Raw genomic sequence first — 50,961 nt, forward strand, 5'->3', positions numbered from 1 at the left:
CACTCACTTTCAAGACACGGCGAACCGCAGCGGATAAAGGCGCCGGGAATCGGAGAAAGACCGGTTAACTAGACACGGCCATTAAGCGGACACAACGCCGTCGCGGTCGAACAGGTCGATGGGGCCGGTGAGGACGTCCGCCTCGCCGTCCTGCCAGGTGATGCGGGCATCGACGAAGGAGTCGGGGCGTTCGGGCCGTTTGATGTTGAGGTCACCGATCACCCGATCAAACCGCTCCCCCCGGCGCAGCTCGAAGCTGATGGCCCGCAGGTGGTCGAAGTTCAGGTCGTACTTCCGGCTGAATTCGACGACCTCGTCGACCTGGCCCTCGTCGATCCCGGGGACCTGGTCGCGCAGGTAGGTGGCGACGGTCTCGGCCTCGGGGTAGGCGAACCGCATGTGGTAGTGGAACCTACCGGGCCTGTTGAGCATGAACTCGTTGACCCGGCCCAGGTGGTTGACCGAGAGGACGTAGAGGCGCTTTGTCACGCTGAGCCCGTCGAAGAGGCTGAGAAACTGGTTCTGGGCCTCGTCCTCTCCGCTGCTGGCGAAGATCTTCTCGAACTCGTCGAACACGACGACGACCTCACCGAGATCGTCCAAAAAGGACGCCAGCCCCGGGGTCGAGTGCTGGACGAGAATCGTCGGCAGCCCCAGTTTCGTGCGGGCTCGCTCGGCGAGCATCCGGAGCATGAGCGACTTGCCCATGCCCTTGTCGCCGGAGAGGATCACGCCCAGGGACCGGTCCATGGCCTCGTAAGCGCCCGCGATGCGATCCACGCGCTGTGCGTGGGAGCCGTAGACGGTTTCCTCGCCGGGGGCGAGCGGGGTCACCTCGCGCAGGCTGTAGCCGGACATCTTCGAGAAGTCGATGGCGTAGGTCGCCACCGGCAGCCGGTCGTAGGTTCGCACGGAGTCGTCGTAAAGGCGGAACTGGCCGCCGGAGGCAACGATGGTGGAAGCAGGCATGGCCGCTCGCTCTCTCATGTTGGATGGTGTGTGGTGCAGCGACATCACCGCGCCGCAGTCGCTCTCCGTCCCGGCGGGACGGCGCCGGAGGTTGCGGCCGCGGAGGCTGGTGATCTGCGTGCCGGACATCAGGCCGGTGCCGGGCCCGCAGGGGCGGCGGGGGTTCCGGCCCGCGCTTTTCGGGCCGGGTTCATCGCCGCGGACCCGGCGCCGGTCTGATCGGCTTCACGCAGATCACCGGCCCCCGGCCGAACCAGCACGATGTCCACCAGTCCCGTCACCGGCCGGTTCGGGCCACCGGAACGGGCGGCGGTGCGCGGAGTCCCGGCGGCACACCCAGCCGACCGGGGCGAGCATCATCGGCATCGCGCAGCAGTCCGGGAGGTCGAACGGCTCGTCGGACGGGCAGATCGGCCGCCGGCACCTCAGTCCGGTGTGGGCCTCGCCGGTGGGCAGCAGGTCCGCCCAGTCGAGGCGGCGGGCGACGTTGATCGTCTGCTGCCCGCAGTGCGGGCAGCAGCAGCCGCGGCCGCAGCGGCACGACGGCATCCGGGCGATGCCGCCCTGCCCGTCCGGCTCGGCGACCGCGGCGTAGCTCGGCGGCAGCGGGTAAGGGCTCGGGTCGTGGGGCGGCAGGTCGTAGGTTCGGGCCCACAGCCCGCCGGTCGCGGGGTCGGTGAAGATCGAGGCTTCGACCGGGGCGACCGCGGGGATGGTGCGGCCGTAGAACTGGTAGCGGCGGCCGTCGTCCTCGTAGATGATGGCGCGCCGGTCGGCGGTGATCTCGACGGTGCGCAGCTTGCCGATCAACGGCCGCAGCACGGGCCGGTCGCTGTAGGGGATTTCGACGGTCGCCCGGTCCCCGGGCGTGATCGTCGTGCGTGTCCACGCGGGCATGGCGGAGTCCTCCTCGGGAGATGTGGCGGGGTTTCTCCGTGCGGTTTCACGGGGTGGGCGGGAGCGGGAGCTGGAGATCGGGTTTGGGGTAGCGGCCGCTGGCCATGGCGATGACGGTGCGGGTGCGTTCGCCGCGGGTGCGGCCGATCCGCAGGGCGTAGCGGTGGTTGCCGGGATGGCGAACGCGCTGACTGCCGACGTCGTGCAGCGCGGCACGCAGCCAGTCACGGGGGTCGGCGTCGTCGCGGGGCGCGGTGGCGCCGAGGGCGATCAGGCGGGCGACGACGCCGGCGGCGCCGGTCTCGCGGCCGGTGACCTTGGCCTGGGCGCGGGCGGTGAGCACGGTCGCGTCCGGCAGCAGGGTCAGGGTGCGGGCGGTGGATCGGCCCAGGTACTGGAAGTTCAGGGCCTGGTAGACGATCCCGCAGTGACCCGGCTTGATCAGCTCCGGTCCGTGCGGACCCGCGCGGCGGCGCTCGACGGGGTCGGAGAACGCGACCAGCCCGCGCAGGCCGCGTTCGGCGGCGAAGGCGAAGGACTGGGCGCAGAACCAGGATTCGCCGTTGCTCGGGACCGAGTCGTCGAGGCAGAGCCGCGAGATCTCGATGGACTCGTAGTGCGGGGTCAGGGCGGGGAAGACGCCGGTGAGGACCTTGTCGCTCATCGGCACGCCGAAGGCGAGCACGCCGACCAGGCGTGGTTCGCCGGTCGGGGTGCGGGTGTCGAACAGGCCGGTGCGCAGTCGCACCGCGGGCCAGGTGGACGAGTAGTGGTGGCGCAGTGTCCAGGCACGGGCGCGGTGCTCGTCCAACTCGTCGACGACGTAGCGGTCGGGGTCGAAGCCGCCGTCGGCGACCGGTCGCCAGCGGGGTCGACCATCGCGCCACCGCTGGGTCACGGTGGTGGCCATGCCGGTGGTCTCCTCCAAAATCCCAGTTCAGGGCCTATTCCGGGGTGTGCTGGACCGCGTGGCGGACCGGAATGCCCGGTCCGCCATGCGGGTCCACGGGTCAGAGCGGCGCGTCGGGCGGCAGCAGCGGGCTGCTCGGACGGGCCCAGGACGATGTGGGTGCCGGCACGCGGGGTTCGAGCAGGTCGCGGACCAGCGCGGCGGCCGGCGGAGTCAGCACGGCCTCCGCCTGCTCGATCGCGTCGTAGATGGCGTCGCGGTCCGCGGACGTCACGCCGGTGCCAGCGCCCAGGACGACGCAGCTGCTCGTGGGCACGGGACGTCCGTTGAGGAACACCACGACCCCGATCCCCGAAGCCGGGTCGGGGTCGGCGATGACGTCCACGAGCGGATCGGCCTCGCCGGTGTCGGCGTAGTCGGCGAGGGCCCGGCGGATGCCGCGGATGTGGCCGTCCGGGTCGAAATCGCGGTGCGCGTGCCCGAGCTGGAGGTAGTCGATGATCGTGGCCGGGGCGTCCGGGGCGGGTTCGGTGGCGGCCAGCTCGTCGAGCACGGCCGCGTGGTCGGCGATCCAGTCCGCCGCCTGCTCGTCGGTCAGGGCGACCCAGCAGTCCGCGAGCGCGTAACGTCCCTGCTCGTCGGGGTACACCAGGCGCGGCTGGGTCTGCGGTTCCTCCTGCCACGGGTCGTCCTCGATGGCCAGCACCGGGAGGCCGGTGACGTCGGCACGCCAGCTGAACTTGACCTGCGCGTTGCCGTAGTGGGCTTCCAGGACGATGCCGATCCACCGGGCGATGCCGAGGCTGACCAGCAGCTGCTGCTCAACACGGCAGCCGGGGGGCGTCATCGCGATCGCGGCCGGGTCCGGGTCCGGGTCCGGGTCCTTCAGGATTCCGGGAAACGCGGGCCCGAAACCCAAGTGCGCCAACACTTCCTTTCCGGCGGTCTCGCCGTGTTCGTTGCGGGTGGGGTCGTTTTCGCTGGTGCGGGCAGCAGGGGACATCGCCACGTGCGCTCCTGTCAGTACCGAGGTGATGCTCCGCCGGCGGTGGAGCGCGGCCCGTCGGCTCGGCCGGGCGCGTGGGGGCAAGCGCTGTTCTTGCCCCCACGCGGCTGGTCGGGCAGGGTCGGCGCGGTCCACCGCCGGTGAGTTCGCGGCTGTCCCGAAGCGCCTTCGGCCGCAGGCGGAGCCGGTCAGTCGTGGTCGAAGTCCTCGATGTGGAAGCCGTCGCGGGTGGCGGTGACCTGGGCGTGGTCGCCGAAGGAGGCGTGCAGGAAGTCCTCGAAGTGGTCGAGTTCGTCGTCGAGCGTGCGCAGCGCCTGGTACAGGTGCTCGTACTGCGGCCTGACGGTTCCGGAATAGCCGGACCCGCTGCGTCGGTACTCGACCATCTCGCCAGCGCTGATGTACCCGTCTTCGCCGTAGCCTGCGGTGTCGTCGCCCGCGAGCTTGACCTCCACCTGCTGCACCCCGAAGATGCACGGCTCGCCGTCCATGAAGTACGGCGTGAACTGCGACCATCGGACCGCCTCGACGGTCTCCGCCGCCAGAACCGCGTCCAGGAGCGGCAGAAGTTCTTCGCCGGGCTTTTGCTCGGCGCGGGGTTCGACGCTGCCGGAAATCTCTCCGGTGACGGGACGGCCCAGGACGTTGTTCATTTCTTTGCTTCCTTTACTGTGGTGTCGAGCAGTTCTTCCCGGCCGACGAATCGGTGGCGTTTCCCGCCCATCCAGGCTTGGATGTTCATGTTGTTCAGCCAGTCACCGAGCGAAGGGATGTGACCGAGGTCTTCGACGATGTGCCGTTCGGCGATTTCCCTGACGGGGACTTGGATTTCGCCGTGCCGACGCTTGACGGTGATGGTCGTGCCGAACACTTTCTGGCACAGCCACACGCCTTGGGTGTGGTGGTAGAGCGCCCGGTGACGTACGTCCCCGAACGATTCCTTGCTGCCGTCGATGAATTCCTCGATCGGCAGATAATCGGCAGGGTCGCCGCCCCAATGCCGCGCGGCGCTCTGCGCGTGATACCAGCTGTTGGACATGTTTTGCGCAATTCCTTCGCGTAGGTGAAATTGAGTTCATGGGGACGGTTCGGGACGTGGCGGGCCGGGATGGCCCGCCACGCCACGTCCCGGGCGATGGCTCAGAACGGCGCCATGGCGGCGGTGCGCCCGCCGACGGGGAGCGGGGCGTCGCCCCATGGGCTGGGGACGGGCACGCGGGCCGCCAGCCGTGCCAGGACTTCGCCGTGGCAGGAGTGCGGGGCACACCAGCAGCCGAGCGTCTTCTCGCTCAGCTCACCGAGCGCGGCCATCAGGTGCGGCTGCTCGAGCAGCCACTGCTCGTAGAGGTCGATCACCTGCTCGCGGGTGCCGTGCTCGCCGATCTTGAAGGGGTTTCCCCACTGCGAGCCCCGGCCGATGTAGACGTCGTACCGGGCGCGCTTGCAGTGGACGACCAGCGGATGTGCCAACGTGCGCTCCTTCTCCTGCGGATTCCGGATCGCCCGCCGGGCGTGGACTTCGCCGAGCGGGCTGTCGATCTGAGCGCCGGGAATCAGGCCGCGGCCGGGCCCGCAGGGGCGGCGGGGGTTCCGGCCCGCGGGTTTCGGGCCGGGTTCATCGCCGCGGACCCGGACGCGGTCTGATCGGCTTCGCGCGGATCGACAAGCCCGCCCAAGGAATCCGTGACCGGTCAGACCTCGATGGCGAGCTGCCCGACCGGGGCGTAGACGCAGCTGACTTCCTCGCCGTGGTGGCGGCCGTGGCAGTCGATGTCGCCGAGCCGGCGATCGGCCATGGACAGCTGGCGGCGGGCGAACCGCTCGTGGTCGTCGATGAGGGAGTGCTCCAGCGCTTCGTGGTGGCGGCTGGACTCGGCGAGTTCGTCGAACTGGGGGAGCCCGGCGGCCTGGTACATCCGCATGTACAGGCCGGTGGCCGCGGAGGTGAGCGGTGCCAGCAGGCTGGTGTTGAGCATCGCGCAGCAGATTTCGGCAGCAGTGCCCGGACGGGTGTCCTCGCCGGCGGCGACGCGGTCGAGGATTTCGCGGCAGTGCGCCCGGTAGACGCGCTCGTAGGACATGCGCTCCAGGCCCGAGTTGGGAACGAGCAGGCTGAAGCTGTGCCAGATCTGGCTGGCCTGCCGCGGGTGCCGGGCCTGGGCGGCGGCGATTTCCTCCTCGGCCCACTCCATGCGCTCGAACGCGCCGGCCATGACCGCGAAGATCCCGTTGGCGTCGTCGCCGAGCAGAGCGCCGGCGGCGGTGATCAGGTCGGCGGGCAGCGCCGATGCGGTGTCGGGCTCGGCAGTGGGAGACGTGTCGAGGTCGGCGGTGGCGTGCGGGGCGAGTTCGGTGGTGGTCATCGCGGAAGTCCCTTCCGGGTTCGGGGAATCGGTCTCCCCGCCGCCCGGTCCGGCCGACGCCGTGCACCCCGGGTGGTGGGGCGCACTCGTCTGGCGCCGGCCGCGGGGAAAGGGGGCAAGCCCTGCTTTTCGGGCTTGCCCCCGACCCGCGGCCGGGGCAGAGTGCGGCCGCCCCACCACCCGGGGCATGGCGTCGCATGTCGCATCCGCGCTGTTCAGCGCTTGTTTTCGGGTCAGCGCAGGCCGTAGCCGATCAGGGCGTCGCCGAGGTCGGCGGGGGTGCGCGCGTACAGCTCCCGGAAGGGCGGGATCAACGCGCTGGACGGTCCGGGCATCACCGCACTCGCGTCCGCGGGGTGCCGACGTCGAGTCCCTGTCGCAGCGCGAGGGCCTGCTCGACGTGGTCGCGACCCGGGTAGTCGGCGCCGTCGAGGTCGGCCAGCGTCCAGGCGAGCCGCACGGCGAGGTCGCCGCGGCGGGTCAGGCCGCTGGCGTGCTGGGCTCGCCGGACGTGGTCGGCGGCGATGGCGGTGCCCGCGTCCATGTGCAGCATGTCGTGCGACACCAGTGCGTTGGTGACCGTCGGCCCGAGACTCCATCGGTCCGCCGCGCGAACGCGCGCGGCGGCGACCTGGGCGCGGGTTCGGGTCAACAGCCGGGCGACGCCGGCGCTGTCGTGGGCCCGCGGGTCGGCGCTGATCATGGTGTGGTCGGCGGTGATCTGGATGTCGAACAGGTCGCGCAACGCCAGCGACAGCCGCCATCGCCGGGAGCCGGTTGCGCGGATGCAGGTGGCGAGCAGCTGGAACGCGGCGGGGTAGCGGTGGAGCCGCCCGGCCTGGTTGATCCGGATCGCCCGCTCGAGCAGCACCGCGCGCAGCGCGTCCTGCGCGCGGGCGCTGAACTCGTTCAGCTCGGTGAACAGGACACCGTGGTGGGCCTGGCTCACCCGGCCCGGTGCGTGGCCGCCGAGCAGCGTCGCCTGCGGTTCACTGTGGTGGGTGATCACCATCGGCGGGGTGGAGACCAGGAGGGCGCCGTCTTCGCGCGGGCCGATCAGGGACTGGATCGCGGCCTGCTCGAGCTGCTGGTCCGGGGTGAGGTCGGGCAGCAGGGCGTGCAGCCAGGACGCGATCGCCATCGTGCCCGCGTCGGTGCAGACGTCGGCGAGCAGGTGGTGCCCGCCGGCGGCGGCGATCGTGACCGCGCGCAGCGCCGCCGGGGTCAGCGCGGTCATCGGCGCGGGCTGGCGCGCGAGCACCGGCTCGATCGGGGTGCTCGGGCGGTGCAGGGCGGTGTTGTCGCCGCGCAGCCAGTCGGCGATGTCGGCGAGGGTGTGCGCGCCGAGCACGTCGAGCCGGTCGACGAGCGCGGCTTCGCCGAGGGCGGCGGCGGGCACGATGACCCGGCGGAGGCCGTGCGCGCGGGCGGCCTGGACCGCGGGCAGCGTTCCGCGCGTCGGGCGGAGGCTGCCGTCCAGGCCGACCTCGCCGAGCACCGCGGTGCCGGTCATCCGCTGCTCGGCGTTCGGCATGTCCTCGGCGAGCGACGCGGTGGCGATGAACGCCGCGACGGCGCTGGCGGCCGCGGGCGGCGGCGCGGACGCCGTCTCGTCGACGTGCACCACGACGCGGTAGTCGCGGTTGGGCTGCCCGGAGTTGGCCAGGGCCGCGTGCATCCGGTCGCGCAGCTCGGGGTCGTCGCGGCGGTGCGGACCGGCCAGGACGATGCCGGGCGGGCCGTCGACGACGGTCGCGGTGATGGTCAATGGGTGGCCGGTCAGGCCGTGCAGGGCCACGGTCGAGACGGTGGGCATGGAGGGCTCCCTTCGGAGACGTGGAGTCGTGGAGGGCGCGTGAACAGCGCTGATGCGGGTCAGGCGCGGGCGATGGCGAGGCTGCTGGGTCCGCCGTACTTGGGGTCGACCTCGCGGTAGCAGCCGCGGCACACCACGCCGGTGGCCGACTCGGCGCCCTTGCCGCTGGCGTGGCAGCACGGGGTGAGCGGGATCAGGTACTCGGTGCCGTCCTCGTGGTGGATCGGGTGATCCGGTTCGCCGAGCGGGACCAGCAGGTCGCCGTCGGCGTCGACGCCGCGGACGCGGTCGGCGAACACGGCGTGGACCGTGAGGTGCCGGCCGTCGGCGAGGGCGATGTCCGCCACGTCGGCGGGATCGGTGGGACGGGGCATGGTCAGCGCCTTTCCTGGGGTTCGGGGTGGGCAGGACGCGCCGCGCCGCCGGGGCAGGGCGGGACCGCGGTGATCGGCGTGCTCACCGCTCCCACTCCTCGAAGTCGTCGGCGGCGACGTGCAGCGCGGTTCCTGCCGGCAGGCTCTCGTTGCCGATGGCCACGAACGGGCCGTGCATCCCCGCGGTGACGGTGATCGCCAGGCCGATCGCGTCGAGGCGGTAGGTCAGCGGCGAGTGCTGCCCGCCGTCGGGGTACTCGTCGAACACCCGCAAGGTGGCCATGCGCCGGTCGACGCGCTCCGGTTCGCGGCCGTAGACCTGGCGTTCGACGATCTCGAAACCGTCGCCGTCGGTGCCGCCGTCGGTGAGTGGTCCGGAGAACTGCGGGACGCCGTAGAACTGCGAGACGACGGCAGAGTCGGACAAGCTCTTCGGGGTGGTGGACGCCTGCATCCGGGTCGTCCAGTTGTCGCGGACGTCGTTGGCCAGCGCGTGCAGCGCGTCGTCGTAGCCGAAATACACCTCGGTCTTGTCGCCGTAGCGGTTCCAGGTGTGCAGCAGCCACACGGTCGTGCCGATTTCCGGGGTGCTGCTCGGCGCGGCGGGCCGCCGGGCGAGGAAGGTGGACGTGGACATGGGCGTGGATTCCTGTTCGCTCGGTTTCTGTTGGGGCGCAACGGGTGTGGTCGGTTCCCGTGCGCGTGGCGCGGTCGGGCGGGTCTGCTGGGGATTCGGTCGGTCAGGGCGCGGAGAGGATGCCGAGCACGACGGCGGCGTCGGCCAGCAGCAGCCGGAGCGCGTCGCCGGCCTCGTGTTCGGTCTCGAACGCCTTGTTGCTCAGCAGCCGGTGCTGGTCGTAGTCGGGGTAGTCGAAGTCCTGCACGCAGATCACGCACGGTCGCCCGTCACGCCCGAGGTAGAGGCGGTAGTGCACGGCGGGGTTGTGCTGGTGCCGTTCGGATTCGGGGTCGTAGCTCAGCATCGAGTGGCCTTCCGAAGTGACGAGTTTCGAGGGGTTGGCACCGCCGGGCGCCGCAGGTGCGGCGGCCGGCGGCGCGCGGGACGGTGGTGCGGCGGTCAGCCGGGTAGTGAGGCGGCGTAGCGCCGGGCGCCGTCGTCGATGGCGATGCCGCCGCCATTCATCGCGACGGGCTGGATGCCGCGGCCGGCGAGCAGCCCGGCTTCGTCCGGGTCGGCGGCGTAGTCCCAGCCTTCGCGGTGGCGGACCTCGGCGTAGATGTGGTCGTGGCCGTGCTCGCAGGTGTGGCCACGGCCCTCGGGCAGGAACCAGGCCAGCCCGCCGCATTCGACGGTGTACTGCTCGCCGTCCTCGGGGTTGGTGTGCGCGGTCAGCCAGTCACAGGTCCAGGTTTCCTCGGCCAGGAAGCAGGCGCGGACCGCGTCGGCGCTGGCGTGTGCGGCTGGTTCGCCGTCGGCGTGACGCCGCCGGTTTCCGCAGTTCACAGGCATGGGGTTCTCCCGTCGGGTGGTGGCGCGTGGACGGGAAGGGCGCAGCGGGAGCGCCGTCGTGCGGAAAGGGGGCGAAGCCTCGCGCAGCGACGCCGGTAGGCGCCCTTGGAGTTCGGCGGCGCTCCCGCTGGCATGGGCCGTCCGCGCGGCACCGACGGGTGATCCCGGCTGCCCTCCTCACCTCCAGGTTCGGTCGCCAGCCATCCGCGCGGCGAACGTCAGCGGCCGGGGTGCGTAGTGGCGGGCGTAGGTTTCCTCGACTCGGGCCAGGCGTTCGGGGGTGTCGAACGGGCCGGGGTGGGCAAAGCGCTGCGGGTAGAGCTGGTGGGCGATCAGCAGCTGGACGTAGCCCTGGGCGACCCAGTACCGGCACCTGGCGCGGCGGACCGGTTCGCTGTCGAGGTCGGCCTGGGTCAGGCGCCGGACTTTGCGGATGTCTCCGGCCGGGTCGCCGGCGATCTGGCGCGCGAGGAACGGGATGGCGCGGTCGGCGACGGACTTGATGATCTCGGCGACGTCGCGCGGAACGCCGGTGGCGGGCTGATCAGCGCAGGGCGGGGTGCGGATGGTTGGCACGGTCGAGATCCCTTCGTCGGGCGGCGGGCTGAAGGAGGCCAGGCCCGCGCCGGGGGAAGTCGGCGCGGGCCTGGCCAGCCGGGGCGGCGATCACGCCGCGGGGGTGTCGTCCTCTTCGCGGTCCGCGTCGCCGGCGGTGTCGCGGTCGGCGGCGGGTTCGGTGTCGGGGGCGAGGTGGGGCCACCGGTCGTGGTCGAGGTCGGGGTTGTTGATCAACTGCTCGACGTGCTCGAGCGGGTATCCGAGGGCGTCGAGCAGCTCGAAGTAGAAGCGGGAGTCGTCGCTGGGGCGTCGCCAGCTGGCGTCGGCGCTCTTGTCGGTGTAGGCGCGGTCCCAGTGCTCCTCGCAGGCGCCGATGACCTGGGCGAGGCGGATGAGCACGGCCTGGGTCTCCGTGCAGGTCTTCTTCCGCAGGTGCACGACGAGCGGGTTGGTCTCGCGCTTGTGGCCCTCGGGTTCGGCGAGCTTGAGCAGCGTGCAGGCGTAGCGGTGCGCCGGCGCGGCCTCCTCGAGGACGTCCGCGGCCAGCACCGGGGCGAGCGCCAGCCAGTGGTGCACGCGGGCCGGCAGGTCGGCGGGCTTCTTCTTCCGCCACCCGATGAAGAACGTGACCAGCCACGCCCGACGGGCGGCCTTGGCCTCGCGCCACAGCTTGTTGTTCACGCCGGCGCGCTTGACCTCCCCGGCCCGGAACGCGGCGTCGCGCTCGGGCTGGGCAGCCAGCGAGGTCCGCGGCAGGTGCCCGTGCGCTGCGGGGTCGGTGCAGACGTAGACGACGTCCACGTCCAGCGTGTACGGATCGGTCTCGACGTAGGCGGCGTGGCCGGGGCATCCGGCGTGGTCCTCGACGGTCAGCGTGTGCTCGGCCGCCTCGTCGCCGAACAGGTCGTCCAGGTCGGTGACAGCCTCGGCGTCGGGGTCGGCGATCGGGACGCCGGCGGCGGACAGCTGCGCCTGGGCGGCCGCAGTTTTCACCGCGACGATGGTGTGGTGGCCGTGCGCGGCGTAGTCCGTGCAGAACTCGGTGACCTCGACCTCCATGTAGTGGTCGACCTCGACGGCGACCGCGCGGCCGGGGCAGTCGGCGTGGTCGGCCGGTTCCAGTGGCGCCGGGTTCTCGCCGGTGCAGAGCTCGTCGAGCCGGAGACTGCCCTCGGGCGGGTCCTGCTCGTCGGAGATAAGGGCGTAGCCCTGCTCGACGAGCCGCGCTGCTTCCTCGGCCTGCATGGCCCGCCGCTGGCGGTTTTTGCGGACCTGGTCGGCCTTCCACTCGAAGTTGCGGGGGTTGTGGGCCAGGAACTCGAGCAGCACCTGGTGGTCCTGCTCGTTGTCGGCGAACTCGAGCAGCGGCACCAGGTCCATCAGGTCGGTGTCGGGCAGGGCCTCGCTGGCGGCGCGGGTGCGCGGAGCGGCGGCGACCGCGCGTCCGGCGCGGACCCGCTCGACCGGGCGGGTGAGCGCCTGGGCGATCTGGGCGTCGTCGTCCAGGCCGGCCAGCGCCAGCTGCTCGTAGAGCCCGGCTTCCTCGGCCTGGGTGTAGCCCTCGCGATGGATGTTCTCGATGCCCTGGGCGACCAGGACGTCCTTGCGGCTGGTGCCCGGCGCGTGCACGAGGAGCGAGACGGTCAGCTCGGGGTTCTCCACCTCCCGCACCGCGACCGCGGCGGCGCTGCGGTGGAATCCCACCAGGACGTCGGGCTCGCCGTCGGGGTCGAGGACGACGTTGATGATCGAGATCTTCGGGTCGACCCCGTGCTCGGCGATCGAGGCAACCAGGTCGGGGCGGCGCTCGCGGATGTTGCCGACGATGCGGGAGTTGCCGCCGGTGCGCAGTCGGCGCGGGTCTACGCCGTGCAGGACGTACGGGTAGGTGACCTGCTCGGCGACGTCGGCCGTCGGCCCGGCGACGTCCACGGCCGCGGTCATCGCTTCGGTGTCGCCGTCGATGGCGGTGTCGCGTTCGGCGAGGTTCGTGGTCATCGGGATGCCCCAATCCAAGGTGTTGCGGGCATGGCTCTGCCCTGGCGTGAATGCGGAAATGTGTTGTCGGGAAAGGGAAAGCGGAGCCATTGCCGGGGTGGTGTGCCGTCCGGCCTGGTCCGGTGGTGCGCCCGCCGCCCGGCTCCGCCGGGGCTGGGGTGTCCAGCGCTTTTTGCTGGACGCCCCGGGCTCGGCGGTGCACGCTGCGCGGCGCCCCACCGGGCCGGCGTCGCCCGCCGGTCTTATCCGCGGGCGGGGGTGTAGTTCTCCGAGGCGCGGATCGCGGCGATGACGTCTTCGCGCCAGCGGATGGCCCAGCGGGGGCAGTTGTTGCAGGGCCCGGCGTGGCGGCAGCCGGGCAGCCGCAGGTTGGTGACCCTGGCATGCTGCGACCAGGCGAGGCTGTCCGCGGACACGAAGTGCTGGGCGTAGGCGCGCAGCGCGCTCGTTTTCAGGCCGAACCCGTGCAGCCGGTAGCCGCGGCGGGCGAAGTGCCCAGCGATGGCGCCGATGGGTTTGACAGAGCCCCGACGGCACACCGAGCCGAGTCCGACGTAACGCTGGGCGGCGAGGTCGACGCCGGCTTGGCGGTACATCGCGTCGTGCCGCTCGTAGTCCTCGGGCGCCCAGCCTTGGAGGACGGGCATCCATGGGGCGTGCGGGAATTCGCGGGCCAGGTAGAGGTAGGACTCCAGGGTCCATTCCTGGTGCTCGAGCACCGACGCTCCGGAGCGGGCGACCACGTCGGGTTCGCACGGCATGTCAAGGGGCGCAACGAATTCCGGGTATCCGCAGTCGGACATGAGCCGGTAGACCATGCCGCCGTAGGTGTCCTCGTTCCATCGCCATTCGCCGTGGTCGCGGATCTCGGTGTAGGCGCCGCTGTCGATGGCGAACGGGATGCCGGCGATCGGCATGCCGCGCCCGCCGGGGACGTAGGCGGCGAGGGTGTGCGCGGACACGCACAGCGGCACCGGCGAGTGCGCCAGCCACCAGGGCCGGTGCGTCCCGACGAAAAACAGGAGCCGGCGCGCCGGGTCGCGCAGGCGCTGCGACTGCGTCCAGGGCGTGATGGTGATGTCGTGCAGCGACGGCCACTTTCCGCGAGCGTGGGCGGACATCCGGGTTTCTCCTTCCTGATCAGGGCCGGGCCGGGCGGCGCGGCCGGACACGGGCGGCAGCCCGGTCGGGCCGCCCGGCTCCGGGCGGAAGGGGCCTGGTCAGGTCAGGCAGGACTGACGGGAAGGAATGCCGGATCGGGGAGCGCGGATCAGGGCGCGGGGGAGCGGTAGACGTCGGTGCGCCAGAGCTGCGAGGTCTCATCCAGCTGCATCCAGTCCTCGGCGCGCTGGAATCCCTGTTCGGCCAGCACCGTGTCGACCTCGGCGGCGGTGACGGGCGCGGGCAGGATCAGGTCGCCGCCGCACGGGCGGCCCTCGACGACGACGATCTCGTCGTGGCGGCGATTCCAGTGCGTGGCGAACCGGTCCGGCTCGACGACGGTCCCGCCGGGCATAGCGGCGATCGCGGTCAGCCACGGCACGCCGAGGTTGTTCTGCCGGACGTGGTCGGGTTCGTTGTCCCATCGCAGAATCTGGGACTGGGTGAACGTCGGGTCGCCGGAGGTGTCGCAGTCGGTGGCGAACAAGCCGAGTCCGGGCACGTGGGTGCAGGCCGTGCCGAGCCATTCGTAGGCGGGTTCCTCGTAGACGGTGAACGCGGCCTCGGGCGCGTGCTTGATCAGTTCGTCGGCCAGGTCGGTGGCGCTGCCGCACCGGATCTCGGTGCCGCAGTACCACTCGCCCAAGGTCAGGGTCGCGCCGTTCGCGGTGTCCTCGTCCTCGGCTTCGTCGGTGAAGCCGTACTCGGCGAAGGTGTCGAGCACGCGCCGCACGCGGTGCGGCGGGCAGGCGTGGATGGTGGCGGCGCCAGAAGTCCAGTCGCCCATGACGGGTCATCTCCTCTCGCACGTGTGTGCGCAGGTCAAAGGGGGTTTCAGACGGTGAGGTGGAGCTGGGCGGCCGCGGCCCAGGCAGCCGGGAACGCGGGGCCGGTTTTCGCGCGGGCGGTGGCCGGCGCGAGGGTGAGGAACTGCTCGGCGGTCGGCGTGCCGTCGGCGAGCAGCTGCGGCTCGCGGCGGCGGAGCCAGGCGCGGGGATGGATGTCGTCCGGGAAGGCCGGGTCGCCGACGGTCACCGCAACGCCGGCGCGGCGGGCGCGCTGGTCGAGCCGGGCGCGCATCTGCGCGGCCGCGCCGACGTCGAGGATGCGGACCGAGCGGGCGTGGTTGGCCCGGCCGTCGGTGCGGGGCGAGAGCGTGCGGCGCACGTCGTAGACCGCCCACGGCAGCCCGGCAAGCCGCTGCTCGAATGCGGCGAGCACCGCGGCCGTACCGGGGGATGCCCGCAGCAGCGACAGCAGCCGTTGCCCCTTGAGCAGCCCTTGCGTGGCGTTCAGCGCGGTGGCGACGAACTCCATCGCCAGGGCGAGCACGCCGGCGTCCGGCTCGTCGACGAACCGCGCCACCGTCTCCACCCTGCCCGCGGCGTTCGCTAATGCAAATGGACAGTACGTGCAGGCGCTCTTCAACCAGGTCTCGACGCCGAAGGTCTCGCGCAGGAACGCCTGGGCGCGGGCGCGGTCCCAGCCGCCGTCCCACTCGCGCAGCGGGTATTCGCCGGTGCGCAGCGCGGTGTTGTAGCGGGCGTCGCGTTCGGCGCGGCGGGCCTCGCCCAGCTCGTAGCCCATGACGTGCCGGTAGGGCTGGCCCTGGGTGAGCTCGGCGATGACCGTGTCCAGCGGCCACGCCTTGAAGTGCTGGGAGCACAGGCGATCGCCGGTGGTCTGCGGGACGGTCGCGCCGTCGAACATCTCGTGCGCCAGCGTCCAGGCGCCGACCAGGTGCAGCCGGTCCGGACGGCGGGTGTCGGACAGGATGTCGACGCCGTCGGCCTGGCGCGGGCCGCGGCGGGCGACCTGGAGATAGCGCACCCCGGCGGCCGCCATGCGCGGCAGCAGGTGCTCTTCGACCAGGCGGCGGGTGCCCGGCCACTCCTGCCCGGTCATCCCGGTGATCACCGCGAGCTGGTGGAGCGGGAAGTCGCGGCTGTCGGGGTCGGTGAGCCAGCGGGCGAGGATCGCCGAGGAATCGGCTCCAAGGCCGAACCCGAGCACCACCTTCGGCGGGGGCTCGCCGCGGACCGAGGCCAGCGGTCGCGCCCCGGCTGGCGGGGACGCCGGGCGCAGCAGGCCGAGTGCGGCCTGCGCCTGGTGGACGGCCTGCTGCGCGACCTGCTCGGGCACGCGGTCACCGAGCGGGTCGGTCAGCGGCGGGAGTAAGGCGACCGGGGCCGGCGTGCCGGTGATGGTGGTGGGCGTGCTCATGGATCGGTGCCTCTCGTGCTCGGTTTCGGGTGCGGCGGCGCGCGGGTGGTCGGTCCGTGCGCGGCCGCGGGAAGGGGTTCCGGTCGTGGCCGGTGCCGGGCAGCGCGAAGGCCCGGCACCGGTTCGCGGGAACCAGGGCCGGGCCTTCGGGGTCGTGCCGTCGCGCGACCGGTCACCGCCGGGACGGGATCGGTGACTGGTCAGTCCAGGCGGACGAGACTGCGGCAGCGGAGGGCGGCGTGGATGGTGCCGGACTCCTCGAGGGAGCCATGGTTCCACCGCTCGAACGCGATGACGCTCCGCCGGCTGCGGCAGCGGCACCATGTGGTGGTCTCGACCGCACCGACGTGGTCGCCGACGAGGGTGAAGCGCGCGGCGGGGGTGCCGAACAGGTGCAGGTCGTCGTCGAACGGCACGTCGATGTTGTAGATGTCCGGGGCGTCCAGCTCGGTGGCCAGTTCACCGGCCCGGCGGGCGCGGTCGGCGATCTGCTCCGAGTTCAGCGGGGCCGGTCCGAGCAGGCGGACCCAGTCCTCGCCGTTGAACATCTGCCAGTAGGCGCCCTCGTCGAGGCGTTCGGCGGGGTCTGCGGCCAGCCGGGCGGCCAGTTGTTCGCGGCCGTCCCGGCGGGTGACGATCCGCGTGTAGGCCAAGGGTGCGCCGCGGTACGGGCCCCAGCTCGCCGCGGTGCGCGGGAGGTAGCTGCGAACGAGGAACTGGTCGTGGGCGCGCATCTCGGTCACGAGGCGGGCGGTTTCGGCCTCGTTGATGATCTCGTCGAGCAGGGTTTCCATGCCCTCGACGCGGTCGGCCAGCGGCTCGCCGTCCTGGCGGCTGTGCTGGAGAAACTGCTCGAGCTGACGGTTGCCGAACCGGGTGTGGTCGTAGGCGTAGAACATCGTCGGCCCGCCGCAGCCCTCGTTGGCGATGCGCCCGACCACGCCGAGGTCGGGGTGGATGAGCTCGGCGCTGTAGGCGACGCCGCGGCCGGTCTCCAGCTCGTTGAACCCGCTGATGGTGAAGGCGTAGGGGGCGTCGATGCCGGTGTGCGTCCAGCGGCTGCGGGATTCGATGACGGTGGCGCTCACGGGGTGCTTCCTCCTCGTGATCGGGAAATCGGGCCGGTGAACTGGCCCTGGACAGCGCGAAGGCCCGGCGCCGGTCCGTAGGGGAACCGAGGTCGGGCCTTCGCGTGGATGAGGTGGGGAGCCGGGTCAGGAGCGGGTGACCTTGCAGCAGCTCAGCGGCACGCCGGACAGGTCGTAGGTGTCGCGGCCAGCGAGGAAGCCGTACTTGCCGGAGGAGAACGCCAGCGTGCTGGTCGACGCCTTGTCGAGGGTGATCGTCGCGTGCCGCTTGCCGCGGCCGTTGACGATCTCCTTCACGACGCCGGACAGGCCGTTGAGGTACTTCGGCGAGATGTCGGCGATGGTGACCGTGGCCTGTTCGGTGACCGCGGCCGCGGCCTTTTCCCGCAGGATGCCGCGGCGGGACTTCATCGCCTGGGCGATGCCGTCGAGGTCGTTCTCGTCGGCGCGCTCCAGCACGAATCCGACGACGTCGGGCAGCTCCAGGGTTGCGGTGGACATGCGGAAACTCCTTATGAGGCTGGGAAATCGGGGGAAGTGATCCGCCGTGTCCGTGCTGTTTTCGCCGAACACGGCGGTGCGTCCCGCTGCGGCGGGGGCGCGCTCGGTGGGCACCGACGCGCCGGTGGGGGCAAGCCACGCTTTTCGGCTTGCCCCCACCGGGGTGGTGGTGCAGAGTGCGTCGCCCCCGCCGGCCGCGGGCGCAGCGCGAGCTCCTGGGCCCGCGATGAAAAGGGGGACGGCCGGCGCCGGGCCGGGCCGCGGTGCCCGACCCGGCGGGCTGGTCAGGAGCTGGCCCAGCCGAAGAACAGCCAGCCGGTCACCTCGAGCGATCCCGTGGTGGTGACGGTGGCGGTGGTGTTCTCGTCGACGTCGACGAGGCCGCCGGCGCGGAGGCGGTAGTTGGCGAGGGTCGCGCTGGTGACGATCTCGCCCTTGCCGAGGCTGCCTTCGGCCGCGGCGAGGGCCGCGGTCCGCTGGTCCGGGTAGCCCCCGGCGCGCACCGGCACGGGCAGCCCGGTCAGTTCGCGGTAGTGGCCGCGGACGGCGATGGCGCCGGCCGGGCCCCACTTGTCGTCGATCCGTTCGTCGCACGCGTGGATCAGCTTGTCCGCCAGGGCTTCGGCGTCGCTTTCGGTGCGGGGTTCGCTGTCGATGACGACGTAGGAGTCCTTCTCGGCGATGGAGCCGGTGTAGCCGGCGTGGCCGTAGTCGTACTGGGCCTGCTCGACGGCTGCGCGGAACGCGGCCGCGACGTCGGTGCCTTCGGCGTAGGTGGTGAAGACTTCTCCGCCCATGAGCGGTTCTCCTCAGCTGCTAGAACGAGCGGCAGCCCCGAAATGCCTGTTCAGGAAGTCAGGAGATCCGGTGTGCCGCGCCCCGCGGTCGGGCGGGGCGCGCTCGGCCAGGCGCCGGCGGCGGGAGCGGGGTCAAGGCGCGCGGGTGCTGTTCCCGCGGGGCCTTGACGCCCGACCGGCGGTGGCGCAGCGTGCGCGGCGTCCCGCCGGACGCGGGAGCGGCGACCCGGCGGTGAGGAAGCCGTGTTCCGACGTCCGCCGCCGGCGTGCCCGGCGACCTGGTGCTGTCCTGGTGGAGGGGTTTCCGCTGTTCAGAACAGTGATCAGCGGGGTGGGGCGGCGTGGTCCGGCGGGACCTGCTCGGTGGTCTCGCGGACCAGCCGGCGCGCGGGGCGGGTGGCGAGCGGCAGGCCCGCGGTGAGCGCGAGGGCTGCGGCGGTCACGGGAAGGAAGGCGGGTCCGGCGCCGTCGGCGAGGACACCGCCGAGGACACCGCCCGCGCCCATGCCGAGATAGACGATCGCGCCGCCGAGGGACAGCAGCAGCGGGGTGGTGCGGGTGTCGCCGAGGTCGGCCAGCCAGGAGTTCAGTGGCGGCCCGACCGCCCAGGCGGCAGCGCCCCACACGGCGACGACGAGCAGCGTGGTGGCCGAGTGCGTGGTGGCCGGGTCGAGCAGGAGCAGTGCGGCGGCGGCGGTGCCGCCGGCGGTGAGGAGGACGGCGCGGGGGCCGATCCGGGCGATCAGGTGTCCGGCGACGAGTGTTCCGGCGACCGCGCCGAGGCCGTAGGCGGCCAGGTAGAGGCTGATCGGCCCGCCGACGCCGCGGTGGGTGCCGAGCAGCAGCGCGAGGTACGGGTACACGGCTCCGGTGCTGGTCCAGGTGAGGATGCCGCCGCCGAGGAGTCGGCCGACGCCGGGGCGCGCGGCTGCGGCCAGCCGTTCGCGCAGGCCCTGCTCGGGCGGGGCGGCCGCCGTGGGGGCGGTGGTCTCGACGAGGGCTGCGACGAGCGCGCACAGCACGGCGATGGTTCCCATGGCGGCGCGGAACCCGGCCGCGGCGGCGAGCGCGGCGCCGCCGGGAACGCCGATCAGCAGGGACAGGGTCAGTCCGGTCAGGGCGCGCGCCATCGCGCGGGGCCGGTGCGCGGGCGGGCTCGCGGCGGCGGCCAGGCCCACCGCGGTGGCGGTGGTCAGCGCGGCGCCCAGCGCGGTCACCACGCGGCCGAGGACCAGCAGCGGATAGGTCGGCGCGGCGGCGACAACGATGTCGCCGACGGCGAGCACGGTCAGGCACGCGACCAGCAGGTGCCGGCGGTCCCAGCGGCCGGTGGCAACGGCGATCGGCGGGCCGGCCAGGCCGCAGACGGCGGCGAAGACGGTGGCCAGCTGGGCGGCGCGCACGCCGGAGGTGTGCAGCTCGGTGATGAGGGCGGGCAGGAGCCCGGCGACGACGTGCCCGCTGGTGCCCACGCAGAAGGTCGCCAGCACCAGGCCGGTCGACGGCGGAACCCAGCGGGCGCGGGTGGCCGGGACGCGGACGGCGGCGGTGGGCGGCACGGGGCTACCGGATGAGCACGGGGGTTCCTGGCGCGGCGCACACGGCCAGCACCGGGATCGCTTCGGGTGGCAGGACCACCGAGCCGTCGGTGGCGGGCAGTCCCCGGGTCGCGCCGGGCCAGGTGTGCAGGCCGACGGCGGCGATGCCCGCGCCCCAGGCCAGGTGGGTGCGCATGTGACTGGCCAGCAGCAGCGCGCGGTCGACCAGGCCGCGGGCGGGGTGGATCTCGCCGAGGACGAAGGTCCGGCCGTGCGGAGTCGGGGTGGTGGCCCGTCCGACGCCGGCGGGCCAGGTCAGCAGGTTTCGGCCGTGGTGCAGCGTGACCGAGCGGGCACTGGTGTCGATCTCGATGTGGGTCGGATGCTCGGCGAGCTCGACGCGGTCGTCGCGTTTGAGCCAGCCGACCGCGCCGTCCGGCCGGGTCGGCAGCAGCACCTGCACCCAACCGTGTCGCTCGTCGACGACCGGCAGCCAGGTGGGCAGGCCGGGGTGGATCTGCACCGGGAGCAGGGCGAACGGGGCGCCGCCGGGCACGGGGTACACCGGGACCGGGGTGCGCGGCCGGAGCCGGATCGGCAGCGGCCGGGCGCGCAGCGCCTGGTCTCGCGGCGCAGACTGCATGGTGGCCGACCAGGCGGCCACCGGCAGGACCGGACGGGACTGGATGTCGTGGCTCTGGTGGCCGGCGGGCCGTTCGGCCACTCGCAGGTCGTGGTTCATGGCGTGGGTTCCCCCGAAGCAGAGGCAGATGGATGTGGCCGTCCCGGTGCGGGAGCGGCCGAGGCGCGGTGACGTGGGTGCGGAGCGGTGCGCTATCGCGCGGCCGGGACGGGCGCGGCGGACAGCCGCCAGGCGAGGGTGGCGTTGGCCTCGGCTTCCTCCGGCGTGCGGCGGCCGAGACCGCAGGCGGCGGCGACCGCGTCGACGGGCCGGCCGAGGGCCTGCTCGACGAGTTCGAGGGCGCGGGCGGAGGCGTCGGGGTGGTGCTCGTCGACCAGGCCCGCGTACACCTGGACGTCCTCGCGCAGCCGGCGCAGCACCTCGTAGTCCGACGGCCTGGTCGAGGGCGCGGTCTCGCCGTCGCACAGGGCGAGGTGCACCGGCGGCATCGGCCGCCCGGCGCGGTCGAGCCGCGCGGCCAGGGCGTTGGTGAATTTGACCAGCGGAGTCAGGTCGCGCACGCCGGAGATCGGCTTGTGCCCGAGGTCGCCGCGGCACCAGTCGTGCAGGACGAGCCGGGTCTGCGGGGGCAGTGCGGCGATGACGCCGGCGAGCTGGCGGGTGAGCAGCCTGGTCACCAGCGGCCACGCAGCGCGGGGCGCCCGGTCGTAGGCGACCATCACCGCGGGGCTTTCCAGCTGGATGACGACCTCGTCGTTCCACCGGTCGGCCAGTTGCTGGATCTGCTCGACCTCGTCGGCGATCGCGGCGGTGAACGTCGGCAGGTGCTTGAGCGCGCCGCGGATCGCGGCCAGCGCCGCGGCCGGCGGCAGCAGCCGCATCGCCGCGGCGGGCACGCCGAAGGCGAACAGGCTCAGGTCCAGCGGCGCGGGCATCGACACCTGATAGGGCGGCAGGTGGGCGGCGCTGAGCTGGCGGCGGGCGGCGATCGCGGCCGAGACCTCCGGGGCGCGGCGCGGGCCGACGTCACCGGGGCCGAGGACGTCGCCGCGGCGGACCCGGTAGACCGGCATCCGGGTGTAGCCGGAGGAGTCGCCGTCGAGCACGAGCTCGAACGGTCCGCGGTCGCGCAGGCTCTCCAGCCAGTTGATGATCCAGCGCGGGTCGCGGTCGCACGGCAGCGTGGTCAGCTGCGCGGGGTCCGCGCGGTCGAGCAGCCACTGCATGCCCGCCCGGTCTGTGTTCGCGAGCGTCGGCGGCAGCGAGCCGACGAAGTGCACGCGGCGCCGGCCGCCCGAGTCGTCTTCGGCGGTGTCGGTCTCGTCTGAACTGCGGTGATCCAGCAGCGACATGGTCAATCCCCCTCCGGTGCCGGGTCGGGGTCGGCCTCGTCGAGGACCTTGCCGGTGACCTGCTGCCACCGGCAGCAGGAACCGCACCAGCCATACGGCGACTCCGGGCCGTCGCTGTGTTCCTCGACCTCGGCGGGGACGGTGTACGAGTGCCCGCAGAGCAGGTCGTAGCGGATCTCGCGGTGTTCGACGCTCGATGTGCTCACGGCCCACGCGCCCTTCCCCCGCCGGGTTCACTCCCCACCCGACACGTCCATATCAGTTGACATTATGCGACGACACTAACCCTGACCGGGGTAGTGATGTCAACTGATGTGGACGTATTGCCGACGCTGGCCCGACGCCACGGAGCGATCGGGCGCGGCGGGGACCGCACGATGAGGTGAAGTTCGGCGAGGCGATGTATCCGCGCGCAGCGTGGCTGTACCGGTACAGGCATGACCCGAATGGAGATCGACCTCGCGTACTTCAACTACGAGCACGGCGGCATGACGAACGCCTCGGCCCGCGGGGAGAACCCGCCCGGCGGCTTCGACTTCACCGGCCTGGTGCGGACGATGCGCGAGCGCTGGCCGCACGTGCTCGTGATGGGAGAGGGCGACTACTACGAATACTTCGGCGGGGCTGGGATGTGGGGCGCGGCGGAGGCCATGCGCGAGGCCGGGGGACGGGCGTACGTGCCGCTGCCCTGCGCGTTGCCGCGGGAGTGGGGGCCGTTCGCGCCGTGCATCTTCTTCGACGCCCAGACCCTGATCGTGCAGCGCTGGTTCGACCACCGCGCCCCGGATTTCGCCGCGCGCAACCGGAACCTGCTGACCGTGCGGCCGGTGGGCGGCGAAGAGATCCTGAACCTGGTCACGGGGCACGGCGACCTGCACGAGGAGAACTACCGCGTCGCCGACGCCAAGGAACGCCGCTGGCTGGCGTACAAGGGGCGGCTGAGCGCGGTGCTGATGGACATGAACGAACACCTCTCCGGCCCGAAGTTCGAGCCGACCGACCTGGAGGACCGAGCGATCTACGACCAGCCCTCCCACTACCTGCACCGGATGCGCCACACCGCCGGCCAGCCGGACCGTCCGTACCGGCGCGCGACCTCGGCGCTGGACTACCTGTGCGGGGCCTGGAACGACCAGGAGGGTCGCCGCGAGGGCGGGATCGGGTTTGTGGACATGGCCGAGCAGGCCGGGATCTACACCGGAACCAACCTGCCCAAGCCGAACGGGCGGCAGTGCTCGCAGATCGACCACATCCTGCTCAGCCCGGCGCTGGCCGACCGGGTGGTGCCGGGCTCGGCGTGCATCCACGAGCCGGTCGACCCGGCCGACCCCGACAGCGACCACAAGCGGCTGAGCGTGACGGTCGCGGTCGGGTAGGCAGCAGGACGCCGGGGGAGAGTCGCGCGGTAGCCGGACGGGTCGGCTCGGCGCGAGGCTGACCCGATCCGGTAAGTCGGGTGAGATCCCGTCTCGTGACGGGATTTCCCCGGCTCGCCGGTGCGAGTTTCGGATCATGACGACGTCTACGGAATCGCCGCTCGTGTTGGTGCTGAGCTGGCTCGGCGGCCTCGCCGGCCACTACAGCGGCGACTACCTCGTCCAGCGCGACTGCGATTCGCAGCGCAAGCAGGAACGCAGCCTGGCGGGCCGGCGGGCGCTGCTCCGGCACGCGGTCACCTACGCGCTGAGCTTGTCCGGCACCCGCGCCGCGGCCTACCGGGTGGCCGGGACGCGGGTGCCGCTGCGGGCGCAGCTGGCCGCCGCGGTCGTCGAGGCGGTGCTGCACGCGGTGATCGACGACGGGCGGCTGCTTCGCCGCTACGCCGAGCTGGTCGGCAAGACCCGGTTCCACGACCTGACCGCGGACGGGATCAACGGCCGGTCGCTGCTGGACCAGGCGGTGCACCTCGGCGTGCAGCTGCCGATCGGTGCGGCCGTGACCGCGACGGTGGCGCGGATGGCGACAGCCCACTCGCTAGCGTGATGATGTGAGCACTGATAGCCAGGACACCCCCGAAGAACCTGCCCCGCATCGTGCGGGAGCGACCTGGTCGGCCGCGGACAGCGCGACCTTGCTCGACGGGCTCCGCGACGGCATTCCCCTCGACGATCTGGCCGAGACGTTGCAGCGCCGGATCAGCGCGGTCCAGGCCCGCTGCAAGAAGATGCTCCCGCCCGAACTTCAGGCCACGGTGCTCCGCGCCGACGCCGACGTGGTGCTGCGGGATCTTCTCGCCTCCGACCCGGATTTCGACGCCGAAGCCAACCTCGACCGCAACACCGCACGCCGGTGGAACCCCCAGCGGGACGAGATCCTGACCCAAGGCTGGAAAGACCGCCGTCCGCTGGCCGAGCTGGTCGCCGCGGTGTCGGCGTCCGAGACCGACATCGCCGGACGGCTGATCCGGCTGGGGCTCGCGGCCGACAGCCTCGCCGTGGCCGGACGGCTCGGCTGCGCACCCGGTGGCGCCCTGGACCTGCGCTGCCGCATGATGCGCGACCGCGCCGCCGCCAGCGTCTGGGTCCTGGTCGTCGACGGGCTGCCCGACGGTCGGCACGTCTCCCTCCACGCCACCCGAGGCGACGCCCGCGACCACTTCGGCGCGATCACCCCGGACAGCACGCCGGCCGACGACGTCGTCGCCACGGTCGCCGAACGAGCGCTCGGATCGCGCCACGGCCCGGTCGAAACCCTGACCCACCCGGGCACCGTCGCGAAGCGGGCCGGCGAGAGCCCGCTGCCGGGCTGCTCGGGGTAGGTCAGCGCCGGAAGGCCCTGGCCTATCCGGTTCTCTCCACGGTCAGGGCGGGGATGCCTTTGCGGCTGTGCCGCTCGCGCGAGGTCGGGAGCTCGGCGCGGTCCAACTCCGCCAACAGGGCGGCCATGGTGTCGCGGTGTTCCTGGTTCGTCCTGCTCCACAGTTTCTCGATGGCGATCATGCGCCGGGCGGCGGGCACGGTGTCGGCGAGGGCGCGGTGCCCACTGTGTGCGCTGCGCAGTGTCTCGGTGTCAAGCAGCCAGGCCGGAGGCAGCAGGTGCCGGTCCGGGTACACGGCCCGAGCGATCCCGCGGCAGGCCGCCACCCATTCGTCGACGTGATCGCGCAGCCAGGTCTGCGTCCGGACTTGCTCGTCGAGCGAGCCGAGGGACTTGCTCAGGGTGCGATCGCCCAGGCCGACGGCCCGGCCGAGCGAGCGCAGGCCCCAGCCGTCGACCACCGCCGCGGCGGCGTCGGCTCGCTGGCAGTCGGCCAGCATCGCGGGCACGGCGTGGCGGATGGCCTGGGCGGCGAGCTGGCGGGCGCGGTGGTCGCCGGCGTGGGCGCTGCGGCCGAGCAGTTGGTGTTGGAGCACCCGGTACAGCTCGGCGACGGCGTCCCGTGCCGCCGGAGTGTCGAGGTCGAGCGCGGGCGGTTTAGGTTGGCACTCAGGGTGCTCACCTTCTCTGGCCAGCCAGAAGTCGACCATCAGAGCATCGCGGCCGACTTTGACGAGGTAGTCCAGGGCGGGTCGCGAGTCGTAGTCCCACGTTGATCGCGGGCTGATGCCGGTGTGCGCCAGGGCGAAGTCGCTGAACTCCCACGCGCGCGGCGTGACACCATCCGGAAACGGTGTCGCAGCAGCGATTCCCGTAGCGTCGTAGGCATCGAGCTGCTCGCCGTCGAGTACGCGCTGAACGAAGGCGGCGGCCAGGGCTCGGGCTGTCACGTCCCGGCTGTAGCGCAGGCCGTCCACCACCGCGGGGGTCACGTAGCCGCGGGCCTGCTTCTTCACCATCGCGGTCACCATGTCGACAGTCGGGCCGTCGCACCACCGCAGGCGCCACTCGCCCATGGTGCCGTGTTGCTCGTAGTCGGCCTCGATCGCGATCCCGGCTGCGGCGGCGACGCGGCGAACCACGCTGCGGATCTTCGCGGATCGACTCATGCGACAACCCTCTCAGGTTGGCACGCCGAGTACCAACCTTGATTGATCAGCGCTTACGTTCCTTCATCCGCTTTGCGAGGCGGGTCAGCGTGGTCTTCGACAGCTCCACGTCGAGGGGACGATGTTCCGGCAGGTATTCCAGCTGCGCGGGGTTGACCCGCAGTACCAGGTCGATGTTTTCGCCATGCTCGTCGTCGGTGATGTCCGCGGATTCGATATCGCCCGAAATCCCACCTGAGTGGCCGACGATGTTGAACCCCAACGCGGTTCGTTCCTTCTCCAGCGCTGCGAGCAGGGCGTCCGGCCAGCCGTCGGCGGAGTGCATCACCACGTCGACGGTGGCGGTGCGGCGGCCCGCGTCCTCGGCGCGGATCGCGGCTTGAGCGACACTCCAGGACTCGCCCGTCTCGTTCATGCGCGCGAGTACGCGTTTGTCTCGGCCCACAGATGGTCCTCTCAGTGATCGAGTGAGAGCGGTTGGTCGTTGCGGTGTACGAAATGATGACGCCCTGGAGCTGGCGGGATGCCGGAGGGCTTATCGCTGGCCCTTGCGGGCGAAGCGGCCGACGACCCGCGCTACTTCGGGGAGCCCGGCGTCGTGGAGCGCGGTGGCCAGCTCGTCGTCGGTGAGCACGTCGCTGCTCAGCTGGGCCTCGATGCGCTCGAGCTTCGCGGTGTCGATCCTGTCGGTCATCGTGGCCTCCGGTTGAGTCCAGATCCATCGCCAGCCTTCGGGGGTTTCCCGCAGGGTGTAGCCCTCGGCGTTCTGGTCGCCGAACCGGGTTTTCTTGTAGGCCACGGAGTTGTAGCGCTCCAGGTCGCGGTCGTCGAAGTTGACGAGCACGACGAGGTGGCCGTCGCTCGGCCCGCCGGCAACGCGGGTGGTCAGGTCGACTGCGACCCGGCGGGGCTGTTCCCTGGGCGCGAGCGGGCGTTCGTGCTGGCCCTCGTACTTCAGAACCCAGCCGGTGGCGGTCTGAGTGAGGATGTAGCGCTCGAGCACGTCCGGCGCGTGTGCGTCGAGCATGTTCGGGTTGATGTCGATCGGCGTGCCCTCGACCAGTTGGTCGTTGGTGTCGTATTCCTCGAACTGCTGCTCGCCGTCCCGGTACTCCAGGGGGCCGCCCTCGTAGGGCACGCGGATGGTCGTCATCGCGGTGCCCGCCTTCCGGATGCCGCGGCGCCGGGTGTGCTCCGTTTGTTGTTGTCCCGCAAGGGCTTCTCCTGTTTCCTCTCGGACGGTCAGCCGTGCTCGGCGTCGAGGTGGTCGAGTTCGCCGATGACGGCGGCGAACGTGTCGTCGTGGGTGTAGGTCCAGTAGACGTGCTTCGGGTCGACGATGCGGCGGTGGGCCCGGTCCCACGGGACCCGGCGGCAGATGCCCATCCGCTCGAGTGCCCGCAGCTGCTGGTAGACGAGCGGGCCCTTGCGCCAGGGCAGCAGGTGATCCGGCGGCACTTGGCGCAGTTCGTCGGTCGAGGGCGGTTCCGTCGCGTCCCGCAGCGCGGCCAGCAGGCATTCGCGCAGCAGCACCGTCCGCCGGGAGGGCCGCCGGGACATCAGGCGGCCTCGGGGTGCAGCAGGAGGTCGTCGGGATCGAGTCCGGTGATGCGGTAGGCCGTGCGCAGGCACGCCTTGCAGCTCGGCACGCGGACTCGGTCGGCCGGGTCGTCGAGGTTGGCGAACAGCAGGTGCCTGGCGCGCGAGGGCGTCCAGCACAGCGAGCGGTCGGCGTCGCGGTGCAGGCGGCCCGCGTGCAGCTGTTCGCGCACGATGATGTGCTCGGCGCCGGAGACGTGGAACTCGTAGTGGTGCGGGCCGCTGTAGTTGTAGGCCACGGACACCGGCACCGGCAGCGCCTTGGCCAGCTGCGCCCAGGCTCGCGCGGCGGCCTCGCCGCGGGCCGTGGCGGCGCGGTCGGCGTTGGTGGGCTGGTAGCCCGGTTCCCACGGCGCCGGCGGGCGGGGCGGCTCGGGCGGTGCGGGCTCGGCGGCCGCGGCGAGGTCGAGCAGCACCAGCTCGCGGTTGGTCATCGCCCGCAGGATGAACGGCTTGCCGAGGATCGCCGAGGCCCAGTCGTGCCGCCCGGCGACGAACCGCTCGACCCGGGTCAGCTGCGCGGGATCGACGAACGAGGACGAGGTGCGCGCGGCCTGTTCGCGCAGCGTGGCGAGTTGGCTGTCGGTGAGTCGGGTCGCCGGTGGCGAGGTCATCTCGTTCCTCCTCCTCGGTGCGGCCGGGTTTGGGCGGGGCGCGGCGCTAGTCCCCGGCGGTGGCGCTGTCGTCGGCTTCGCGCTCGTAGGTTCCTGCGGGGAAGTCGCCTTCGAGGTACAGCACGGTGGTCCGCTCGCCGATGCGGCCGGTGAGGTTGGTTTCGGCGGCGGCGTCGATGCCGACCACGATCTGCTCGCCGATCAGGGTGCCGTCGGGCTTGTCCAGCGCTTCGATGACGACCAGGCGGTCGTCGGGGACGGCCAGCGGCACGGTGTCGGGCACGCCCAGGGCTCGGGCCAGATCCCGTGCGGTTCGCGGTGGCTGGGCGGGCTTGTACTGGTAGTTCTCGTAGCGCATCATCACGGTCCTTTCCTCGGGACGATCCGTGCCGTCCCGGTGGTGGCGTTACCGCCGGCGTCGGGGCGAGTCGTCGAAGTAGGCCACGGAGTTGCGGGACGGGTGCGGCGTGGCGGTCGGCTGCCCGACCCGGGCGTCGCCGAGCAGCAGCTCGCCCTCCAGGGCGTAGCGGTCGCCGCACTTGGTGATGCCGGTGATCCGCGCGACGGCCAGGACCGTTCCGGCCAGGTCGACGATCTGCACCTCGTCCTGCTTCAGCGCCCGGTCGGCGTCGAGCACCCACACGCCGCGTCCGGCCAGCCAGGCGTCCTGCTCGGACATCCCCGGCCAGCTGCCGATGCGGGAGCGGTCCAGCCAGTCGTCCGCCGGGGCGGGCCGCTCCGCCCCGAGCTGAATCTGCAACACGCAACCTCCCGAAGTAGCTTTCTAACTTGTTGCAAAGTTACCCCTCATCCGCTAGCTTTGCAACAAGTTAGAAAGCTCAACGCCGACGGCGATCAACAGGCTCTCGACCAGAGATTTCAGGCTAAATGTCACGTGTCGACCGGACGGGATCGCGAGATTGTCGGTGGTGGGTTCTACAGTGGCGTCGTCACGTCGAGCTGTTGCTGAACGCGCGTGACGTTGTCCCCGCGCCAGCGGGGTGAAGCAGTACTTCCCGGCGTTAGCGGGGTTTGCGCATCAGCAGCGCAGCACGGCCGATCTGGCCGTGAGGATTTCAACGCCCCTGACGGGCGCGCCGTCGCCTGCGCACATTTCGCTTACACCCCAAGGGAAGGAGCTGCCCCATGCCCCGCATCGTCAACCGGTACGCCGGCACCTGCCGCCTCTGCGGCCAGGACGTGCCCGCCGAGGAAGGCGTCGCCGTCAAGGACACCCCGGCCGCGGCCTGGGAGGTCGAGCACGACGGCGGCTGCCCGCCGAACCCGCACAACCCCGACGGCGCGCCGACGTGGGAGATCGGCGGCGGCGAGGGCTACGGCCGGCAGGCGTTCGTGCCCGGCGCGACGCGGCGCGAGCAGTGGTGGACCGGCCAGCACAATCCCGGTCCGGACGCCGTCCCCGGTGGCGTGCTGATCTCCGAGAGCGGTGGGAACCGTCAGGTCTCCGGGGTGGTCACCGTGGTCACCGCCCACGCGAAGTACTTCGCCGAGGAGGGGATGAGCTTCGGGGTCGGCGACGAGGAAGGCCACTACTTCTCGGCGCGAGTGCGGGCCGCCACCGACGCGGAGGCCGCGCCGGTCCTGGAGGCCGAGGTCCGCCAGACGGCCCGCGCGGAACTGCGCGACCGGTGCACGCGGCTGCTGGCCTGGCGATTCGGCCGGGTCGAGGACGCGGTTCGGCCGCCGTCCGGTGCTCCGGAACTCGACGGGCTCCGGTCGCTGCCGCAGGTGCCGCTGCGCCCGCAGGACGACCGGCCGCTCTACGCCGACGAACTGCTCGTCGACGAGCCGGGCGGCTGGGTGTGGACGGTCGTGCACAACGGCATGGACGGCGACGACTTCTCGGTCAACAACATCCCCGGCCACGTCGCCGCCCGCCACCCGCTCACCGACGAACGCCGCCGGCTCGTCGCCGACCTGCGCGCCGAGTTCGGCTCCCTCGAGGAGTGGGACCGCGCGGGAATCCCGCGCGAGGCCGCGCAGATCCTCGTGCGCTCCGGCGCCGAGCTGCACGACGTCACCGACTACCGGACCGCGGTGTCGATCACCGACGCCGAGGACGCGGACGCCTACCTCGCCCGCACCCCGCGGCAGTGGGCGGACGCGGGCTGGGAGTGGCCGAAGGGACGGCGCTGGCCGGCGGCCGAGGCGGCGCGGCTGGCCGAGGCGGGGATCAGCCACGAACGGGCCGAGCAGCTGCGCGCGGCGGGGTTCGCCACCGTGGCGGAGGTCCTGGCGGCCGCGCCGCCGCAGCTGCCCGCCACCGCGGGCCGCTTCGTGCTGAGCAACTGCGGCGTCGGGCCGCGCGTGCAGGTCACCGACGATCCGGAGGAGGCCCGCCAACACCTCGCCCGCGACCCGCAGACCTGGGCGAACTGGGAACACGTCCCCGACGTCACCGTGGTCCACGCGGCGAAGTCCGCGGCCATGGACGGCGGGCACCGGGGCTGGCAGCTGTGGTCGGACGGCGCGCTGTCGATCGGATACTGGTGCGAACCGCGCGACCGCGGCCGCGACCGGCCGACGTCGTTGTCCGCGGCCGCCGAAGAGGTGATCAGCCTGGTGGTCGTGGCCGGCAACCCGGAGATCCGCGACCGGGCAACGTGGCAGCCGCTGCTCACCGCGACCGGACATCAGGCGACGACGATCGACGAAGCCGAGGAGGACGGGATCAGCAGCGGCGAGACCGCCGCACTCGTCCGCCACGACGTCACCCTGGCCGACGGCACGATCCGCATCCTGTTCGACGTGGTCACCGGCTGGTGGTACCACGGCGAGGACGCCGACGCCGGCGAACGCCACTGGATGAGCACGGACGAGACCGCCGCCCGACGCTACTACCGGGAGCACCGGCCGAAACGGCGGTGACTCAACGGAGATTGGGCCCCGCTGGAGTCCCCATTATCTCGGGGCGGCCGAACGCTCTTGTCGGGGGCGGATGGGACGCTGGCGGAACCGACCACGGAAGGGATTCGCGACTGATGACCTACCAGCCTGAGCGAGAATTGAACCTGACCTACGACCCGCAGCGGGGATGGTTCAACTTCGTGCTCTACAGCGAAACACCGAAGGTTTGGGGTTCTGCGCTCAACGCCACCCAGCAACTGCGCGAGTCCAGCCGGTACACGCAGGAATGGATTGGCCGGTTGCAGGACACCGAGCCGACCCCGCTTCACATGGCCCTGGTCTCCAACAACGAGGCCCCGCGGCTGTGGAATCCCTGCGTCTTCGACGACCCCGAGTCGCCGTCGGCGGTCGCCGGCGACGGCTGCCTGTGCCTGACGACCCTCTACGATCCGCTCACCTGGATGCCGGTGGTGAAACAGCACTACCGCACGGTCAGCGGGAACATCGAGAACTGGACCTACTGGACGTTCTCCCCGTTGTCGCTGCCCGAGGGCCAGGTACTGGAACGGTTGATCATCGACCAGGACGCCGGCGTCATGTGGCTGCGCAACGACCGCGGCGAGCTGCACTTCCTCCCCGAGAAGACCGGCGAGGGCTACAGCGTCGGCTACGGCGGCGGTGGGCCCGGGAAGCTCGCCGAGATGATCGAGAAGATCGTGGCCTCCGACGGTCACGACGTCACCCCGGACACGAGCCAAGTGACCGCGAATCGTCATCTGAACGACTGGACGTCCTCGCCCGTGTCGGACCGGACGCAGGAGTTGTCCCTGGCGCAGCTGCGGACCCTGCGGGCGACTGGGACCACACCGGCCTGATCGCCCTGCTCGACGACGATCACCGGGGGCCCGCCGTCGGTCGCGGCTGACATCGTCAACAGCGGGGGGCATCCCTCCCGACCGTTTCCCGAGAGTTGTGTTGCCAACGACCCGGCCCAGGACATCTAGTGGTCGCCGGGGCCGAGCAGGAACGGAGGGGGACCGCCGAGGGCGGCGTTGCGGGCCTTCGCGGCTCGCACCGCGGCCTGCATCGTGCGCGTGTGGCCGTACCGGATGTGCTTGGCGAGGTTGTCCAGCTCGGGATCGACCAGCGCGGCCGGGCCGGGCGGGCACAGGCCGCAGTGCTCGCAGACCACTTCGACCGCCTCCGCCGGCACCTGGGTGATCTGCCCGCAGCTCGGCCGGGGGCAGGTGATGAAGCTGTCGTGCGGGAGCAGGTCGTCCGGGGTCACCTGGTGTTCGGTGCCGCACTGGGAGCAGCGCAGGGTCGCCGGCACGCTCCAGTCGACGCTGCGGTCGGCGTGCATCCGGTGCGAGACCGAGGACGGCGAGGCCACCAGCTCGCAGTTCGGGCACCGGGCGTACCAGGTGTCCACGGCGCGCTGGATCAGCGGGTAGGCGGTGACCGCCTCCGGTGCCGCCGCGGCGACGGGCTCGAGCGCCTTCTCCACGACGACCGGCGCCGGGATCGCGGGCACCGCGACGTCGACGCGGTCCGTCGGCTGCTGGTAGACGCTGGCGAGGGCGGCGACGAGCCGGGTCCGGTTCTCCGGCGGTCTCCAGGCGGCGGGCAGCCGTCCGGCTTCGGCTTCGCCGAGCAGCCAGTCCGAGCAGCGCAGCCGCGGCCGGGCCAGCAGCGGGCGCAGGCGCGCGGCGGCGGCCCGCAGGGTCAGCCCGGCGCCGCGGCGAAGCACCGCGAGGTCGACCTGGTCCGGGTCGGCGCCGGTCAGCTCGCGGACGTCGCAGTCCAGGGCGCTGGCCAGCCTCGCGATGCGCGCCGGCTCGGGTGTCGCCTGGCCCTTCTCGTAGCGGATGAGCTGGCGCCGCGAGGTGCCGACGCGGTCGGCGAGCTCGTCGAGCGACAGCCCGGGACGGCCGCGGTCGGTCCGCGGCATCGTGGTGCGGATGCGCTTCAGCGCGGCACCGTCGAAGCTGGCCTGCCCTCGCATGCGACCACCCTAAACGACACGTGTCTTTTAGCGTGATGCCCCTGGTGGGGATCAGTCTCCATTCACTCCCCGATTACTCCCCGAATACTCCCGACGGCGATGTCTCGACGCGGTGCCCGCGCGGGCGGAGGCGGTGGCCGGATTCCTGCGAGCTTGCTCTGCGTGCCGTCGTGGCGACAGTCTGATGCGCATGACGGCGGAAACGACGAGCTACCGGAGCGTGTTCGCGGTGGCGCCGTTCCGTCGGTTGTGGATCGCGCACGTGTTGTCGGTGGCCGGCGACCAGCTCGCCCGCGTCGCGCTCACCGTGCTGGTGTTCGACCGGACCCGGTCGGCGGGGCTGGCGGCGGTCACCTACGCGCTGACCTACCTGCCCGACCTGGTCGGGGGTGCGGCGCTGGGCGGGCTGGCCGACCACTTCCCGCGGCGCACGGTCATGGTGCTCGCCGACGTCGGCCGCGGCGCGCTGGTCGCGGTGATGGCGATCCCCGGCGTGCCGCTGCTGGTGCAAGTCGGGCTGCTCGCCGTGGTGCAGCTGCTGGCCGTGCCGTTCAGCGCCGCGCGGCAGGCGGTGCTGCCGGACATCCTCGCCGGCGCTGACCTGGCCCTCGGGATCGGTGTGCTGTCCATGACCTACCAGGCCGGGCTGGTGCTCGGCTTCGGCGGCGGCGCCGCGGTCGTCGCCGGGCTGGGGACGTCCGGGGCGTTGTGGGTCGACGCGGCCACGTTCGCGGCCTCGGCCGCGGTGATCCGGCTCGGCTTGGCCGCGCACGCGCCGCCGCGCGAGCACGCGGCCGGCGAGGGGCAGTGGGCGAAGATCCGGGCTGGATGGCGGGTGGTCGTCCGCGACGCCCGGCTGCGGTCGCTGCTGACGCTGGCGTGCTGCTCGGGCTGGTACGTCGTGCCGGAGGGCCTGGCCGTGCCCTACGCCGCGCAGCTGGGCGTCGGCTCAGCCGCGGTCGGCTGGCTGCTGGCGGCGAACCCGCTGGGGATGGTGATCGGGATGCTGCTGCTCAAGCGGCTGGCTCCGGATCGCCAGCTGCGGGTGCTCGGTCCGCTGGCGGTGGCGACGAGCCTGGTGCTGCTGCCGACCGGCTGGGGGCCGGGCGTCGCGGTGAGCGTGGCGCTGTGGGCGGTGTCCGGCGCGTTCTCGGCGCACAACATCATCATCCAGTCGGCGTACGTGTCGACCGCGCCGGCGGCGATGCGCGGGCGCGCGGTCGGGCTGGCGATGGCCGCCCTGCGGGCAGCGCAGGGCGTGGCCATCGTGCTGGCCGGGCTGCTGGCCCAGCTGCTTCCGCCCTCGGTGGTGATCGCCGTCGCGGCGGGCGCCGGGGTGCTCATGGCGGCCGCCGCGGCCACGGCGTGGTCTCGAGCGGCCTCGTCCGCGCCGATACTCCCGGCGCGTGACGAGGCCGACGAAGATCTCTCGCAGTGAGCTCGGCTTCGAGGGCGGGTTCGGGGACCGGATCGTGACCGGTCAGCAGGTCCAGTTGACGTCGTCGTTGCGCACGAAGATCACCTCCTCGGTTCCTTGTCCGGCCACGGCAGGGCCGTGAACAGCGGGTTCAGGACAGCGGAGCCGACATCGCGGCCGGGGTGGCCGGGGTCGGCGGCGAGGTCACCAGTTCACGTCGCGCATGGCGGGCACCTCCTCCCTGGGGGACGAGCCTGTCCGTTGGGCTATCCGGGTGGATTCCGGCTGCGTAGACCATCGTCGCTGGTCGGCATGGTCGCACCTCGTACAGATTCGGTTACGGTGGCGGACGGGTGCGGGCACGCTGCGCTCTTTGTGCAGGTGAGGACTGGTGCTGGGGCGGATCGGCAGACCATACCGATGGGTCACGGGCTGGAGCCTGTGGCAGGTCCCGTCGCACGTTCGGACCTACGTGCTGTCCGTCTACGTCATCGCGCTGGCCGTCGCGGCTTCGACCGCGTTCCTGCTGCCGGTTACCGGCACCGACCTGGTGCGCTTCGGCGTGCTGGCGATGTGCGCGGTGGTCTACATCGAGTTCACCCGCCGCATCGAGCGGCAGCGGGAGTACTGGCGGGGTGCGGTCGCGCCGTACCTGGACACCAAGAGCGTGTGGAGCTTCGCCGCCGTGCTGGTGCTGCCGCCGGCACTGGCGTCGGCGATGGTCGTGCTGACCTACGCGGTGGCATGGTGGCGGATCTGGCCGCACGAGCGCCCGGTTCCCTTGTACCGCTGGGCTTTCTCCGGCGCGACGGTCGTGTGCGGCACTCAGGCCGCTGTCGCCGTGCTCGCGCTCGGGATGCACCAGTACCCCGGTGTTCCGGATGCGTCGGTCCCGGCTGGGCTGCTCGACCTCGTCGTGGTCGCCGCGGCCGCCGCGTTGCGCTGGCTGGTGAACGCGTCGATGGTGATGGCCGCGATCCTGCTCAGCAACGCGAAGGCCAACATCACCGACCTGTTCAAGAACTTCTCCGAGCACGTGTCCGAGGCCGGCACGATGGGCCTCGGACTGGTAGCGGCCACGTTGGTCGTCGGCCACCCGGTGGTGCTGGCCGGCGTCGTCGTCGCCCTGGTCGCGATGCACCGCAGCCTGCTGCTGCACCAGTTCCAGCGCCGGGCCCGCACCGACACCAAGACCGGCCTGGCCACCGCCGGCTGGTGGCACGAACTCGCCGAGCAGGCACTGGCCCGCGCCCAGGACCGCGACGGCACGCTGGGCGTGCTGATGCTCGACCTGGACCACTTCAAGACCATCAACGACAAGCACGGTGGCCACCTCGTCGGCGACCAGGTCCTCGCAGCGGTCGGCGACGCACTGCGCGAAGAAACCCGTGAACAGGACATCTGCGGCCGGTTCGGCGGCGACGAGCTCGCCATCCTGATCCCCGACGTCGGCACGTCGCGCAACCTGCTCGCCGTCGCCGAGCGCATCCGACGCCGGATCAACTCGGTGGTCGTGGCGATCCACCCCGACGATGGCCAAGACCCGCTCGAGGTGACCGACCTGACCGTCTCGATCGGCGCGACCATATTTCCCGCCCCTGACGTCGAGGACTTCGACGACCTGCTGCGCCGGGCGGACGCCGCGCTGTACGAGGCCAAGCACGGCGGCCGGGACCGCACGTGCTTCAGCCCGCCGCTCGACGCGATCCCCACCCAGGTGGCCGGGAGCTGAGTTCGTCGCCGCGACGGATGCACTCGCCGCGGTGATCGACTTCAGAACCAGCGGTTTCCGGTGGGCCGGCCGGCGAGAGAGCCTTCACCCGTCAGGGATTCATCCCGTCGGCTGCGCAGCGACGCCGCGGAGGAGCCGGCCGTCGGCCGCAGCGATCTGCGCCATCTGCGGGAACAGTGTCGCGGCGAGCATCTTGGTGTCTGCGACGACGTCAAGCTTCTCCAGGTCAGCCTCGCGACACCAGCGAAACGGGTGTTCCGGTATCGACATCCTCGTCGTCGGGTCCGAGGCGATGGCGAGGTACTGGTGATCGACGTGGATGTGCGGCTCGGGGGTGTGGTTGTCAGCGGGCACGCCCAGTTCGTTCATCCACCATGGCCGCACCACCTCCGGGACGGGGTAGTGCGCCGGAAGCGGCAGGCCCGGCGGCGGGAGAAGCTCGACGTGACGGCCGGTTTCCTCCAGCACCTCGCGCACCGCGGCTTCGGCCTCGTTCTCGTTCTCGACGTGGCCGCCGGGGTTCATCCACTGCTCCAGCCGTGGGTGGTAGATCAACCCCAGGTTCCAGGTGTCGTCGATCTGCGCGAACATGAACACGGTCGCGGTGGACTCTTTGATCACTCGGCGCTCCTGGCTTCCGGACATGTCGCCGCGGCCGTCGGCGACCGGCCCAGTGTCGCCGGTGCCACCGACAAGAACGGCTCCCGCACCGCAACGAGCTACCGGATCAGGTGACGTCGGGATCGCAGGATGCCCGAAATCGTCGGTGAACGTCGCTAGCGTGGCGCCGGTGACCGCCAAGCCGCGAACGAGCCGACCGCTTCCCTGTCGTCCCCCGATGCGATGAGGACTCCCATGGCTGAGGACACCGACACGGCCGGCGATCTCGCGGTGCTGCGTCAGGAACTGCTGCGCCGCGCCGAGGTCGATCAGGCCGCCCGCGGGCAGCTGGACCCGCACTCGCCGACGCTGCGGCAGTGGCAGCGGGTGAGCGAGGTCGACACGGACAACACCGAATTCCTGATCTCCGTCGTCGACCAGGTCGGCTGGCCCAGCAAGGGGCTGGTGGGGCCAGCGGCCGCGCATGCGGCGTGGCTGATCGCCCAGCACGCTCCCGCGGAGTGTCGAGCCCGCTGGCTTCCGCTGCTCGCCGCCGCCGTCGACGCCGAGGACCTCGTTGCCGTACGCGACCACGCCTACCTGGCCGACCGCGTCGCGACCGACGAACGACGTCCTCAGCGCTGGGGCACCCAGTCCCTGTGCTTCCCGGGCAGGGAGTGCCGGCTGTATCCGCTCGACGACGCGGCCGGAGTCAACGCGCGACGCCGGTCAATCGGGCTGGAACCGCTGACGAAGGCAAACCTCGCCACGGCGTATCCCAGCTACGCCAGCATCGACGCCGCGGGCCAAGGCAAGGCGCCCCTCTGACCAGTTCAGTCTCTGGCGAGGCAATCGACATGACGCCGCTTGAAGCCCTGCGCAACGCAGGACCACGCGACCATCTTCCCCGGCGGCTCTGGTGTTACTTGCCGCGCAGCTGGCGGGTTTCCTTCGTCGGCACGGACGTCAGCCCCGGACGCAGCAGCAGCCCAGCCGGGGTGATCTCGACGTTGGCCTCCGGGTAGACCAGGAGCACGTTGCGCAGCGCGGCGGTGATGTTCTCCTTGAGCTTGTACCGGCCCTTCGGGGTCTTCGAGAACTGGTAGCCGAACTGCTCGCCGATGTCGTCCCACTTGTGCGTGAAGGACTTCCCGGTCCGGGCGAGGTTGAACATCTTGTAGGTCAGCCAGGCGTAGAGGTCGATCTCGGCCGCCGAACCCAGCAGCCGCACGACCTCCAGGTTCAGCGGCACCGAGTTCTCGACGGTCTCGTCGAAGAAGTCGCTGCTGAGCTGCACGTACGAGGGGAACAGCGACTCCTGGCCCGCCTCGCCGTCGCCGAGGTCCAAGGCCCACGCCTTGGCGATCTTCAGGCTGGCGCCGGCCTGCACCCGGTCGCCGTTGCCCTTCCACTGGTAGTTGATCTCGGCGTTGAACAGCCGGGTCGCCTGCTCCTTGACCCGGGTGCGCGTCCCGTTGCGGCCGCCGGTGGCTCGCTGGCCCAGCAACTTCACGACGAAGTCGGACAGCGACGAGCCCAGCTCGATCTTCGGGCTCTTCGTGCGCCGGGCCTCGGCGGTAACCCACATCAGCAGAGCGCGAGGGATGACGCCGAACGGGAAGCCGTAGCTGTCGACTTCACCGTTGGAGCCAAGACGTACGCCCGGACGAACGGTGAGCCAGAACGCCCCGTTGCGCCGGACCCAGATTTCGGTGCCGGCCTTGGGCTGCCGATAGGGCAGGAATGCCATGGTCAGCGGGGCGGGGTTGAAGGCCAGGGACTCGCCGTCGTCGTCACGGCTGCGCAGCTCAGCGATCCGGGTCGCGCGTTCGAGCGTGTTGGTCTTAGGACGACCGCGGGGCGCCGGCATCGGCCCAGGCTAGTTCGCCGGCAGCGACGGGGTGTCCGCGGCGCGCCGACGAATACCGCAGGTCAAGGCCGCCGGGCACGAAACGCAGGTCACAGCCTGTTACGCATAAGAGGGGGATCGGGGCGGTCTTCGGCCGTGAGCTGGGGAGATCAAGACACGGCCGGGTGACGTCCGGCACCGGTCCGGCCCGGTGATCGCGCTGTCAACGCATAAGAGGGGGATCGCCGCGGCGGATCGGGGTGGTGGGCATAAGAGGGGGACGGCCTGAACGCCCCGTCGGTCCACTGTCCGCTGATCCGAAACTACCTTCCGTGATCGTCCTGACGGTTCCGAGCATCGGGGACCGGCGGTGTTCGGGTTGTCCCCGCATAAGAGGGGGAACGGCGGGCTCGATGGGGTCGAGCGCGGCGGCGGCCGTCGCCGCGCTCGACCTGTGCACGCATAAGAGGGGGAACCGGGGCTGAAGTGTGGACAACTGGCGAACGGATGAGCTAATCAACACATAAGAGGGGGAACGGCCGGATCGAATTCGCCGAGGTCAGCTCGAATAAGAGGGGGACCCAGCGGCATAAGAAGGGGAACGGTCTCTGCATAACCACAGGTCAGAGGCCGTGTTGAGCGGCCCCTTGTTGTCTTTTTCTTGTAGAAATCTCTTTTTCTAGTAGTAGGTCAGCTTCGCTGTGGGTTGTTCCGCGCGGGGTCGGCGACGTCCGTAAGCTGCGGTTATGTCGGGGGACGAGAACGTTCGGTGGTCGCGCGCCGCCGCCGAGGGGTGCGCTTTGGTGGCCGTGGTGGCATGGGGGATGGCGCTGGCGGTGCTGCTGCGCAACGAGCGAGTGGTCAGTGCGATCTAGGACGGGATCGGTCGCGCCGCTCCGGCGGCGAGCGTCGTGCTGATCGTCGTCGCGCTCGCCCTGCTCGTGATCGCGGTCGTGGGAGTTCGCGCGGTGTCGCGGGTTCCGGGCGGGGTGGCCGAGGCGTACGTGGTCCTCGTGGTGATCGTCATGCTCGTGGTGGGCCCTGTTGGCCGTCGACCTGATCACCGTCGAGACCGGCGCCGGGATCATGGTGACCAGTGGCTGGGTCTTCGCCGTCCCGGCCTTCGTCGAGCTGGCGCGAGCGCGGCGCGCCCGGTAGCCACCGCCGTCCGGCACGTGGGGTGGTGATCGGGTGGTTCACCGCTCGCGGTCGTCACCCGGTGGCGAGGTCGGGGCCGCGGGTGGCGAACTCCTCCTGGACCTGGGTGAACAGGTCGGGGTCGGCGAGCAGGTCGGCGCCGGCGCAGGCCAGCGCCGTGGTCATCTGCACCATCGCCTCGTGGGCGCGAGGTTGGATGACCGCGTCGGCCATCGCGCGGGAGTGCGTCGGCGTCCCGGCGTCCATGACCTGCATGTACGGGTGGATGGCGGGCAGGGCGAGGGAGACATTGCCGATGTCGGACGAGCCGGTGCCGCCGCGCAAGACGGGTTCCTCGACTTCGACGCCTTGGCGGCGCAGGTGGTGGGCGACCCGGTCGGCGATGGTGTGGTTGTTCTTGCGCTCGCGGTAGACCAGGCCGGCGGTGACGGTGACCGTGGTGCCGGTGGCGGCAGCGGCGGCGTGCGCGACGGCGGTGACCCGCTCGCGCAGCTCGTCGAGCTGGGCCGTGGTCGCGGCGCGGACGGTGAACTCGGCGCGGGTGTAGTCAGGCACGACGTTCGCGGCCTGCCCGCCGTCGGCGATGATGCCGTGCAGCCGGCTGGTCTCCGGCACGAACTGACGCAGGCTGTCGACGCCGGTGAAGAACTGGATCACCGCGGCGAGCGCGGAGCGGCCGTCCTGCGGGCTTCCCGCGGCGTGGGCGGCGACGCCGTGCCATTCGAGCGTCAGGGACACCGAGGCGGTGGCGTGCCGGATCGGCCAGGTGCGGTCGGAGGGATGGAACATCAGCGCGGCGTCGACGTCGGCGAAGGCGCCCGCCTCCAGCAGGAGTACTTTCCCGCCGGCGCCTTCCTCGCCCGGCGTCCCGATGCACGCGACCGCGCCGGGCAGCTCGGGAGCCGCGCGCCGCAGCGCCGTGGCCGCGCCGACGGCTCCGGCGGCGATCAGGTTGTGGCCGCAGCCGTGCCCGATGCCGGGCAGTGCGTCGTACTCCGCGAAGTAGGCGATCACCGGGGATGTGTCGCCGGCGTCGGCGCGGAAGGAGGTGTCCAGGCCGCCGTAGGGCTGGGTCACCGCGAAGTCGTCGGCGAGGAACGCGGTCAGCCGCTGTACGGCGTGGGTTTCCTGCATCGCCAGCTCGGGGTGGGCGTGCAGATCGCAGCTGAGGTCAACGAGCGAGGCGGACAGCCTCGTGACTTCGGCGTCGATGCGCTGGTGCACCGCGGCGGGGGCGCCTGTCATCGGGTTGCTCGCCTCCTTCAGCGGGGCGGCGAACGGGACGGGCCGTCTCCCGACCGTGGCCGCCAGCCGATCAAGACCCATCTTCCCCCGCGCGATCGGCGGCGAGACGCGCACTCGTCCCGGGGCGGCGGCTCGTAAGGTTGAGCTTCTGGTCGCGGGCGGCGGGCGGGAAAGGGGTTTGGGCGTGGCGGTCGATCTGGAGACCCTGGTTGCGCAGGTCTGGAGTCCGGACGTGCGGCCGCTGGCCGAAGAGGCGTGGCGGTGCTACAACGCCGGGGCGATCCGCGCGAGCATCGCGGCGACCTGGTCGGCGGTGAGCGCGGACATCATCGTGAAACTGGTCCGCTTGGCCGACGAGGGCGACGCCGGCGCCCAGGTGTTCCGCAAGGAGGTCACCGCCGCGCAGGAGCAGGGCCTCAAGCCCGACGGCGTGCGCGCCATGCAGAAGATCGAGGCGTCGTTGGTCGACAAAGCGGTGGAGTTCGAGTTGATCGACACCATCGGCAAGCGCGAGCTGGACCGCATCCGCGAGGACCGCCACCTGTGCGCGCACCCGTCGCTGCGCCTGGGCGGCGAGGTCTACGACCCTCGCCCGGAGGCCGCCCGCGGGCACCTGGCCATCGCGCTGTCCACCCTGCTGGTCCACCCGCCCACGCAAGGCCGCAAGCTGGTGGAGGAGTTCAAGAACTTCATCTGCGACCCGCTGTTCGCCTCGTCCCCGTCGCACATCCGGGCCACGTTCCACGACCGGGTCCGGCCGGCCACCCGCAGAAGCATCATCAAGATCGCCGCGCGGGCCGCGATGCTCGAGCTCGATCCCGACGGCCGGATGCCGGCGGACGCACACGCCGACCGGATGGCGTTCGCGCTGCGCGCCTTCGCCGAGGTGGACCGCGACGCCGTCCGCGACGCCGTGGGCGAGGCCCGCGAACGGCTCCGGGTACACGACGTGGCGATCCAACTGCGGACCTTGGTCCGCCTGGCCGACGACGACTACTTCTGGACGTCGGTGGACCTGTCGCTGGCCACCCACTTCCAGGCGCTGCTCAACGTGCCGATCACCGCGGGCCAGTGGGACCCGTTGCCACCGGACGTCGCGTCGCGGCTGGCCGTGGTCGGCAGCGGCTACGCCCGCGAACGGCTGCCCGGCTTGACAGGCCGTTTCGACCAGCTCAACGACTTCCACCGTCAGCAAGTCGTTGCCGCCCGGCCGTGCGAGTTCTTCGTGCCGAAGGTGATCGAGATGCTGCGGATGGCGGGCAGCTGGCGCACTGGCGAGCAGGTCGGCCGCCTGCTGGTGCAGCACGCGGGGTTCCTCTCGCTCGACGCGCTCGGGGCAGCGCTCACCGCCTGGTTCGACAACAGCCAGTGCCGGGACGCTGCGGAGATGCCCGGCCTGGCCGTGCAGCTGGTGCACGCCACCGCGCACCTCGGCGCCGCCCGCGGGCCGCTATTCGCCGACTTCGTCGCCAAGTGCGAGGCCGCGGCCGGGACGGGCGAGTACTACAGCTACCCGGACTTGAAGTCGGCGTTGCACAGCCTCGGCCTCCTGCCGCCACTGGCTACGATGTCGGGATGAGCGAGATGCCGCGCGAGGACGAGCCGACCGCTGCGGCGACGCCGCGGGTAGTGATCTTCGACGTCGGCGGTCCCTCGGACTACCCGGAGGACGGCATCACCCTGCTGGAGCGGTGGGCCAACCTGGACCCGCCCAACAACCCCACGGTCGGTGCGATCACCAAGACGACGGTGACGATGCGGCTGCCGTTCCTGTTCGGTTGAGCATGGCGGGCAGCGAGTTCGACCCGACGGAGAAGAACAAGCGGCTGCTGTTCGGCAGCGCCAGCCGGTGCGGATTCCTGGACTGCCTGGAGCCGGGATGTCTTCGCAGTGCCGGTCGGTGTTCGAGCTACCCGGCGTAGGTCAGGTGGAGCCGTCCTGCCAGTTCACGGCGAACGCGGGCGGCCACGGCGCGGTGGTAGGACGCGGGGAGCCCGCGCTCATCGGTCACGTCCGTGTCGACGCGCGGGATTTCCAGGACGGGCCAGTCGGCGGGGGCGAGGGTGTCGAGCACCGCGGCCGGGTCGGCACCGGCACCTGCGCCGAGGCCGGCGAGCACCCGGTCCGCTTCGGCAGCGACGTCCGCGGTCATCTGCTCGTCGAGCCGGGTCAGCAGGTCGACGACGTCGGCGCGCAGCGGGAGCGCACCGTCTTCCCAGCGGCGCACGGTCCGCTGGTCGACGTCGACCGCGGTCGCGAGCCACTGCGCCGAGAGGCCCAGCGACTCGCGGATCGTCTTGAAGTCGGCGGGAGTCACACGGGCCTCGACTTTCCGGAACACATGGCGGGGCCGGGGCGGGAACGTCCGCCCCGGCCGCAGGGAGTCAGAAGGGGCGAACGATCGCGTCGGCGTGCTCGGCGATCCAGGCGGAGGTCAGCTCGGCGGGATCGGCGACAGTGGCGACGGCCTGCCAGGGGGCGCGGTCGAGCGTCGCGTACACGGTGCGGCTGTCGTCCCCGACGCGAATCCAGCCGGTGATGCGGCGACCGCCGGTCACGCTCAGGAAGTACCCGCGGGAACCGTCGGGCGCGTAGCGGGGCGGCTCTGCGGTGAGGGTGACCTCGGTGTTGTTCATCGTGCTGGTCCTTCCGGTCGGGTATGGCCTATGCCTGCCCTATGCACAGAACGTTACGCCCTAATTTAGGGCGTAGTCAAGTCGTGCTCCTCGACCTCCGTTGGGCTCCCTCGACGTGCGGCGGAACGACGTGGTGCGGAAGACTGCGGCGGTGAGAAGCCGGTTCCGGGATGGGATGTTCGTGACGCGGCTGGCAGAGGCGCCGGATTGGTCGATGCCGTGGGTCGCCCCGACCGGGCGGATCACGCAGGCCGCGTTGGCGGCGCTCGACCGGCCGCTCTTGGCGTGGCAGGACTCTGAATTCGACGCCGCCGAGTATTACGCCCAGTTCCCGCCGAAGGAGATGAGCCCGGTGGAGCGGGAGGTCGCGAAGCTGGGCGAACGTCCCACGTGGCGGCTGGAACGCCTGTGGCTTCCCAATGAGGAGTCCGGCCACGAGGAGCTGGACGCCTATGAGACGGCGTGCCGCGACGTCAACGGCGTGATGCTCGCTCCTCGGTGCCTGGATGCCTTCGCCGAGCAGGCCCAGTTGGTCGCCGGGCTGAATATCTCCGATGAGGACGATCCGGTTCCGATCGCCCCGCGGAACCTCAACGAGGCGTTGGCATGGGCGGAGGCAGGGATCTGCGTGTTGCAGGCCAGCTTGCCGTGGCCGTTCCTGGACTTTCTGCTGTACGGCGAACTGGACAACCGGCCCGCGCACCGAATCCTGTGCACTTACGCCGAACTGCTGTCCCGCAAGCATCCCCGCAAGGCGGCCCGGTGGTGGCGGGCACTCGTATTCCTCAATCCGCCCGACAACGTGGGTGCCCGGTTCTTCGCTCCCGGAGGCCCGCGGCGACGATGATCCGGCCCGTTGCCGGTGGCTCGTCGGTGCGGCTCGTGCGGGTGTTGTGGCTGTTCAGCGAGCGGAGACGCCGGGAGCGTCGTCGGCGGTGACGACGAGGGCCAGGCGCTGGCGGCGGGGTAGGAACCGGACGTCGCCGGTGGGCCAGTCGTCGCGGCAGAGCCCGGCGTCGGGCGGGGTCCAGCCCGTCCTGGCCCAGCGGTAGAGCCGTTCCAGGGGCTTGGCGGTGAAGTAGCGCGGCAGCCAGCCGCCGGTGTTGGGGATCGGCGGGTTGAGCGGTTCGCCGCGGGCGGCGAGCTGGCGGCGGACGCGGTCGGCGTCCTCGCGGTGGCGGCGGCAGAAGGCGTGCAGCGCGACGACGTGCCCGGTGGCCAGGTCGCGTTCCTCGACGCTGATCGTCGCGTGGCTGCCGCACACCAGCGCCGTGGTCGGCGAAGTGCTCGCCGCGGCCGCCGGCGCGCCGCCGCGCGGGCGGTACGGGCGGACGCGTGGGCCCTGGCAGCTCATGCCCGAGCGCAGATGGTGCTCGGGTTCATAGCGCGGGGCGTCGGCGGCGAAGCCGAGCTTGTGCCGCCACCGGCCGATCTCGTCGCGGCCGAGCAGCCGGGCCGCTCGCGTGAGGCGGCTCTCGCCGTCCGGGTCGTGGCGTGCGGGGTCGCGCAGCCCGACCCAGGCCAGGGCGAGCGCGAGCTCGCGGACCTCGCCGGGCAGGCGGTCGGCGTAGATGCGGGCCACCAGGTCGTCGTGGGCCTGGAGGTCGGCGAGCTCGCGCGCAGCGTCACGCATGGGGCCGGTTCAACCCGTCCGCGGCGGCCTGCGCTGCGGCGAGCCCGCCACCGCAGGCAGCTTGGCGTGACCACGTGTTGAGCTTGTTGTCCCAGACCTGCCAGCTGTAGTTGCGAAAGATCAGGCCGTAGCGGCGCGGGCGTGGCTCGAAGCGCGGCTGCTCTGGCTCTGTTTTGTTCGTGGGCAACGGTTTCCTCCTCTGTCGTCGTCGCGTCGAGCCCGAGGCCCGCCGGCTACCGGGTCGACGTGACTTCGGTGAACGGGCCTTCGCCGTCAAGCAGGAACGGCCAGACCTGAACGCCCTCGTAGTCGTGGATGCTCGCCGCGTTCCTGCGGCGGTCCTTCGAGCTCATGCGGTAGCAGCCGTTGCCGGCCTTGTCCTGGTGCAGCCACTCGTCCCAGTCGAGATCGGCCATCTTCGCCGGCGGCGGTGACGGAAGCTCGTCACCCGGGCCCCAGGTCCGCCGATGCGGTTCCCGCACCCGCCGCAGGATCGCGATCAGCTGCCGCGCCACGATCAGCCGGTCCTTGGACGACAACGTCGCGCCCAGCGCGAAGGAGGTCGCGCCCCACAGTTGCGCGTCGTTGTCCGGTGGCGTTTTCGCCCGGCCGGCCTGTACCCGCTCGACGAAGCCGGCGGCCTGCTTGTCGGCGTCGGCCGCACCCGCCGCCTTCAGCTGTGCGAGCACCAACGCGTGCAGGCGCGGGTCGTCGACGTGGGCCTGCACGGTCTCGGGCACGTTCATCGTGAAGTCCTTCGCTCGTTGGTGTAGCCGTAGTATCGGCCGAATTTTGGGCGGATTTGGTTCTGAGCTGCGGTTATCTTGAAGCGGAGCGTGTCGCCGGCGTGGCTGGGAGACCTCTGTAGGGGGTGATGGGGTCATTGACGAAAGACGTTGCCGTAGGCGCCCTCGTTGATGATGTCGGCGAGGTCGAGCATTGCATCGATCCCGGTTTCGTCGCACTGGCCGACGATGTCGACGACCGGGGATGCGGTGGGCTGGTCGATGACCAGTGCCCAGCCGCGTTCGTAGTCGATGGTGATCGCGAGCGGGCAGGGCTCGAACGCGCCCCAGGCCGGGGTGGTGTCGATGCGGGGCAGCGGCACGTACAGCAGGTCCCGGTGTGTGCTGATGCCGCGTTCGGCCAGCCGCCTGACGACTGCGTCCAGCAGCGTGGTCGCTTCATCAGGCGTCGAGGGACGGGGCTCGCGGACCTGGCGGGTGATCATCTCCAGGGCGACGACGGCGAGACGTTCGACCCACGCGCCGGCAGGATATTCGCCGGCCATGTTGATGCCGTGGTGATCCGCGGTGACGCACCAGGCGTGCAGAAGCTCGCCTGCCGCGTCGAGCACTGGATCGGTGGCGAGTGAGGACAGGTAGCGCCGGTCTTCTCGCTGTACGACATTGCGGGCGAGGGGCATGGCGTTGGGCTGGGTGGCGGGCATTGGTTTCCTTGTCTGTCAGTGGTTTACAGCGCGTCAGTCGCCGTGCCGGGCTTGCCAGGCGGCGATCTCGCGGGCAAACCGTGCGCAGCCGTCGGCGTGGTTTTCTTCGCCGTCGACCGGGTGCCCGGCGTCCGGGCCGCTGTCGCGGATGAGCTGGCCGCAGGACGCGCAGGTCCAGTGCACGTAGATCGGGTCGTGCGGCATCGAGGGCGGCCCGGCGACGAGCCGGAACGCCTCCTTCGGCCCGTCAGTCCACTCGTCGCTGGTGTCGATACCAAGCGGGTCGACCAGCTCGCGCCACGGCGTGCCCGCGCCCCGCGCCTTCTTCGCCCAGTCGATCCGCAGCGTCAGCGCGCGGTCGGACACCACGCGCGTGACCAGCATGGCGTCGATCAGGTTGGCCGGCTTCGGGCACGGCTCGGCGATCACCGCGCCGGGGCCGTGCTCGGCGCGCAGGTACTCCAGGACCGCGGCGTCGATCCGTCGCCGCAGCACCTCGAGAGCGCTCTCGTCGTCGAACAGGCCGCGGTAGGTCTCGCCGGGGATCGGCTCGCGCGGCAGGTAGCCGCCGGTGCTGGTCTCGTTCACGTGCGGCTCGTTCCTGGGCTTCTGCGAGTTCACGGGTCATCGCTCCTGTCGACCTCGTTCGGGTCGCCGGTGCCGGATTCCTCGGCACCGGCGACGGCTTCGGTCTGTTCGGTTACTCGTCTCCCAGCAGGTGATTGAACTCGTCGCGAAGCTCGGTCACCCGACCCGTCCGGTCGTCGATGTCGTCGTCGCCGACGAGGTCGAGGGTGCGGGCCAGGGCGGCTCGGAGTTCCCGGACCAGGCCGGCTTGTTCCTGCTGGGCGGCTTCGGCGGTCTCGGCGCGGTGGGCGAGGCTGCCGAGTCGCTGGTTGAGCTGCCCGATCGCCTCGGCGTGCGCGCTGCGCTCGGCGTTGAGACCGGATTCGGCCTGTTCACGGACCTGCTCGACCGCTGCGTCGAAGTCGTCGCGGGCCTGCTGGACTCGGCTGTCGAACTCGTCGCGGGCAGCGTCGAGGGCCTGCTGGTGTTCGCCGGCGCGGCGTTCGAGCTCGGCGGCGAACTCGTCGCGCAGGGTGCGTTCGAGCTCGGCCGCCGCGGCGACGGCGGCGTTGGCCCGCGTCTCCTGGGCATCGGCGCGCTGCTTTTCCTCGGCGATCGCCTCGCGGGCAGCGTCGCGCTCGCCGACGGTGCGGGACAAGTCGTCGGCCGCCTTCTCGGCGCGCTCGGCCAGGGCCTCGATGCGTTCGTCGGCGCGGACCAGGTTGTCCCGCAGTTCACTGGCCTGGCCTTCGGCGGTGGCCTGGGCGCGTTCGGCGGCTTCCTTGTCCAGCCGGGCGCGACGAGCGGCGCGTTCGGCGTCTTCCGCCCGCTGTTCGGCCTCGGCCTGGGCGGCTTCGGCGTCGACGGCGACCTGCCGGGCGGCCGCGGCGTCGCTGTCGGCGGCCGTCTTCGCGCTCACGGCCTCGTCGCGGGCGGCATACGCGGCCGCGACCTCCTGCTCGAGCTGGGTGCGGACGCCGGTCAGGCCCTCCAGGAGTTGGGCGACGGGGCCGAGTGCGCTCTGAACAGCGGGAATGGCGGTTCCGATGCGTTCGCCGAGCTCGACGACGTCGAGGCCGGGGACACCGGCCGGGCCGTCGGACTCGACGCCGGTCTGGAGGCGGACGACCGCGGCGAGGTCGCGCTCGGAGAGGGCCATCTGCCCGCAGGTCTTGACGATGTCCTTGCCGCTCTTGTCCTCGCCGACCACCCAGCTGGTGTCCTTCGGGTCGCAGGTGTCCGACTTGCGGCCGGCGCGCCGTTCGTCGGGCAGGGGCTTGCGGCAGCGGGAGAACCCGCACCGGCGCACGTGCGCCTCGCTGGCCGCGACCGCGGAGACCGGGTCCAGCCGCGGCGGGCGGTGCGCGGCGGCCGCCGCGGCGATCTCTTCCGGGCCCACGTAGGGGACGTGGCCGCGGCGGGCCTCGGCGTCGACGAAGTCGCCCGGCCCGAACGGCGGCTCCTCGTCCTCCGGGCCGCCCTGGACGCCGGCCTGGCGCAGCGCCTCGTCGAGCTGGTCAACGTTCGCCGCGGCCTGGGCCGCGCCCCCGTCGTCCTCGCCGCCGTCCGCCGCCGACGTCTGCCCGGCGCGCCCGGCCCGAGCGGCGGATTCGCCGGTCGCGGAGCCGGGCTCGGCGGCCCCGCGGCCCTCCTCGCGACGTTCTGGCTGGTCAGCGGGCCGTTCGCCCTGCTCATCGCTCATGCTGCCATCCTAGCACGATCTGATTCGGATTCGTAAATACTTCAATTGCGAACTCGAATCGAATCGGCTAGAGTGACGACAGTAGTAGATAAGCACGGTTATCTACTACTGTTGCCCGGAGACGGGGCTGAGGCGGCCGACACGGCCTCCACCCCTCCGGAAAGTGGGTAGGGGCCCGCCGGGGGCCGGAGACGACGAGGAGGGACCACGGGATGGATGACACCGAGCTGCTGGAGGCACTGCTGGCCGAGGCGGGCCAGCGGGGCTACCCGCCGGCCGCACTGGAGGACGTCACCGACGTCGGCGCCGCGCGGCGCCTGCTGGGCATGGACGCCGGGCAGCCCTGGCACCCGGTGCGCGTCACGCTGCCCAGCGACACCTTCGACGACGCCATCCGCGGCGGCGACGCCGAGCAGGCCCTGGCCAACGCCGCCTGGAACTGGCCCGCCGCGACCGCGATCACCCTCCTGCCGACGGGCTCGGAGAACACGAAGGCGGAGTCCAATGCTTGACGTGCTGAAGTGGACCGGGATCGTGCTGTGGGGCCTGGCCACGCTCGCGGCCGGCTGCTACGTCGCGTGGGCCCTGTTCACCGGCGTCGCCGACGAGGAACGGCAGCGCATCCTGCCCGGCCTGGGCTCGCTCGTGCTGACCGTGGTGTCCGGCGTCGTGTTCGTGATGACCGTGAACAGCATCGTCGGCCCCGGCCTCCCGCCGGACGGCTGCTACCGGCTCACCCACAACACCGCGTACGTGCCGATGAACACCGGCAAGAACACCAGCACGGTGATCCCGATCGACGACGTGTCGTTCTTCCCGATCGCCTGCCCCTGACCGAACCACGCCTGAACAGCACGAACACCCGCACCGCCTCGACATGCCATTACGGAAAGGGGGGCGCCGTGAGCGCTCAGAACGGCACCATCGAGCCACCGCTGACGATCGAGCCGCTGATCGTGCCCCGAACCCGGGTGCGGCTGGGGACGGCCCGCTGGAGCGAGCCGGGAACGCTGACCGCGACGCCCGCGGAGCTGACGTTCGCCAGCGAGACCACCGGCCCGATCTCCGTGCACCGGTGGGCCATCACCAGCCTGGTCCAGACCCGAGGCCGGCTCCTGCGCGCGGGCGGGCTGATCCAGTTCGAGGGGGGCCCAATCCGCTTCACGATCCGGGTGCCCCGCCGCCGCGACGCGGTCGCGGTCAGCGACACCCTGTGCTGCGACGTGGCGCGGGGACTGGAGAAGACGACCGCACTGGCCGAGCAGGCCCACCGCGAGGCCGAGACGGCCCGGGAGATCGCGATGGCCTGGGCGGCCGACGCCGAACTCCGGGGCTCCCCCGAGATGCCGACCTTTCTCGCACGGGCCGAGCAGACCAGCCGGCAGGCCGCCCGCTACGCCGAGGCCGCCGAGCTCTACCGGCGGTTGCAGGCCGAGCGGGACCGCTGGGCCGAACTTCCGAACGGAGCGGCACGATGAGCGGCGCCGACACCAGCGGTCGCGACGAGGACCGTCGGCTGCGCTGGGACGCACCGTCCGAGGCGGAGGCCGCCGACATGCTGGAGCGGGCGCGGGAGCTCGCGCAGGCCCGCGCCGACGCGCTCGGGACGCCGCTGGAGGATCGACAGTTCGTGGTGCTGGTCGACGAGGCCAGCCAGGTCCTGGCGAACGCGCCCGCCGCCGGCGGCGGGCCGACCACGAGCGAGCTGATCCGCCGCGTGGTCCTGGCCGCGCGCGACTCGCGGATCGCCCTGTACGAGGAGACCTGCCCGGCCTGCGGTACCGCCCCGCGCTGGGCCGACGACGGCGTGTTCGGCTGTTATGCCTGTTCAGCCACCTCGACCAGCCGCGTCGGAACGCTGGCGCAGATGACCGACGAGCAGCGATCCGCGGCCGCCGAGCTGGCCGCGACCCGCGGCGCCGAGGCAGTCGCGGCCCTCATCCGGGAGGCCGAGCAGCCGCTCGGCGCGACGCTGCGGCTGCGGTTCGATCCACCGGACCGCGCGCACGCCGAAATCCAGGCCGACGCCGAGGTGCACGTGTTGCAGACGAGCCCCGGCGTCTACCTGGTGGCCGTCCACGGGCAGGTCGCCGCGGCCGAGGGCGCCGAGACCGGCTGGTCCGACGAACACTTCGCCCTCACGCGCTACGACCTGACCGGTCCGCGACCGCGGCGCCAGATCAGCTCCGCGATGTCAGCTGCCGCCGGGGTGCCCGAATCCGCGGCCGCCGACCTGGCGGAGTTCCACCGGACGCTCGCGGCCGCGACGACGAGGTGGGTGCGGGGCGTGCCCGC

60 protein-coding genes are annotated in these 50,961 nt (G+C 71.7%); 16 read left to right on the forward strand and 44 right to left on the reverse strand.

Going from position 1 to position 50,961, the window contains the following annotated elements; genetic code table 11:
• Positions 1 to 81: 81 nt before the first annotated feature.
• The 25 genes from ACWEN0_RS47625 to ACWEN0_RS47745 form a co-directional block, all read right to left on the reverse strand.
• Entirely contained in the window at positions 82 to 969 is an 888-nt protein-coding gene (locus ACWEN0_RS47625; protein ID WP_451988360.1) for an AAA family ATPase, read from the reverse strand.
• Positions 970 to 1,203: 234 nt separating this feature from the next.
• Entirely contained in the window at positions 1,204 to 1,866 is a 663-nt protein-coding gene (locus ACWEN0_RS47630) for a hypothetical protein (protein WP_451988361.1), read from the reverse strand.
• A gap of 46 nt (positions 1,867 to 1,912) precedes the next feature.
• Positions 1,913 to 2,776 carry a Mom family adenine methylcarbamoylation protein gene (locus ACWEN0_RS47635; protein WP_451988362.1) on the reverse strand — a complete coding sequence of 288 codons (864 nt, stop codon included), beginning with the start codon at positions 2,774 to 2,776 and terminating at the stop codon, positions 1,913 to 1,915.
• 100 nt (positions 2,777 to 2,876) lie between these two features.
• Complete coding sequence (locus ACWEN0_RS47640; RefSeq protein WP_451988363.1) at positions 2,877 to 3,779, reverse strand: hypothetical protein; 903 nt, start codon at positions 3,777 to 3,779, stop codon at positions 2,877 to 2,879.
• 191 nt (positions 3,780 to 3,970) lie between these two features.
• Positions 3,971 to 4,435 carry a hypothetical protein gene (locus ACWEN0_RS47645; protein ID WP_451988364.1) on the reverse strand — a complete coding sequence of 155 codons (465 nt, stop codon included), beginning with the start codon at positions 4,433 to 4,435 and terminating at the stop codon, positions 3,971 to 3,973.
• Positions 4,432 to 4,821 (reverse strand): DUF6915 family protein, encoded by a 390-nt coding sequence (locus ACWEN0_RS47650; protein ID WP_451988365.1) that lies wholly within the window; start codon positions 4,819 to 4,821, stop codon positions 4,432 to 4,434. The genes ACWEN0_RS47645 and ACWEN0_RS47650 overlap by 4 nt, the downstream gene beginning before the upstream one ends.
• 101 nt (positions 4,822 to 4,922) lie before the next feature.
• On the reverse strand, positions 4,923 to 5,252 hold the full coding sequence (locus ACWEN0_RS47655; protein ID WP_451988366.1) for a DUF4326 domain-containing protein: 330 nt from the start codon (positions 5,250 to 5,252) through the stop codon (positions 4,923 to 4,925).
• 221 nt (positions 5,253 to 5,473) lie between these two features.
• The gene (locus ACWEN0_RS47660) at positions 5,474 to 6,145 is read right to left on the reverse strand and encodes a hypothetical protein (protein WP_451988367.1); all 672 of its coding nucleotides are present in this window, start codon (positions 6,143 to 6,145) and stop codon (positions 5,474 to 5,476) included.
• Between the two features lie 334 nt (positions 6,146 to 6,479).
• On the reverse strand, positions 6,480 to 7,961 hold the full coding sequence (locus ACWEN0_RS47665; protein ID WP_451988368.1) for an ATP-binding protein: 1,482 nt from the start codon (positions 7,959 to 7,961) through the stop codon (positions 6,480 to 6,482).
• Positions 7,962 to 8,020: 59 nt separating this feature from the next.
• The gene (locus tag ACWEN0_RS47670; RefSeq protein WP_451988369.1) at positions 8,021 to 8,335 is read right to left on the reverse strand and encodes a hypothetical protein; all 315 of its coding nucleotides are present in this window, start codon (positions 8,333 to 8,335) and stop codon (positions 8,021 to 8,023) included.
• An 82-nt stretch (positions 8,336 to 8,417) separates the two neighbouring features.
• Complete coding sequence (locus ACWEN0_RS47675) at positions 8,418 to 8,972, reverse strand: hypothetical protein (RefSeq protein WP_451988370.1); 555 nt, start codon at positions 8,970 to 8,972, stop codon at positions 8,418 to 8,420.
• A gap of 103 nt (positions 8,973 to 9,075) precedes the next feature.
• Complete coding sequence (locus ACWEN0_RS47680) at positions 9,076 to 9,318, reverse strand: hypothetical protein (RefSeq protein ID WP_451988371.1); 243 nt, start codon at positions 9,316 to 9,318, stop codon at positions 9,076 to 9,078.
• Positions 9,319 to 9,413: 95 nt separating this feature from the next.
• Positions 9,414 to 9,806, reverse strand: coding sequence for a hypothetical protein (locus ACWEN0_RS47685; RefSeq protein ID WP_451988372.1), 393 nt, complete (start codon positions 9,804 to 9,806; stop codon positions 9,414 to 9,416).
• 177 nt (positions 9,807 to 9,983) lie between these two features.
• Complete coding sequence (locus ACWEN0_RS47690; RefSeq protein ID WP_451988373.1) at positions 9,984 to 10,382, reverse strand: hypothetical protein; 399 nt, start codon at positions 10,380 to 10,382, stop codon at positions 9,984 to 9,986.
• A 90-nt stretch (positions 10,383 to 10,472) separates the two neighbouring features.
• Positions 10,473 to 12,362, reverse strand: a complete 1,890-nt coding sequence (locus ACWEN0_RS47695; RefSeq protein WP_451988374.1) for a hypothetical protein — start codon at positions 12,360 to 12,362, stop codon at positions 10,473 to 10,475.
• Positions 12,363 to 12,604: 242 nt separating this feature from the next.
• Positions 12,605 to 13,483, reverse strand: a complete 879-nt coding sequence (locus ACWEN0_RS47700; protein WP_451988375.1) for a deazapurine DNA modification protein DpdA family protein — start codon at positions 13,481 to 13,483, stop codon at positions 12,605 to 12,607.
• 149 nt (positions 13,484 to 13,632) lie between these two features.
• Entirely contained in the window at positions 13,633 to 14,310 is a 678-nt protein-coding gene (locus ACWEN0_RS47705) for a hypothetical protein (RefSeq protein ID WP_451988376.1), read from the reverse strand.
• Between the two features lie 47 nt (positions 14,311 to 14,357).
• Positions 14,358 to 15,746, reverse strand: coding sequence for a hypothetical protein (locus ACWEN0_RS47710; protein ID WP_451988377.1), 1,389 nt, complete (start codon positions 15,744 to 15,746; stop codon positions 14,358 to 14,360).
• A 200-nt stretch (positions 15,747 to 15,946) separates the two neighbouring features.
• The gene (locus ACWEN0_RS47715) at positions 15,947 to 16,834 is read right to left on the reverse strand and encodes a hypothetical protein (RefSeq protein WP_451988378.1); all 888 of its coding nucleotides are present in this window, start codon (positions 16,832 to 16,834) and stop codon (positions 15,947 to 15,949) included.
• 126 nt (positions 16,835 to 16,960) lie between these two features.
• Complete coding sequence (locus ACWEN0_RS47720; RefSeq protein WP_451988379.1) at positions 16,961 to 17,335, reverse strand: hypothetical protein; 375 nt, start codon at positions 17,333 to 17,335, stop codon at positions 16,961 to 16,963.
• Positions 17,336 to 17,619: 284 nt separating this feature from the next.
• Positions 17,620 to 18,132: a hypothetical protein gene (locus tag ACWEN0_RS47725; RefSeq protein ID WP_451988380.1), complete on the reverse strand. Its 513-nt coding sequence runs from the start codon at positions 18,130 to 18,132 to the stop codon at positions 17,620 to 17,622.
• A gap of 323 nt (positions 18,133 to 18,455) precedes the next feature.
• Positions 18,456 to 19,691 carry an MFS transporter gene (locus ACWEN0_RS47730; protein WP_451988381.1) on the reverse strand — a complete coding sequence of 412 codons (1,236 nt, stop codon included), beginning with the start codon at positions 19,689 to 19,691 and terminating at the stop codon, positions 18,456 to 18,458.
• A 4-nt stretch (positions 19,692 to 19,695) separates the two neighbouring features.
• Complete coding sequence (locus tag ACWEN0_RS47735; protein ID WP_451988382.1) at positions 19,696 to 20,412, reverse strand: L,D-transpeptidase; 717 nt, start codon at positions 20,410 to 20,412, stop codon at positions 19,696 to 19,698.
• A gap of 92 nt (positions 20,413 to 20,504) precedes the next feature.
• Positions 20,505 to 21,665 (reverse strand): hypothetical protein, encoded by a 1,161-nt coding sequence (locus tag ACWEN0_RS47740; RefSeq protein ID WP_451988383.1) that lies wholly within the window; start codon positions 21,663 to 21,665, stop codon positions 20,505 to 20,507.
• Positions 21,666 to 21,667: 2 nt separating this feature from the next.
• Complete coding sequence (locus ACWEN0_RS47745; protein ID WP_451988384.1) at positions 21,668 to 21,871, reverse strand: hypothetical protein; 204 nt, start codon at positions 21,869 to 21,871, stop codon at positions 21,668 to 21,670.
• Positions 21,872 to 22,102: 231 nt separating this feature from the next.
• Between ACWEN0_RS47745 and ACWEN0_RS47750 the strand changes: the two genes are divergently transcribed.
• The 3 genes from ACWEN0_RS47750 (at position 22,103) to ACWEN0_RS47760 (ending at position 24,423) form a co-directional block, all read left to right on the forward strand.
• The gene (locus ACWEN0_RS47750; RefSeq protein WP_451988385.1) at positions 22,103 to 23,041 is read left to right on the forward strand and encodes a hypothetical protein; all 939 of its coding nucleotides are present in this window, start codon (positions 22,103 to 22,105) and stop codon (positions 23,039 to 23,041) included.
• Between the two features lie 136 nt (positions 23,042 to 23,177).
• Entirely contained in the window at positions 23,178 to 23,648 is a 471-nt protein-coding gene (locus tag ACWEN0_RS47755; protein ID WP_451988386.1) for a hypothetical protein, read from the forward strand.
• A 4-nt stretch (positions 23,649 to 23,652) separates the two neighbouring features.
• Positions 23,653 to 24,423, forward strand: coding sequence for a hypothetical protein (locus ACWEN0_RS47760; RefSeq protein ID WP_451988387.1), 771 nt, complete (start codon positions 23,653 to 23,655; stop codon positions 24,421 to 24,423).
• Positions 24,424 to 24,445: 22 nt separating this feature from the next.
• Here the strand turns inward: ACWEN0_RS47760 and ACWEN0_RS47765 are convergent, their stop codons facing one another.
• From ACWEN0_RS47765 to ACWEN0_RS47795, 7 genes are all read right to left on the reverse strand, one after another.
• Complete coding sequence (locus ACWEN0_RS47765; RefSeq protein WP_451988388.1) at positions 24,446 to 25,591, reverse strand: hypothetical protein; 1,146 nt, start codon at positions 25,589 to 25,591, stop codon at positions 24,446 to 24,448.
• A gap of 46 nt (positions 25,592 to 25,637) precedes the next feature.
• Positions 25,638 to 26,006: a hypothetical protein gene (locus tag ACWEN0_RS47770; protein WP_451988389.1), complete on the reverse strand. Its 369-nt coding sequence runs from the start codon at positions 26,004 to 26,006 to the stop codon at positions 25,638 to 25,640.
• A 120-nt stretch (positions 26,007 to 26,126) separates the two neighbouring features.
• Positions 26,127 to 26,744, reverse strand: a complete 618-nt coding sequence (locus ACWEN0_RS47775) for a hypothetical protein (RefSeq protein ID WP_451988390.1) — start codon at positions 26,742 to 26,744, stop codon at positions 26,127 to 26,129.
• A gap of 89 nt (positions 26,745 to 26,833) precedes the next feature.
• Positions 26,834 to 27,151 carry a hypothetical protein gene (locus ACWEN0_RS47780; protein ID WP_451988391.1) on the reverse strand — a complete coding sequence of 106 codons (318 nt, stop codon included), beginning with the start codon at positions 27,149 to 27,151 and terminating at the stop codon, positions 26,834 to 26,836.
• On the reverse strand, positions 27,151 to 27,804 hold the full coding sequence (locus tag ACWEN0_RS47785; RefSeq protein WP_451988392.1) for a hypothetical protein: 654 nt from the start codon (positions 27,802 to 27,804) through the stop codon (positions 27,151 to 27,153). Before ACWEN0_RS47785 ends, ACWEN0_RS47780 begins: the two co-directional genes overlap by 1 nt.
• Positions 27,805 to 27,850: 46 nt before the next feature.
• Positions 27,851 to 28,168, reverse strand: coding sequence for a hypothetical protein (locus tag ACWEN0_RS47790; protein ID WP_451988393.1), 318 nt, complete (start codon positions 28,166 to 28,168; stop codon positions 27,851 to 27,853).
• A gap of 42 nt (positions 28,169 to 28,210) precedes the next feature.
• Positions 28,211 to 28,567: a hypothetical protein gene (locus ACWEN0_RS47795; protein ID WP_451988394.1), complete on the reverse strand. Its 357-nt coding sequence runs from the start codon at positions 28,565 to 28,567 to the stop codon at positions 28,211 to 28,213.
• A gap of 383 nt (positions 28,568 to 28,950) precedes the next feature.
• Here ACWEN0_RS47795 and ACWEN0_RS47800 point away from each other — a divergent pair, with 383 nt between their 5' ends.
• Positions 28,951 to 30,693 (forward strand): hypothetical protein, encoded by a 1,743-nt coding sequence (locus tag ACWEN0_RS47800; RefSeq protein ID WP_451988395.1) that lies wholly within the window; start codon positions 28,951 to 28,953, stop codon positions 30,691 to 30,693.
• 113 nt (positions 30,694 to 30,806) lie between these two features.
• Entirely contained in the window at positions 30,807 to 31,547 is a 741-nt protein-coding gene (locus ACWEN0_RS47805) for a hypothetical protein (protein WP_451988396.1), read from the forward strand.
• A gap of 125 nt (positions 31,548 to 31,672) precedes the next feature.
• Here ACWEN0_RS47805 and ACWEN0_RS47810 read toward each other — a convergent pair whose 3' ends face one another.
• Positions 31,673 to 32,677, reverse strand: coding sequence for a helix-turn-helix domain-containing protein (locus ACWEN0_RS47810; RefSeq protein WP_451988397.1), 1,005 nt, complete (start codon positions 32,675 to 32,677; stop codon positions 31,673 to 31,675).
• 190 nt (positions 32,678 to 32,867) lie between these two features.
• On the opposite strand from ACWEN0_RS47810, the gene ACWEN0_RS47815 reads away from it, so the two are divergent.
• Together ACWEN0_RS47815 and ACWEN0_RS47820 are read left to right on the forward strand one after the other, a co-directional pair.
• Complete coding sequence (locus tag ACWEN0_RS47815; protein ID WP_451988398.1) at positions 32,868 to 34,115, forward strand: MFS transporter; 1,248 nt, start codon at positions 32,868 to 32,870, stop codon at positions 34,113 to 34,115.
• Between the two features lie 451 nt (positions 34,116 to 34,566).
• Positions 34,567 to 35,826, forward strand: coding sequence for a diguanylate cyclase (locus ACWEN0_RS47820; RefSeq protein WP_451988399.1), 1,260 nt, complete (start codon positions 34,567 to 34,569; stop codon positions 35,824 to 35,826).
• Between the two features lie 99 nt (positions 35,827 to 35,925).
• Here the strand turns inward: ACWEN0_RS47820 and ACWEN0_RS47825 are convergent, their stop codons facing one another.
• Positions 35,926 to 36,627, reverse strand: coding sequence for an NUDIX domain-containing protein (locus ACWEN0_RS47825; protein WP_451988400.1), 702 nt, complete (start codon positions 36,625 to 36,627; stop codon positions 35,926 to 35,928).
• A gap of 54 nt (positions 36,628 to 36,681) precedes the next feature.
• Here ACWEN0_RS47825 and ACWEN0_RS47830 point away from each other — a divergent pair, with 54 nt between their 5' ends.
• The gene (locus tag ACWEN0_RS47830) at positions 36,682 to 37,254 is read left to right on the forward strand and encodes a DUF6624 domain-containing protein (RefSeq protein WP_451988401.1); all 573 of its coding nucleotides are present in this window, start codon (positions 36,682 to 36,684) and stop codon (positions 37,252 to 37,254) included.
• A 94-nt stretch (positions 37,255 to 37,348) separates the two neighbouring features.
• Here ACWEN0_RS47830 and ACWEN0_RS47835 read toward each other — a convergent pair whose 3' ends face one another.
• On the reverse strand, positions 37,349 to 38,296 hold the full coding sequence (locus ACWEN0_RS47835) for a replication protein RepA (RefSeq protein WP_451988402.1): 948 nt from the start codon (positions 38,294 to 38,296) through the stop codon (positions 37,349 to 37,351).
• A 725-nt stretch (positions 38,297 to 39,021) separates the two neighbouring features.
• Between ACWEN0_RS47835 and ACWEN0_RS47840 the strand changes: the two genes are divergently transcribed.
• Positions 39,022 to 39,150 carry a hypothetical protein gene (locus ACWEN0_RS47840; RefSeq protein ID WP_451988403.1) on the forward strand — a complete coding sequence of 43 codons (129 nt, stop codon included), beginning with the start codon at positions 39,022 to 39,024 and terminating at the stop codon, positions 39,148 to 39,150.
• Between the two features lie 337 nt (positions 39,151 to 39,487).
• Here ACWEN0_RS47840 and ACWEN0_RS47845 read toward each other — a convergent pair whose 3' ends face one another.
• On the reverse strand, positions 39,488 to 40,678 hold the full coding sequence (locus ACWEN0_RS47845; RefSeq protein ID WP_451988404.1) for an amidohydrolase: 1,191 nt from the start codon (positions 40,676 to 40,678) through the stop codon (positions 39,488 to 39,490).
• Positions 40,679 to 40,862: 184 nt separating this feature from the next.
• On the opposite strand from ACWEN0_RS47845, the gene ACWEN0_RS47850 reads away from it, so the two are divergent.
• Together ACWEN0_RS47850 and ACWEN0_RS47855 are read left to right on the forward strand one after the other, a co-directional pair.
• A complete protein-coding gene (locus ACWEN0_RS47850; RefSeq protein ID WP_451988405.1) occupies positions 40,863 to 42,257 on the forward strand; it encodes a hypothetical protein in 1,395 nt (464 codons plus the stop codon).
• Positions 42,254 to 42,460, forward strand: coding sequence for a hypothetical protein (locus ACWEN0_RS47855; RefSeq protein WP_451988406.1), 207 nt, complete (start codon positions 42,254 to 42,256; stop codon positions 42,458 to 42,460). The genes ACWEN0_RS47850 and ACWEN0_RS47855 overlap by 4 nt, the downstream gene beginning before the upstream one ends.
• Positions 42,461 to 42,587: 127 nt before the next feature.
• Here the strand turns inward: ACWEN0_RS47855 and ACWEN0_RS47860 are convergent, their stop codons facing one another.
• Complete coding sequence (locus tag ACWEN0_RS47860; protein WP_451988407.1) at positions 42,588 to 43,019, reverse strand: antitoxin Xre-like helix-turn-helix domain-containing protein; 432 nt, start codon at positions 43,017 to 43,019, stop codon at positions 42,588 to 42,590.
• Positions 43,020 to 43,062: 43 nt separating this feature from the next.
• Positions 43,063 to 43,314, reverse strand: a complete 252-nt coding sequence (locus ACWEN0_RS47865; protein ID WP_451988408.1) for a hypothetical protein — start codon at positions 43,312 to 43,314, stop codon at positions 43,063 to 43,065.
• Between the two features lie 151 nt (positions 43,315 to 43,465).
• Between ACWEN0_RS47865 and ACWEN0_RS47870 the strand changes: the two genes are divergently transcribed.
• Complete coding sequence (locus tag ACWEN0_RS47870) at positions 43,466 to 44,161, forward strand: hypothetical protein (protein WP_451988409.1); 696 nt, start codon at positions 43,466 to 43,468, stop codon at positions 44,159 to 44,161.
• 54 nt (positions 44,162 to 44,215) lie between these two features.
• Here the strand turns inward: ACWEN0_RS47870 and ACWEN0_RS47875 are convergent, their stop codons facing one another.
• The 6 genes from ACWEN0_RS47875 to ACWEN0_RS47900 form a co-directional block, all read right to left on the reverse strand.
• On the reverse strand, positions 44,216 to 44,947 hold the full coding sequence (locus ACWEN0_RS47875) for a hypothetical protein (protein WP_451988410.1): 732 nt from the start codon (positions 44,945 to 44,947) through the stop codon (positions 44,216 to 44,218).
• Complete coding sequence (locus ACWEN0_RS47880) at positions 44,940 to 45,134, reverse strand: hypothetical protein (RefSeq protein WP_451988411.1); 195 nt, start codon at positions 45,132 to 45,134, stop codon at positions 44,940 to 44,942. The genes ACWEN0_RS47875 and ACWEN0_RS47880 overlap by 8 nt, the downstream gene beginning before the upstream one ends.
• A gap of 46 nt (positions 45,135 to 45,180) precedes the next feature.
• Positions 45,181 to 45,693, reverse strand: a complete 513-nt coding sequence (locus ACWEN0_RS47885) for a hypothetical protein (RefSeq protein ID WP_451988412.1) — start codon at positions 45,691 to 45,693, stop codon at positions 45,181 to 45,183.
• A gap of 134 nt (positions 45,694 to 45,827) precedes the next feature.
• A complete protein-coding gene (locus ACWEN0_RS47890) occupies positions 45,828 to 46,397 on the reverse strand; it encodes a hypothetical protein (protein WP_451988413.1) in 570 nt (189 codons plus the stop codon).
• A gap of 33 nt (positions 46,398 to 46,430) precedes the next feature.
• A complete protein-coding gene (locus ACWEN0_RS47895; RefSeq protein WP_451988414.1) occupies positions 46,431 to 46,985 on the reverse strand; it encodes a hypothetical protein in 555 nt (184 codons plus the stop codon).
• Between the two features lie 112 nt (positions 46,986 to 47,097).
• Positions 47,098 to 48,666 (reverse strand): hypothetical protein, encoded by a 1,569-nt coding sequence (locus tag ACWEN0_RS47900; RefSeq protein ID WP_451988415.1) that lies wholly within the window; start codon positions 48,664 to 48,666, stop codon positions 47,098 to 47,100.
• Between the two features lie 212 nt (positions 48,667 to 48,878).
• Here ACWEN0_RS47900 and ACWEN0_RS47905 point away from each other — a divergent pair, with 212 nt between their 5' ends.
• The 4 genes from ACWEN0_RS47905 to ACWEN0_RS47920 form a co-directional block, all read left to right on the forward strand.
• Positions 48,879 to 49,178 carry a hypothetical protein gene (locus ACWEN0_RS47905; protein WP_451988416.1) on the forward strand — a complete coding sequence of 100 codons (300 nt, stop codon included), beginning with the start codon at positions 48,879 to 48,881 and terminating at the stop codon, positions 49,176 to 49,178.
• Positions 49,171 to 49,500, forward strand: a complete 330-nt coding sequence (locus ACWEN0_RS47910) for a hypothetical protein (RefSeq protein WP_451988417.1) — start codon at positions 49,171 to 49,173, stop codon at positions 49,498 to 49,500. Before ACWEN0_RS47905 ends, ACWEN0_RS47910 begins: the two co-directional genes overlap by 8 nt.
• A 68-nt stretch (positions 49,501 to 49,568) precedes the next feature.
• Entirely contained in the window at positions 49,569 to 50,144 is a 576-nt protein-coding gene (locus ACWEN0_RS47915; protein WP_451988418.1) for a hypothetical protein, read from the forward strand.
• On the forward strand, positions 50,141 to 50,961 hold an 821-nt coding region (locus tag ACWEN0_RS47920), incomplete at its 3' end, for a hypothetical protein (RefSeq protein ID WP_451988419.1). The genes ACWEN0_RS47915 and ACWEN0_RS47920, both read left to right, overlap by 4 nt.

Source organism: Amycolatopsis sp. NPDC004378 (assembly GCF_053602455.1).

What these genes read in the sequence shown, in the direction of transcription:
- ACWEN0_RS47625 (WP_451988360.1), bottom strand. Translation starts at nt 969, where the DNA reads ATGCCTGCTTCCACCATCGTTGCCTCCGGCGGCCAGTTCCGCCTTTAC.
- ACWEN0_RS47630 (WP_451988361.1), bottom strand. Translation starts at nt 1,866, where the DNA reads ATGCCCGCGTGGACACGCACGACGATCACGCCCGGGGACCGGGCGACC.
- ACWEN0_RS47635 (WP_451988362.1), bottom strand. Translation starts at nt 2,776, where the DNA reads ATGGCCACCACCGTGACCCAGCGGTGGCGCGATGGTCGACCCCGCTGG.
- ACWEN0_RS47640 (WP_451988363.1), bottom strand. Translation starts at nt 3,779, where the DNA reads ATGTCCCCTGCTGCCCGCACCAGCGAAAACGACCCCACCCGCAACGAA.
- ACWEN0_RS47645 (WP_451988364.1), bottom strand. Translation starts at nt 4,435, where the DNA reads ATGAACAACGTCCTGGGCCGTCCCGTCACCGGAGAGATTTCCGGCAGC.
- ACWEN0_RS47650 (WP_451988365.1), bottom strand. Translation starts at nt 4,821, where the DNA reads ATGTCCAACAGCTGGTATCACGCGCAGAGCGCCGCGCGGCATTGGGGC.
- ACWEN0_RS47660 (WP_451988367.1), bottom strand. Translation starts at nt 6,145, where the DNA reads ATGACCACCACCGAACTCGCCCCGCACGCCACCGCCGACCTCGACACG.
- ACWEN0_RS47665 (WP_451988368.1), bottom strand. Translation starts at nt 7,961, where the DNA reads ATGCCCACCGTCTCGACCGTGGCCCTGCACGGCCTGACCGGCCACCCA.
- ACWEN0_RS47670 (WP_451988369.1), bottom strand. Translation starts at nt 8,335, where the DNA reads ATGCCCCGTCCCACCGATCCCGCCGACGTGGCGGACATCGCCCTCGCC.
- ACWEN0_RS47675 (WP_451988370.1), bottom strand. Translation starts at nt 8,972, where the DNA reads ATGTCCACGTCCACCTTCCTCGCCCGGCGGCCCGCCGCGCCGAGCAGC.
- ACWEN0_RS47680 (WP_451988371.1), bottom strand. Translation starts at nt 9,318, where the DNA reads ATGCTGAGCTACGACCCCGAATCCGAACGGCACCAGCACAACCCCGCC.
- ACWEN0_RS47685 (WP_451988372.1), bottom strand. Translation starts at nt 9,806, where the DNA reads ATGCCTGTGAACTGCGGAAACCGGCGGCGTCACGCCGACGGCGAACCA.
- ACWEN0_RS47695 (WP_451988374.1), bottom strand. Translation starts at nt 12,362, where the DNA reads ATGACCACGAACCTCGCCGAACGCGACACCGCCATCGACGGCGACACC.
- ACWEN0_RS47700 (WP_451988375.1), bottom strand. Translation starts at nt 13,483, where the DNA reads ATGTCCGCCCACGCTCGCGGAAAGTGGCCGTCGCTGCACGACATCACC.
- ACWEN0_RS47705 (WP_451988376.1), bottom strand. Translation starts at nt 14,310, where the DNA reads ATGGGCGACTGGACTTCTGGCGCCGCCACCATCCACGCCTGCCCGCCG.
- ACWEN0_RS47710 (WP_451988377.1), bottom strand. Translation starts at nt 15,746, where the DNA reads ATGAGCACGCCCACCACCATCACCGGCACGCCGGCCCCGGTCGCCTTA.
- ACWEN0_RS47720 (WP_451988379.1), bottom strand. Translation starts at nt 17,335, where the DNA reads ATGTCCACCGCAACCCTGGAGCTGCCCGACGTCGTCGGATTCGTGCTG.
- ACWEN0_RS47725 (WP_451988380.1), bottom strand. Translation starts at nt 18,132, where the DNA reads ATGGGCGGAGAAGTCTTCACCACCTACGCCGAAGGCACCGACGTCGCG.
- ACWEN0_RS47735 (WP_451988382.1), bottom strand. Translation starts at nt 20,412, where the DNA reads ATGAACCACGACCTGCGAGTGGCCGAACGGCCCGCCGGCCACCAGAGC.
- ACWEN0_RS47740 (WP_451988383.1), bottom strand. Translation starts at nt 21,665, where the DNA reads ATGTCGCTGCTGGATCACCGCAGTTCAGACGAGACCGACACCGCCGAA.
- ACWEN0_RS47750 (WP_451988385.1), top strand. Translation starts at nt 22,103, where the DNA reads ATGACCCGAATGGAGATCGACCTCGCGTACTTCAACTACGAGCACGGC.
- ACWEN0_RS47755 (WP_451988386.1), top strand. Translation starts at nt 23,178, where the DNA reads ATGACGACGTCTACGGAATCGCCGCTCGTGTTGGTGCTGAGCTGGCTC.
- ACWEN0_RS47765 (WP_451988388.1), bottom strand. Translation starts at nt 25,591, where the DNA reads ATGAGTCGATCCGCGAAGATCCGCAGCGTGGTTCGCCGCGTCGCCGCC.
- ACWEN0_RS47770 (WP_451988389.1), bottom strand. Translation starts at nt 26,006, where the DNA reads ATGAACGAGACGGGCGAGTCCTGGAGTGTCGCTCAAGCCGCGATCCGC.
- ACWEN0_RS47775 (WP_451988390.1), bottom strand. Translation starts at nt 26,744, where the DNA reads ATGACGACCATCCGCGTGCCCTACGAGGGCGGCCCCCTGGAGTACCGG.
- ACWEN0_RS47780 (WP_451988391.1), bottom strand. Translation starts at nt 27,151, where the DNA reads ATGTCCCGGCGGCCCTCCCGGCGGACGGTGCTGCTGCGCGAATGCCTG.
- ACWEN0_RS47785 (WP_451988392.1), bottom strand. Translation starts at nt 27,804, where the DNA reads ATGACCTCGCCACCGGCGACCCGACTCACCGACAGCCAACTCGCCACG.
- ACWEN0_RS47800 (WP_451988395.1), top strand. Translation starts at nt 28,951, where the DNA reads ATGCCCCGCATCGTCAACCGGTACGCCGGCACCTGCCGCCTCTGCGGC.
- ACWEN0_RS47805 (WP_451988396.1), top strand. Translation starts at nt 30,807, where the DNA reads ATGACCTACCAGCCTGAGCGAGAATTGAACCTGACCTACGACCCGCAG.
- ACWEN0_RS47810 (WP_451988397.1), bottom strand. Translation starts at nt 32,677, where the DNA reads ATGCGAGGGCAGGCCAGCTTCGACGGTGCCGCGCTGAAGCGCATCCGC.
- ACWEN0_RS47815 (WP_451988398.1), top strand. Translation starts at nt 32,868, where the DNA reads ATGACGGCGGAAACGACGAGCTACCGGAGCGTGTTCGCGGTGGCGCCG.
- ACWEN0_RS47830 (WP_451988401.1), top strand. Translation starts at nt 36,682, where the DNA reads ATGGCTGAGGACACCGACACGGCCGGCGATCTCGCGGTGCTGCGTCAG.
- ACWEN0_RS47835 (WP_451988402.1), bottom strand. Translation starts at nt 38,296, where the DNA reads ATGCCGGCGCCCCGCGGTCGTCCTAAGACCAACACGCTCGAACGCGCG.
- ACWEN0_RS47840 (WP_451988403.1), top strand. Translation starts at nt 39,022, where the DNA reads ATGTCGGGGGACGAGAACGTTCGGTGGTCGCGCGCCGCCGCCGAGGGG.
- ACWEN0_RS47845 (WP_451988404.1), bottom strand. Translation starts at nt 40,678, where the DNA reads ATGACAGGCGCCCCCGCCGCGGTGCACCAGCGCATCGACGCCGAAGTC.
- ACWEN0_RS47855 (WP_451988406.1), top strand. Translation starts at nt 42,254, where the DNA reads ATGAGCGAGATGCCGCGCGAGGACGAGCCGACCGCTGCGGCGACGCCG.
- ACWEN0_RS47865 (WP_451988408.1), bottom strand. Translation starts at nt 43,314, where the DNA reads ATGAACAACACCGAGGTCACCCTCACCGCAGAGCCGCCCCGCTACGCG.
- ACWEN0_RS47875 (WP_451988410.1), bottom strand. Translation starts at nt 44,947, where the DNA reads ATGCGTGACGCTGCGCGCGAGCTCGCCGACCTCCAGGCCCACGACGAC.
- ACWEN0_RS47885 (WP_451988412.1), bottom strand. Translation starts at nt 45,693, where the DNA reads ATGAACGTGCCCGAGACCGTGCAGGCCCACGTCGACGACCCGCGCCTG.
- ACWEN0_RS47890 (WP_451988413.1), bottom strand. Translation starts at nt 46,397, where the DNA reads ATGCCCGCCACCCAGCCCAACGCCATGCCCCTCGCCCGCAATGTCGTA.
- ACWEN0_RS47900 (WP_451988415.1), bottom strand. Translation starts at nt 48,666, where the DNA reads ATGAGCGATGAGCAGGGCGAACGGCCCGCTGACCAGCCAGAACGTCGC.
- ACWEN0_RS47905 (WP_451988416.1), top strand. Translation starts at nt 48,879, where the DNA reads ATGGATGACACCGAGCTGCTGGAGGCACTGCTGGCCGAGGCGGGCCAG.
- ACWEN0_RS47910 (WP_451988417.1), top strand. Translation starts at nt 49,171, where the DNA reads ATGCTTGACGTGCTGAAGTGGACCGGGATCGTGCTGTGGGGCCTGGCC.